This window comes from Streptomyces sp. Root1310 (assembly GCF_001426425.1).
In the GTDB taxonomy this organism is placed as follows: domain Bacteria; phylum Actinomycetota; class Actinomycetes; order Streptomycetales; family Streptomycetaceae; genus Streptomyces.
This window is the reverse complement of sequence record NZ_LMEQ01000023.1, coordinates 1-55,802: the sequence shown is the minus strand read 5'-3', so window position 1 is coordinate 55,802 and position 55,802 is coordinate 1. Positions and strand designations below refer to the sequence as shown.

At 71.9% G+C, this 55,802-nt stretch carries 50 protein-coding genes and 4 pseudogenes (1 of these 54 running past the window's edge); 27 read left to right on the top strand and 27 right to left on the bottom strand.

Annotated elements, in window-relative coordinates; genetic code table 11:
* Positions 1 to 257, bottom strand: the 5' portion of a protein-coding gene (locus tag ASD48_RS24405; protein WP_057603852.1) for a MarR family transcriptional regulator. It extends 223 nt beyond the left edge of the window; 257 of the gene's 480 nt are visible here — the first part of the coding sequence; its start codon is at positions 255 to 257; its stop codon lies off the left edge, out of view.
* A gap of 35 nt (positions 258 to 292) precedes the next feature.
* Entirely contained in the window at positions 293 to 1,207 is a 915-nt protein-coding gene (locus tag ASD48_RS24400) for an NADP-dependent oxidoreductase (protein ID WP_057603851.1), read from the bottom strand.
* A gap of 402 nt (positions 1,208 to 1,609) precedes the next feature.
* Between ASD48_RS24400 and ASD48_RS24395 the strand changes: the two genes are divergently transcribed.
* Positions 1,610 to 1,789, top strand: a complete 180-nt coding sequence (locus tag ASD48_RS24395) for an ISL3 family transposase (protein WP_057603850.1) — start codon at positions 1,610 to 1,612, stop codon at positions 1,787 to 1,789.
* Between the two features lie 9 nt (positions 1,790 to 1,798).
* On the opposite strand, the gene ASD48_RS44385 is transcribed toward ASD48_RS24395, so the two are convergent.
* Positions 1,799 to 2,122 (bottom strand): hypothetical protein, encoded by a 324-nt coding sequence (locus ASD48_RS44385; protein ID WP_157880689.1) that lies wholly within the window; start codon positions 2,120 to 2,122, stop codon positions 1,799 to 1,801.
* A gap of 270 nt (positions 2,123 to 2,392) precedes the next feature.
* Here ASD48_RS44385 and ASD48_RS24385 point away from each other — a divergent pair, with 270 nt between their 5' ends.
* A complete protein-coding gene (locus ASD48_RS24385) occupies positions 2,393 to 3,307 on the top strand; it encodes a universal stress protein (RefSeq protein ID WP_057603848.1) in 915 nt (304 codons plus the stop codon).
* Positions 3,308 to 3,599: 292 nt separating this feature from the next.
* On the opposite strand, the gene ASD48_RS24380 is transcribed toward ASD48_RS24385, so the two are convergent.
* Together ASD48_RS24380 and ASD48_RS24375 are read right to left on the bottom strand one after the other, a co-directional pair.
* On the bottom strand, positions 3,600 to 4,256 hold the full coding sequence (locus tag ASD48_RS24380; RefSeq protein WP_057603847.1) for a CBS domain-containing protein: 657 nt from the start codon (positions 4,254 to 4,256) through the stop codon (positions 3,600 to 3,602).
* Between the two features lie 154 nt (positions 4,257 to 4,410).
* Positions 4,411 to 5,139 (bottom strand): CBS domain-containing protein, encoded by a 729-nt coding sequence (locus ASD48_RS24375; RefSeq protein WP_057603846.1) that lies wholly within the window; start codon positions 5,137 to 5,139, stop codon positions 4,411 to 4,413.
* A gap of 189 nt (positions 5,140 to 5,328) precedes the next feature.
* Here ASD48_RS24375 and ASD48_RS24370 point away from each other — a divergent pair, with 189 nt between their 5' ends.
* The 5 genes from ASD48_RS24370 (at position 5,329) to ASD48_RS24350 (ending at position 11,040) form a co-directional block, all read left to right on the top strand.
* Complete coding sequence (locus ASD48_RS24370; RefSeq protein WP_079073959.1) at positions 5,329 to 6,204, top strand: universal stress protein; 876 nt, start codon at positions 5,329 to 5,331, stop codon at positions 6,202 to 6,204.
* A gap of 31 nt (positions 6,205 to 6,235) precedes the next feature.
* Positions 6,236 to 6,709, top strand: a complete 474-nt coding sequence (locus tag ASD48_RS24365) for a hypothetical protein (RefSeq protein WP_079073958.1) — start codon at positions 6,236 to 6,238, stop codon at positions 6,707 to 6,709.
* Positions 6,706 to 9,075: a glycosyl hydrolase family 65 protein gene (locus tag ASD48_RS24360; RefSeq protein WP_057603843.1), complete on the top strand. Its 2,370-nt coding sequence runs from the start codon at positions 6,706 to 6,708 to the stop codon at positions 9,073 to 9,075. Before ASD48_RS24365 ends, ASD48_RS24360 begins: the two co-directional genes overlap by 4 nt.
* Before the next feature lie 134 nt (positions 9,076 to 9,209).
* Entirely contained in the window at positions 9,210 to 10,112 is a 903-nt protein-coding gene (locus ASD48_RS24355) for a universal stress protein (protein ID WP_057603842.1), read from the top strand.
* 31 nt (positions 10,113 to 10,143) lie between these two features.
* Complete coding sequence (locus tag ASD48_RS24350; protein ID WP_057603841.1) at positions 10,144 to 11,040, top strand: universal stress protein; 897 nt, start codon at positions 10,144 to 10,146, stop codon at positions 11,038 to 11,040.
* A gap of 163 nt (positions 11,041 to 11,203) precedes the next feature.
* Here ASD48_RS24350 and ASD48_RS24345 read toward each other — a convergent pair whose 3' ends face one another.
* Positions 11,204 to 12,112: a pyridoxamine 5'-phosphate oxidase family protein gene (locus ASD48_RS24345; protein WP_057603840.1), complete on the bottom strand. Its 909-nt coding sequence runs from the start codon at positions 12,110 to 12,112 to the stop codon at positions 11,204 to 11,206.
* A gap of 398 nt (positions 12,113 to 12,510) precedes the next feature.
* Between ASD48_RS24345 and ASD48_RS24340 the strand changes: the two genes are divergently transcribed.
* The gene (locus tag ASD48_RS24340; RefSeq protein WP_063887495.1) at positions 12,511 to 13,440 is read left to right on the top strand and encodes a universal stress protein; all 930 of its coding nucleotides are present in this window, start codon (positions 12,511 to 12,513) and stop codon (positions 13,438 to 13,440) included.
* 124 nt (positions 13,441 to 13,564) lie between these two features.
* Here the strand turns inward: ASD48_RS24340 and ASD48_RS24335 are convergent, their stop codons facing one another.
* The gene (locus ASD48_RS24335; protein WP_057603839.1) at positions 13,565 to 14,632 is read right to left on the bottom strand and encodes a nitroreductase family protein; all 1,068 of its coding nucleotides are present in this window, start codon (positions 14,630 to 14,632) and stop codon (positions 13,565 to 13,567) included.
* A gap of 312 nt (positions 14,633 to 14,944) precedes the next feature.
* On the opposite strand from ASD48_RS24335, the gene ASD48_RS24330 reads away from it, so the two are divergent.
* From ASD48_RS24330 to ASD48_RS24320, 3 genes are all read left to right on the top strand, one after another.
* Positions 14,945 to 15,763, top strand: coding sequence for a universal stress protein (locus ASD48_RS24330; protein WP_057603838.1), 819 nt, complete (start codon positions 14,945 to 14,947; stop codon positions 15,761 to 15,763).
* 62 nt (positions 15,764 to 15,825) lie between these two features.
* Positions 15,826 to 17,178, top strand: coding sequence for a nicotinate phosphoribosyltransferase (locus tag ASD48_RS24325; RefSeq protein WP_057603837.1), 1,353 nt, complete (start codon positions 15,826 to 15,828; stop codon positions 17,176 to 17,178).
* Positions 17,179 to 17,260: 82 nt separating this feature from the next.
* On the top strand, positions 17,261 to 17,578 hold the full coding sequence (locus tag ASD48_RS24320; protein ID WP_057603836.1) for a DUF1876 domain-containing protein: 318 nt from the start codon (positions 17,261 to 17,263) through the stop codon (positions 17,576 to 17,578).
* Positions 17,579 to 17,671: 93 nt separating this feature from the next.
* Here the strand turns inward: ASD48_RS24320 and ASD48_RS24315 are convergent, their stop codons facing one another.
* Together ASD48_RS24315 and ASD48_RS24310 are read right to left on the bottom strand one after the other, a co-directional pair.
* On the bottom strand, positions 17,672 to 18,370 hold the full coding sequence (locus ASD48_RS24315) for a CBS domain-containing protein (protein WP_057603835.1): 699 nt from the start codon (positions 18,368 to 18,370) through the stop codon (positions 17,672 to 17,674).
* A gap of 400 nt (positions 18,371 to 18,770) precedes the next feature.
* Positions 18,771 to 19,373: a hypothetical protein gene (locus ASD48_RS24310; RefSeq protein ID WP_057603834.1), complete on the bottom strand. Its 603-nt coding sequence runs from the start codon at positions 19,371 to 19,373 to the stop codon at positions 18,771 to 18,773.
* A 439-nt stretch (positions 19,374 to 19,812) separates the two neighbouring features.
* On the opposite strand from ASD48_RS24310, the gene ASD48_RS24305 reads away from it, so the two are divergent.
* Both ASD48_RS24305 and ASD48_RS24300 read left to right on the top strand, forming a co-directional pair.
* Positions 19,813 to 20,682, top strand: coding sequence for a universal stress protein (locus tag ASD48_RS24305; protein ID WP_057603833.1), 870 nt, complete (start codon positions 19,813 to 19,815; stop codon positions 20,680 to 20,682).
* Positions 20,675 to 22,198, top strand: a complete 1,524-nt coding sequence (locus ASD48_RS24300; protein ID WP_242432719.1) for an AAA family ATPase — start codon at positions 20,675 to 20,677, stop codon at positions 22,196 to 22,198. The genes ASD48_RS24305 and ASD48_RS24300 overlap by 8 nt, the downstream gene beginning before the upstream one ends.
* 224 nt (positions 22,199 to 22,422) lie before the next feature.
* On the opposite strand, the gene ASD48_RS24295 is transcribed toward ASD48_RS24300, so the two are convergent.
* The 5 genes from ASD48_RS24295 to ASD48_RS24275 all read right to left on the bottom strand — a co-directional run bounded on the left by ASD48_RS24295 (position 22,423) and on the right by ASD48_RS24275 (position 28,167).
* Positions 22,423 to 23,079: a TrkA family potassium uptake protein gene (locus tag ASD48_RS24295; protein WP_057603831.1), complete on the bottom strand. Its 657-nt coding sequence runs from the start codon at positions 23,077 to 23,079 to the stop codon at positions 22,423 to 22,425.
* A complete protein-coding gene (locus ASD48_RS24290; protein WP_057603830.1) occupies positions 23,076 to 23,735 on the bottom strand; it encodes a TrkA family potassium uptake protein in 660 nt (219 codons plus the stop codon). The genes ASD48_RS24295 and ASD48_RS24290 overlap by 4 nt, the downstream gene beginning before the upstream one ends.
* Positions 23,732 to 26,551 (bottom strand): cation-transporting P-type ATPase, encoded by a 2,820-nt coding sequence (locus tag ASD48_RS24285; RefSeq protein WP_348983228.1) that lies wholly within the window; start codon positions 26,549 to 26,551, stop codon positions 23,732 to 23,734. The genes ASD48_RS24290 and ASD48_RS24285 overlap by 4 nt, the downstream gene beginning before the upstream one ends.
* A 218-nt stretch (positions 26,552 to 26,769) precedes the next feature.
* Positions 26,770 to 27,642, bottom strand: a complete 873-nt coding sequence (locus ASD48_RS24280; RefSeq protein WP_057603829.1) for a universal stress protein — start codon at positions 27,640 to 27,642, stop codon at positions 26,770 to 26,772.
* A gap of 219 nt (positions 27,643 to 27,861) precedes the next feature.
* The gene (locus tag ASD48_RS24275; protein ID WP_057603828.1) at positions 27,862 to 28,167 is read right to left on the bottom strand and encodes a hypothetical protein; all 306 of its coding nucleotides are present in this window, start codon (positions 28,165 to 28,167) and stop codon (positions 27,862 to 27,864) included.
* 353 nt (positions 28,168 to 28,520) lie between these two features.
* On the opposite strand from ASD48_RS24275, the gene ASD48_RS24270 reads away from it, so the two are divergent.
* On the top strand, positions 28,521 to 29,546 hold the full coding sequence (locus tag ASD48_RS24270) for a 6-phosphofructokinase (RefSeq protein ID WP_057603827.1): 1,026 nt from the start codon (positions 28,521 to 28,523) through the stop codon (positions 29,544 to 29,546).
* 42 nt (positions 29,547 to 29,588) lie between these two features.
* Here ASD48_RS24270 and ASD48_RS24265 read toward each other — a convergent pair whose 3' ends face one another.
* Positions 29,589 to 30,479 carry a universal stress protein gene (locus ASD48_RS24265; RefSeq protein WP_057603826.1) on the bottom strand — a complete coding sequence of 297 codons (891 nt, stop codon included), beginning with the start codon at positions 30,477 to 30,479 and terminating at the stop codon, positions 29,589 to 29,591.
* Positions 30,480 to 30,981: 502 nt separating this feature from the next.
* Here ASD48_RS24265 and ASD48_RS42355 point away from each other — a divergent pair.
* Positions 30,982 to 31,164: pseudogene (locus ASD48_RS42355) on the top strand (IS701 family transposase); the annotation flags it as partial.
* 27 nt (positions 31,165 to 31,191) lie between these two features.
* Here ASD48_RS42355 and ASD48_RS44850 read toward each other — a convergent pair.
* Positions 31,192 to 31,665: a hypothetical protein gene (locus ASD48_RS44850; protein ID WP_057603825.1), complete on the bottom strand. Its 474-nt coding sequence runs from the start codon at positions 31,663 to 31,665 to the stop codon at positions 31,192 to 31,194.
* On the bottom strand, positions 31,655 to 32,125 hold the full coding sequence (locus ASD48_RS24255; protein ID WP_057603824.1) for a hypothetical protein: 471 nt from the start codon (positions 32,123 to 32,125) through the stop codon (positions 31,655 to 31,657). The genes ASD48_RS44850 and ASD48_RS24255 overlap by 11 nt, the downstream gene beginning before the upstream one ends.
* Positions 32,126 to 32,283: 158 nt before the next feature.
* On the opposite strand from ASD48_RS24255, the gene ASD48_RS24250 reads away from it, so the two are divergent.
* Complete coding sequence (locus tag ASD48_RS24250; RefSeq protein WP_057603823.1) at positions 32,284 to 32,859, top strand: sigma-70 family RNA polymerase sigma factor; 576 nt, start codon at positions 32,284 to 32,286, stop codon at positions 32,857 to 32,859.
* Between the two features lie 5 nt (positions 32,860 to 32,864).
* The gene (locus tag ASD48_RS24245) at positions 32,865 to 33,524 is read left to right on the top strand and encodes a hypothetical protein (protein WP_063887502.1); all 660 of its coding nucleotides are present in this window, start codon (positions 32,865 to 32,867) and stop codon (positions 33,522 to 33,524) included.
* A 160-nt stretch (positions 33,525 to 33,684) separates the two neighbouring features.
* Here ASD48_RS24245 and ASD48_RS43615 read toward each other — a convergent pair.
* Positions 33,685 to 33,831 (bottom strand): annotated as a pseudogene (locus ASD48_RS43615) (IS701 family transposase); the annotation flags it as partial.
* Here ASD48_RS43615 and ASD48_RS45500 point away from each other — a divergent pair.
* Positions 33,811 to 34,011: pseudogene (locus ASD48_RS45500) on the top strand (CBS domain-containing protein); the annotation flags it as partial. The pseudogenes ASD48_RS43615 and ASD48_RS45500 overlap by 21 nt on opposite strands.
* Before the next feature lie 248 nt (positions 34,012 to 34,259).
* On the opposite strand, the gene ASD48_RS24235 reads toward ASD48_RS45500, so the two are convergent.
* The 4 genes from ASD48_RS24235 to ASD48_RS24225 form a co-directional block, all read right to left on the bottom strand.
* Positions 34,260 to 34,781, bottom strand: a complete 522-nt coding sequence (locus ASD48_RS24235) for a GNAT family N-acetyltransferase (RefSeq protein WP_057603820.1) — start codon at positions 34,779 to 34,781, stop codon at positions 34,260 to 34,262.
* Between the two features lie 389 nt (positions 34,782 to 35,170).
* Entirely contained in the window at positions 35,171 to 36,160 is a 990-nt protein-coding gene (locus ASD48_RS24230) for a hypothetical protein (protein WP_057603819.1), read from the bottom strand.
* Between the two features lie 167 nt (positions 36,161 to 36,327).
* Positions 36,328 to 36,561 (bottom strand): hypothetical protein, encoded by a 234-nt coding sequence (locus ASD48_RS44380; protein WP_157880688.1) that lies wholly within the window; start codon positions 36,559 to 36,561, stop codon positions 36,328 to 36,330.
* Entirely contained in the window at positions 36,558 to 37,436 is an 879-nt protein-coding gene (locus ASD48_RS24225; RefSeq protein WP_057603818.1) for a hypothetical protein, read from the bottom strand. Before ASD48_RS24225 ends, ASD48_RS44380 begins: the two co-directional genes overlap by 4 nt.
* 922 nt (positions 37,437 to 38,358) lie before the next feature.
* Here ASD48_RS24225 and ASD48_RS24220 point away from each other — a divergent pair.
* Both ASD48_RS24220 and ASD48_RS24215 read left to right on the top strand, forming a co-directional pair.
* Positions 38,359 to 38,706 carry a hypothetical protein gene (locus tag ASD48_RS24220; RefSeq protein ID WP_057604330.1) on the top strand — a complete coding sequence of 116 codons (348 nt, stop codon included), beginning with the start codon at positions 38,359 to 38,361 and terminating at the stop codon, positions 38,704 to 38,706.
* Positions 38,703 to 39,404, top strand: a complete 702-nt coding sequence (locus ASD48_RS24215; RefSeq protein WP_057603817.1) for a restriction endonuclease — start codon at positions 38,703 to 38,705, stop codon at positions 39,402 to 39,404. Before ASD48_RS24220 ends, ASD48_RS24215 begins: the two co-directional genes overlap by 4 nt.
* A 144-nt stretch (positions 39,405 to 39,548) precedes the next feature.
* On the opposite strand, the gene ASD48_RS24210 is transcribed toward ASD48_RS24215, so the two are convergent.
* Together ASD48_RS24210 and ASD48_RS24205 are read right to left on the bottom strand one after the other, a co-directional pair.
* A complete protein-coding gene (locus ASD48_RS24210; protein ID WP_057603816.1) occupies positions 39,549 to 41,438 on the bottom strand; it encodes an AMP-binding protein in 1,890 nt (629 codons plus the stop codon).
* A gap of 571 nt (positions 41,439 to 42,009) precedes the next feature.
* Entirely contained in the window at positions 42,010 to 42,399 is a 390-nt protein-coding gene (locus ASD48_RS24205; RefSeq protein ID WP_057603815.1) for a hypothetical protein, read from the bottom strand.
* A 260-nt stretch (positions 42,400 to 42,659) separates the two neighbouring features.
* Between ASD48_RS24205 and ASD48_RS24200 the strand changes: the two genes are divergently transcribed.
* The 6 genes and pseudogenes from ASD48_RS24200 (at position 42,660) to ASD48_RS24175 (ending at position 51,506) form a co-directional block, all read left to right on the top strand.
* Entirely contained in the window at positions 42,660 to 43,712 is a 1,053-nt protein-coding gene (locus ASD48_RS24200; RefSeq protein ID WP_057603814.1) for a LacI family DNA-binding transcriptional regulator, read from the top strand.
* A 363-nt stretch (positions 43,713 to 44,075) separates the two neighbouring features.
* On the top strand, positions 44,076 to 45,467 hold the full coding sequence (locus ASD48_RS24195; protein ID WP_057603813.1) for an extracellular solute-binding protein: 1,392 nt from the start codon (positions 44,076 to 44,078) through the stop codon (positions 45,465 to 45,467).
* 224 nt (positions 45,468 to 45,691) lie between these two features.
* Positions 45,692 to 46,516, top strand: a complete 825-nt coding sequence (locus ASD48_RS24190) for a sugar ABC transporter permease (protein WP_057604329.1) — start codon at positions 45,692 to 45,694, stop codon at positions 46,514 to 46,516.
* 119 nt (positions 46,517 to 46,635) lie between these two features.
* On the top strand, positions 46,636 to 47,466 hold the full coding sequence (locus tag ASD48_RS24185; RefSeq protein WP_242432736.1) for a carbohydrate ABC transporter permease: 831 nt from the start codon (positions 46,636 to 46,638) through the stop codon (positions 47,464 to 47,466).
* A 45-nt stretch (positions 47,467 to 47,511) separates the two neighbouring features.
* Positions 47,512 to 49,695 carry a beta-galactosidase gene (locus ASD48_RS24180; protein ID WP_057603810.1) on the top strand — a complete coding sequence of 728 codons (2,184 nt, stop codon included), beginning with the start codon at positions 47,512 to 47,514 and terminating at the stop codon, positions 49,693 to 49,695.
* Between the two features lie 20 nt (positions 49,696 to 49,715).
* A pseudogene (locus tag ASD48_RS24175) lies at positions 49,716 to 51,506 on the top strand (RICIN domain-containing protein).
* Positions 51,507 to 51,547: 41 nt separating this feature from the next.
* Here the strand turns inward: ASD48_RS24175 and ASD48_RS24170 are convergent.
* Positions 51,548 to 52,600 (bottom strand): LacI family DNA-binding transcriptional regulator, encoded by a 1,053-nt coding sequence (locus ASD48_RS24170; RefSeq protein WP_057603808.1) that lies wholly within the window; start codon positions 52,598 to 52,600, stop codon positions 51,548 to 51,550.
* A gap of 453 nt (positions 52,601 to 53,053) precedes the next feature.
* Here ASD48_RS24170 and ASD48_RS24165 point away from each other — a divergent pair, with 453 nt between their 5' ends.
* Complete coding sequence (locus tag ASD48_RS24165) at positions 53,054 to 53,539, top strand: roadblock/LC7 domain-containing protein (RefSeq protein ID WP_057603807.1); 486 nt, start codon at positions 53,054 to 53,056, stop codon at positions 53,537 to 53,539.
* 39 nt (positions 53,540 to 53,578) lie between these two features.
* On the opposite strand, the gene ASD48_RS24160 is transcribed toward ASD48_RS24165, so the two are convergent.
* Positions 53,579 to 54,097 (bottom strand): hypothetical protein, encoded by a 519-nt coding sequence (locus ASD48_RS24160; protein ID WP_057604328.1) that lies wholly within the window; start codon positions 54,095 to 54,097, stop codon positions 53,579 to 53,581.
* Positions 54,098 to 54,765: 668 nt separating this feature from the next.
* Positions 54,766 to 55,665 (bottom strand): GNAT family N-acetyltransferase, encoded by a 900-nt coding sequence (locus tag ASD48_RS24155; protein WP_057603805.1) that lies wholly within the window; start codon positions 55,663 to 55,665, stop codon positions 54,766 to 54,768.
* Positions 55,666 to 55,802: the final 137 nt, after the last annotated feature.

Below are 55,802 nucleotides of genomic sequence, written 5' to 3'. Positions count from 1 at the left end.
CCGGCCTCCTGCATGCGGCGCAGTGACTTGGAGACGGTGGAGTGGTCCAGGCCGACACGCTCCAGCAGTTCCGCCTGTGTCCGGCCGTCGTGGTCGAAGAGCTGCATCAGCAGCAGCTCCTGTCCGGGGTGCAGGTTCAGGGCGCGCAGCATGGCGGCGGCGTGGCCGCGGTGGGCGCGGGCGAGCTGGAAGATGGCGTAGCCCAATCGTCCGTGGCGCGCGGTGTTCGGCAGCTCCGGTGCGGTGGTGTCGGACATTTTTGCTCCTTGCCCACCAGGGCGGGGGTGATCGGTCAGCCGACGGTGAGGACGATCTTGCCGCGGTTGTGGCCGGCATCGCTGGCCTGCTGCGCCTCGGCGGCTTCTGCCAGCGGGTAGGTGGCGCTGAGCGTGGTCACCAGTGTGCCGTCGGCTGCCTGCCGGGCCAGTTCGGCCAGTCGCGCGGCGGAGCGGCGCTGCGGGCCCTCCGCGAAGACGACGCCGAGTTCTCGGGCGCGGAAGTCGGCGGTGGTGACGATCCGCTCGGTGCCGCCGCGCAAGGTGATGGAGTCCTCCAGCGCGCCCTTGCCCGCGGCGTCGAAGACGGCGTCCACCCCTTCGGGGGCGAGCTCGCGGACCCGCTGGACCAGGTTGTCCCCGTAGACCAGCGCGGTCGCGCCGAGCGAGGTGACGTACTCCTGGTTGGCGGCGCCGGCCGTGCCGATGACTCGGGCGCCGCGTGCGACGGCGAGCTGGACGGCGATGGTGCCGAGCGCGCCGGACGCTCCGTGGACCAGCAGCGTCTCACCCGAGGTGACGCCGAGCAGGTCCAGCACGCGTTCGGCACCGTCGGTCGCCACGGGCAGGGCGGCGGCGTGTGTCCACTCCAGGCCGGCCGGCTTGGGTGCGAGGACGGCCGCGGGTGCCAGGGCGTACTGGGCGTAGGAGCCGGTGTCGGACCAGCCGAGGACCTCGTCCCCCACCTTCAGGTGGTCGACGCCCTCGCCGACGGCGTCGACCACACCGGCGATCTCCCCGCCGGGGACGGCGGGCAGCGTGGTGGGGAAGATGGCCTCCATGACACCGGAGCGGATCTTGCCGTCCACCGGGTTGACGCCGGCAGCCTGTACCCGCACACGGACCTGGCCGGAACCGGGCCGGGGAATGTCGATCTCCGCCCCGCGCAGAACCTCGGTGCCGCCGAACGCGTCGAAAACGATGGCCTTCATCACGGTGGTCTCCTCAGGGGGATGCGGCGCCAACCACTTTCTGTGGCCAGCCACATAAAACTAACACCGATTGTGTGGCTAGCCAAGTAATTGGCTTCGGGGGGATCTCGACGTGGCTGTCGGGCACGCCGCCGCCCTGGCGGCGCCGCACTGACGGCATGTCACCCTGGCCGCTTCGCACGGCAGTTCGCCGCGCTCGGGCTCGGCGACGACCCGGCGGGGGAGGGCGACACCCTGCGAGGCGCGGTGAGATCTGGACTCCCCCCGACGCCCGCAACGTCCTGATCATCTCCCTGACCGGCATGGCGGAGGCTCACGGAGCGGTAGTCCGAGAAGAAGAGGGTCTACCGGCACCGCGCCTGACTGCGGCCCGCACCCGCGTCACCGGAGGAGCCAGACCAGGTGTCGGAGTCGCCCGCGTCCTCGCCGTGGCCAACGGGACACCGGTTCGCCGGACTCTCGCAGCCATGGAGCTCCGGAGTCGTCGACGGCCATGTCAACCGGATCAAGATGCCGAAGCGCCAGATGTTCGGCCGAGCGGGCTTCGAACTCCTCCGCGAGCGCGTCCTGCTCCACTCCTGAGCTTGCCGTTCAGCCTTCGGCGTCCGGCGAAGGGGGTTCGTCTTCGGCGGCGAGGGTGACTTGGGCGGTCCATGACCCGGGCTGCTGGGGCGGATCCCAGCTCACCTCCACGTCGGTGTCGTGGAAGTCGCGCGCGAGTTCCGTCACCATCAACGCCGCTGCAGCCCGCGCGTCTTGCGGGTCGGTGTTGAACGGCACGTCCAGCCGCCCGCAGAGCATTCCTCTTCCGGTGAGGACGCTGGTGCGCCAGCCCCCCGGCGTCGCCAACAGAACGATCCCCTTCGGAACGCCCCCGGCGGGCCGCTTCTCCTTCTGTTTCTTGCGTCTCACCATGCCTGTTTCTTGCGTCTCACCATGCCGCTATCCAACATCGTCGAGTTCATGGTGATGAGTCCGGGTGGAGGATCAAAGAGATCACCGCCCGGATCCCGCGTCCAACGACGATCGGCCCCACGCCGGGGGGAGCTGACGCCGTCGGAGCACTTCCCGGACGGCAGCACCTGCTGCCCGGGCCGGTCGGCTTCCCGGCAGGGACCTCCGGCCCCTCCTGCGGCACGCGCGTGGCCCGGAGACTGAGCGTGCATCCCCGAAGGAGGACCGCACATGCCCGCCATCATCGTCGGTCTCGACGGCTCGCCGGAAAGCCTGGCCGCCGCGGACTGGGCCGCTCGCGAAGCGACGCAACGAGAGGAACCCCTGTGTCTCCTGTATGCCGGAGACTCGCTGGGTTCCCTGTACGTCCCCTACTTGGGGGTTCCGGCGCCGGGCGCGGTCGAGGCACTGCGCGACTGGTCCGCCCACCTGCTGCGCGAGGCGGAGTCCCGGCTCACGGAACGCCACCCCGGTCTGCGGATCACCACCCGGCAGTCCGAGGCGGACGCCGTCCCGGCCCTGCTGGCCGCCGCGGAGGACACCGAACTGCTGGTCCTCGGCTCGCGGGCACTCGGCACGGTGGCCGGCTTCCTGGTCGGCTCCGTCGGCCTCGCGGTCGTGGCGCGCACCGAGCGGCCCGTCGTCCTGGTACGGGCCGGTGAGCACGCAGAGGACGAGCATCTCCCGGACGCGGCGGGCGCCGCGTCGGACGCCACTCCGTACCGTGACGTGGTGCTGGGGCTCGACCTGGAGGAACCGGGCGACGCCGTCGTCGAGTTCGCCTTCGAGACCGCGCGCCGACGCGTGACCGGTCTGCGGGTCGTCCACGGCTGGAATCCGGCGGCCGTCTACGGCTACGGCGCCTTCGTCGACTCCGGACTCACCGCCGACATGGCCGAGGAGACACGGCACGGCCTGAGCGACGTCCTGCGCCCGTGGAAGGAGAAGTTCCCCGAGGTGGAGGTGCGCGCGCAGGCCGTCGTCGGCAGCGCGGGCCGTCACCTGGTGCACGCCTCGCGGGACGCGTCGCTGGTCGTCGTCGGGCGCAAGAGGCGCCATGCGCTGGTCGGCAGCCATATCGGCCCGGTGGCGCACGCGGTGCTGCACCACGCGTCCGCGCCGGTGGCGGTGGTGCCGCACGACTGATCCGGGCCGGGACGCGGAGACGTCCGCGGAGTCCCGGCACGGTGCTCGGACCGTCACGGTCCCGGTCCCCGGGGGGGTGAAGGCGGGGGCCAGGACCATCCGGATGCGGCGCGGCCGAGGCAGGGCGCGCCGGGCCGCATCAGGTGTGCGCGGCCGGTGTTCCGCCGGCCGCGCACACCGTTGCCCCGCTCGGTGGCCCTCCTCGTCGGCGGCCCTCCTCGGATGTCCTCGGCTGCCCTCGCATCGACGGCCCGCTATCGGGCGCCGCACCGGCTGCGGGCGCCCGCACCGGCTACCGGGGGCCGCCCGCACCGGCCAGGTGGCAGCGGACGTCGACGATTCCCTCGACGGCTCGCGCCAGACGTTCGGCCACCGGTATCAGCTCGGCGCCGTCCACCCATCCCGTGAGGGTCACGACCCCGTCGGACACCTCGACCCGGATGTGGTCGGCGGACAGCGGGAACAGGCGGTCGACGACCTCGTGACGCACCTCCTCGGTGAGGTCCTCGTCGTCCCGCAGGAACACCTTGAGCAGATCCGAGCGGCTGACGACGCCCTCGAGCTTCCCCTCGCCGTCGATGACGGGCAGACGCTTGACGTTGCGCCTGGCCATGATGCGCGCCGCCTCGGCCAGCGTGGTGGTGCCGTGCACGGTGACCGCCGGGCTGCTCATCGCATCCTCGGCGGTCAGCGCGCCGGCCTTCGCCAGGTCGGACAGGCGCTCCCGCTGGGTGAACCGGTCCGGAACGCCCTCCCGGAACTCCTCCTTGGGCAGCAGGTCGGCCTCCGAGAGGACCCCGATCACCCGGCCCTCGCCTTCGAGCACGGGCAGTGCGCTCAGCTTCCACCGCTCCATGAGCCGGACGATGTCCTTGAACGGCGCGTCACGGCCGACGGCTATGACGGCGCGTGTCATCACGTCGCTCACGATGTGCGGGCCGGTCTGCATGATCTCTCCTCCTCGCGATGATGAGGTGAGGACGGGAATCCGGGCTCCGGGCGGGGCCGGAGCCGCCCGGTTGCGGAACTCCCGGTGGTCGTGACCGATGTCCTTTCTCCCCGCTGTGTAGGTGCGCGGCGTCCGGCGCGCCGGAGGCACCGGTTCAGAGTTTGCGGAGCCAGTCGTCCGCGACACCGCGCACGGCCGGACCGGCGGGTTGCGGGTGCTTGTCGTCGAGGCGGTAGGAGAGATGGTCGACGACGTCCACGACGCCGTCCAGCCGCCGCGTCATACCGACGGCGACGGGGATCTCGCTGCGCCGTTCCAGCTGACCGGTGAGGGTGACCACACCGTCCCGAACGGTCGCCTCGACGGCGTGCGGGGCCAGCCAGAGGGTGTTGACGAAGACCTCCTGCTGCACTTCCCGCCGGATTTCGGCGTCAGTGCGCAGGAACACCTGGAGAAGGTCCCGGCGCGTGACGATGCCGACGAGCGAGCCCTCCTCGTCCACCACGGGCAGCCGCTCGACGCGGTGTTCCGTCATGAGCCGGGCGGCCTCGGCGACCGTGGCGTCGGCGCGTACGGTGACGGCGGGAGCCGACATCACTCCGCCGGCGGTCCTGGCACGGCTCTTCACGGAAGCACGCCGGGCGCGGCCGCCGATCAGACGGCGACAGCGTGCCAAGACCCCGGTGGATCCCGACTCGCGAGCCTGACGCAGCATGAGGTCGGTCTCGGAGATCACACCGATCACCTTGTGGTTCTCGTCGATGACCGGGAGCCCGCTGATGCGGTGCTCCTCGAGCAGACGCACCACTTCCTTGAACGGCGTGTCGCGCCGTGCGGTGACGACATCGCCGACCATGAGAGCGCCCGTCCTCGTGGCCTTCATGGCTGAGCCTCGCTTTCGTGGGTGTGACACGCACCCCGTTCAGGGGCCTCGCCTCAGCTTCCGGCGATGGCCGCGCGGTCCGCATGGGCCGATCGTCCCCACCCGGGGCCCATCCGCCCCTCGTGCGGCCCGCCACCCGGTGCCACGGTGAAGTGGACCCCTTTTGCTGCAGGAAAGGCGGTGGGGACGATGACACTTCCCCTGGTCGTGGGCGTCGACGGATCCGACGCGAGTCTGACGGCGGTCGACTGGGCGGTGGACGAGGCCGCTCGGCACGGTGTACCGCTGCGGCTGGTGCACGCCTCGCGCTGGGAGCGGTACGAGCGAGCCGTTCCGTCCCACAGCCTCGGCCGTCCGTCCGAGCGCGTTCTCGCGGAGAACCTCGTCGCCGCCGCGGCCGAGCGCGCCGGACAGCGGCATCCGGAGGTGAAGATCACCACCGACATCGTTCCCGACGACGCGGCGGACGCTCTCCTGCGCGCGGGCGACGACGCGTTCGTCCTGGTCACGGGATCGCGCGGCCGCGGTGAGCTGAAGGGCATGCTCCTCGGATCCGTCGGCCTGGCCGTGGCGGCCCGTGCGCCCTGCCCGGCGATCGTGGTCCGTGGCGACGAGGCGGGCCTGGCCGGCTCGCACGAGCGGATCCTGCTGGGCGCGGGCGAGCCCGGGACCGGAGCCGAGGCCGTGCGCTTCGCCTTCCGGGAGGCCGAGGCACGCGGCTGCGCCCTGGACGTCGTACGCGCCTGGCGCTGCCCCGCTCACGAGAGCGCGGACGATCCCGCGCTCGCGGGGGACGCGGCCCGTCGGCACGAGGCGCGGGCCTCGGCCCTGCTCGACACGCTGCTGCAGGAAGCCGTGACGGCCCGTCCCGGGGTCCTGGTGCGCCGGGTCACGGCCGAGGGACCGGCCCACAGCGTCCTCGTGCGGCGCTCGGAAGCCGCAGATCTGGTCATCGTCGGGGCCCGGCGCAGAGAAGGCCACCTCGGGCTCCAGCTCGGCCGCGTGAGCCACACCCTGCTCCACCACGCGCACTGCCCGGTGGCGGTCGTACCGCAGGCGGTGTGAACGTGGTAGGTGCCCGCCCCGAGGGGGAGTGATGACCGCTGCTTGGCCCCGTGACGTGCCCGCGCCCGAACCGGCGGTGGGCGTCGAAGCCGTCCTGTGCGGCACGGACGGAGTGATCACCGACTCGGCGAAGACGCACGCGGGCGCGTGGATGGCGGCCTTCGACGCCTTCCCGACCGAGCACCCGCCCTGGGACCCCCCGCGGTGGCGTCCGTTCGACTCCGGCGAAGCGGCGCGTCGGCTCGGTGCCGCACCCGTCCGCACCGCCGTCGGCGAGGATGCCCCCGCCGTCGGCGAGGATGCCCCGGCCTTCGTCGAGGATGCCCCGGTCGGCGGCGAGGATGCCCCGGCCGTCGGCGATGGGGTCCGTGGCGCGGGCTTCGCCCTTGGCCTCGGCGTGGACCGCACCGCCGGTCCGAATACTCGCGACGGCCTTCTGCGGCAGGGGGCCGACATCGTCGTACCCGACCTCGGAGAGCTGCTCGGCGGGGGAGCACGGCGGTGACGGGCTGGACGTGGGAATACCACGGCTACGACCCGGCGCAGGAGCGCCTGCGCGAGTCGCTGTGCACGCTGGGCAACGGCTGCTTCGCCACCCGCGGGGCGCTGCCCGAGTGCACCGCGGACGCCGTGCACTACCCGGGCACCTACGTGGCCGGCTGCTACGACCGGCTCACCACGGAGGTGGCGGGGCGCAGCGTCGAGAACGAGGACATGGTCAACCTCCCGAACTGGCTGCCGCTGCGGTTCCGCCTGGCCGGGCAGCCGTGGCTCACCCCCGACACGGCCGAGGTGCCGGAGCACCGGCAGGTGCTGCACCTGGCCTCGGGCCTGCTGGAGCGCCGTACGCGGTTCGCGCTCGGCGAGGGACGGGTGCTGGCGGTGCGGCAGCAGCGCCTCGTGCACATGGCCGACCCTCATCTGGCCGCCCTGCGCACCGAGTTCACGGCCGAGGGATTCACCGGCGACCTCGAGGTGGAGGCCGCGCTGGACGGCGGCGTCACCAACTCGGGGGTCGCCCGCTACCGGGACCTGGACGGCCGGCACCTCACCCGGCTGCACACCGGGTCCGTCGAGCCCGACACGGTGTGGCTGCGCTGCCGTACCCGCACGTCGGACATCCGTGTCGGCATGGCGGCCCGGCTGACCGCCGACGCGCCGGTCACCGACCGGCACGAGGAATCACGCGTCGGCCAGCGGGTGCGGCTGAGTCTGCTTCCCGGCCGGACCGTCACCGTCGACAAGACCGTCGCCCTGCACACGTCCCGCGACCCCGCGATCAGCGACCCCCTGGACGCCGCGATCGACCGCGTCGGCTCCGCGCCCCCGTTCGACGGACTCCTCGAAGGGCACCTGACGGCCTGGGCCCAGCTGTGGCGGCGGGCCGGACTGGACGTCCCCGGTGAGGCCGGCGACATCCTGCGGCTGCACCTCTTCCACGTGCTGCAGACCCTATCCCCGCACACGGCCGACCTGGACGCCGGCGTACCCGCCCGCGGGCTCCACGGCGAGGCGTACCGGGGCCATGTCTTCTGGGACGAACTGTTCGTGCTGCCGTACCTGGACCTGCACTTCCCGGAGGTCTCCCGCGCGCTGCTCCGCTACCGGCACCGTCGCCTCGACCGCGCGTGCGCCGCGGCCCGTGCGATCGGCCGGCGCGGCGCGCTGTACCCCTGGCAGAGCGGCAGCGACGGACGCGAGGAGACGCAGCAGCTGCACCTCAACCCGCGGTCGGGGCGCTGGCTGCCGGACCACTCACGCCTCCAGTGGCACGTCGGCTCGGCGGTCGCGTACAACGTGTGGCGGTACTGCGAGGCCGGCGGCGACGCCGAGTTCCTGCACACCAAGGGCGCCGAGATGCTGCTGCAGATCGCCCGCTTCTGGGCGGACTCGGCCACCTGGGACGAGGGTCTCGGACGGCACCGCATCCGGGGCGTGATGGGTCCCGACGAGTACCACGACGCCTATCCCGACGCACGGCAGCCGGGTCTCGACGACAACGCGTACACCAACGTCACCGCCGCCTGGGTGCTCGCACGCGCCCTGGAGGTACTGCGGATCCTGCCCGAACCCCGGCGGCGCGAACTCGCCGAGCGCACCGGCCTGGACGACGGCGAGCTGGAGCAGTGGGAGGACGTCTCGCGCACCCTCCACGTGCCCTTCCACGACGGCGTCATCAGCCAGTTCGAGGGCTACGGCGACCTCGCCGAACTCGACTGGGAGGGCTACCGCCGGAGCTACGGCGACATCCGGCGCCTGGACCGGATCCTGGAGGCGGAGGGCGACACCGTCAACCGCTACAAGGCGTCCAAACAGGCCGACGTCCTGATGCTCGGCTTCCTCTTCTCTCCGGCCGAACTCCGCGAGCTGTTCCAGCGGTTGGGCCACCCGCTGGACGAGGACACCTGGCACCGCACGGTCGACCACTATCTCGCGCGCACCAGCCACGGCTCCACGCTCAGCGGGCTGGTGCACGGCTGGGTCCTGGCCCGCGCGCGCCGCGCCGAGGCATGGGCGTACTGCCAGGAGGCCCTGCGCGGTGACATCGCCGACCTCCAGGGCGGCACCACGGGCGAGGGCATCCACCTCGGCGCCATGGCCGGCACCCTGGACCTCGTCCAGCGGGGACTGACCGGACTGGAGACCCGCGAGGGCGCGCTCTGGCTCGACCCGGTGCCGCTGCCGGAGCTGTCGTCCTACGGCTTCTCCCTCCGCTACCAGGGGCACTGGGGTGTGCGGCTGCGACTGGAGCGCGGCGGGCTCGAGGTGACGGTGCCGCAGTCCGACCGTTCACCCATCGACATCCGGCTGCCGGACCGGACGGTCAGCGTGCAGCCGGGCGAGACGTGCCACCTGTTCCTCCCGGACTGACGGCGAGGGCCGCGGAGAGGGCGCCACGGAGAGGGCCGGAAGGCCCCTGGAGGGGACCGGGCAGCCTCTGCCCCCGCACGGGCCGCGGCGCGACGCTGGTACCGGACGACAGACCGAGCGCCGGAGGTGCCGACATGCTTTCTCCCGTTGTCGCAGGAATCGACGGATCCGCCGAAAGCCTGGCCGCCGCCGCATGGGCGGCCCGCGAGGCCGAGCGGCGGAACCGGCCGCTGCACCTGGTACACGCCTGGGACTGGCACCCCCGCCGGCAGGACGGCGAGATCGCGGGAGCCGCCCAACGGCATCTGGCCCGCCGTTCGCTGCGCCGGGCGGAGCAGCTCGTCCGCGCCGAGTGCCCCGGCGTCCCCCTCACCGACGTCCAGACGGAAGGGCCGGCCACGGCCGCCCTGCTGAAGGCGGCGGACGAGGCCGAGCTGATGGTGCTGGGCTCACGCGGGCTGAGCGGCTTCACCGGGTTCCTCGTGGGGTCCGTGGCACTCGGCGTGGTCGCGAAGGCGACCTGTCCCGTCGTCCTCGTCCGGGCGGACGAGGAGGCGGCCGACGAACACCTGCCGGCGGCCGACGGAGGCGCCTCGACGGACTCGGGCTACCGGGACGTCGTGCTCGCCGTCGACCTCGACGAGGCCTGTGACGAGGTCATCGAGTTCGCCTTCGAGGCGGCCCGGCTCCGGCACGCACGTCTGCGCGCCGTGCACGCCTGGCACACGGCCGCCCCCGTCGGCCTGGGCCCCGGCGACATCGGACTGGTCGAGGAGACCTGGCAGGGCGAGGAGTGGCTGGGGTTCCTCAAGGCCGTGCTCCAGATGTGGCGCGACAAATACCCCGACGTGGAGGTCCTGGAGACGGTCGTGGACGACCGGCCCACGACCGCGCTCGTGCGCGCCTCTACCGGGGCGGGTCTCCTCGTCGTCGGCCACCGCCTCGCCGAACGCCCGGTCGGCCCCCGCACCGGACCCGTCACCCATGCCGCGATCCACCACGTCGGCTGCCCCGTCGCCGTCGTTCCCCATCTCTAGATTCCCGTCTCCCGACGAGGAGGTGAAGGTCATGACAAGGCCAGTCGTGGCCGGTCTGGACGGTTCGAGGGAAAGCCTCGCCGCAGCCGACTGGGCGGCCAGGGAAGCCCTTCGCCGCGATCTGCCGCTCCGTCTGGTGCACGCCTGGGAGGGCCTGCCCGACGACGACGGCGACGCGGAACTGCCCGAGCTCCGGGCACCGCAGTATCACGCGCGCAGAGTGCTGCGCGGGGCCCTCGACCTGCTGAACGCACGGTACCCGCGGCTGTACATCGCGGCCGAGCAGGTGCGCAGGCAGCCGGGTCCCGCACTCCTCGCCGAGGCGGAGAACGCGGAGCTGCTGGTCATCGGGAACCAGGGGACGGGCGGCGTCGGCGGGCTTCTGTCGGGGTCGGTCGCCCTGACCGTCGTCGCCCACGCCGACCGGCCGGTGGTTCTCGTCCGGGCGGGCGAGACGGTGGCGGACGAACACCTCCCCGACGGTCCGCGCAAGGCGTCGGCCGCCACCCCCTTCCGTGACGTCGCGGTCGCCGTCGACACCGGCCGGCCGTGCGACGACGTCCTCGACTTCGCGTTCCACGCGGCCGAACTCCGCAAGGCGCCGCTGCGCGTCGTGCACGCCTGGCACGTGCCGCTCAGCAAGGGCGTCCCGGGCGTCGAGGAACGCACACGGATCCGGACGGCGGCGGAGCGCGAACTCACCGAGCTGCTCGCACCCTGGCGGGAGAAGTACCCCGGCGTCGTCGTCAGCGAGAACCTCCACGAGGGCCGTGCCGCCCACGTCCTCGTCCGCGCGGCCGGCGGGGCCGGACTGCTGGTGGTGGGCCGTCGCCGGCGCCGTACCGCGGTCGGCCCGCACACCGGTCCGGTGGCCCACGCGCTGTTCCACCACGTGCACCGGCCGGTCGTGTCGGTCCCGCACGACTGAGTCAGGCGGGGGGCGGGCGGTCTGCCGCCTGGACCGTCCGCCGTCCGCCGTCCGCTGTTCGTTCGGCCGTCGCCCCGGCGCCCGGTCGCCGAGATCCCTCAGAACGGCCGGGACCGGCGGCGCCTGACGCGCCGCCGGTCCCGGCCGTGGTGTCCCCGCCCGGTCACCCGTGGGCCGGAGTGATGCGGCGGCCCGTGAGCTGTGCGGGCCGGATCGACACCCACATCTCGCGCCCGGTCCCCGGCCACGGTGTGGAGTGGGCGAGTTCGGTGAGCCGGTGCACGGCCCGGGGCTCCGTCACGACGCTCGCGGGGCCGACGGCGAGGACGCTCCAACCCCGGCTCAGGGCCTCGTCCATGTGGTCGACCTCGAAGGCGACCTCGCTTCCGACGGCCGCCGCGGGTGTGGTGTTCGGAGCCGTCCGGAAGACGATCGTGTCGTCGATGACGTCGTAGTTGACCGGAACGACCGCCGGGCGGCCGTCGGCGGTCGACACCGCGATACGTCCGACGCCGTGGGTGGAGAGCAGGGTGCGGCATTCCTCCGGGCCGATGTCGCGCAGGGACGGATGCAGCAGAGCCTGCCCACGGCCGGGTGGCAGATCCACGCCTCCGCCGCGCAGCGCGGTGACGGTGGTGCCCAGCACGTCGGCCAGTCTGATGAGCGTCGCCATGGTCGGGTCGGCAGGCTGCTCTTCCAGGTACGCCAGGTAACCGGGGGCCATGCGGGCGCGGCGGGCCGTCTCCTCGCGGCTGAGGTTGCGCCTGTGGCGTTCGACGGCCACGCGTCGGCCTATGTCACCGGGGCCGGATGTCCCGCGCGGCGCGGACTCCGCTTCCGCCGTGCCGGGGCCGGAGGGGGCCTGGGAGGCCGCGGGCAGTCCGTGTTCGAGGTGGTGGATGTGCGCGTCCGGCCCGGGGAACACGAGGGTCACCTCATCCGTGTCCGACCAGCGCACGTCGTAGGGCGGGGTTCCGTCCTCGTGGTGGAGTCCGACGATCTCGCCGTCGCGCTTGGTGGCGCCGGTCGTCGTGCGTTCGATGACGAGTTGATCGCCGAGGTGAGCCTTCATGACGTCCGCCCTCTCCTCAGAGCCGTGCTGTATCCAACGTGCCACGCGTGACGGGTGGCCGCATGGGCCGAACGGCCCACGGGCACCTCCCGAGCCCGGCCCGACCGTGGACGGACGACCGCGGACGGGCGAGTGCGGACGGGCGAGTGCGGACGGGGGGTTGCGGAATAGGGGGCCGCGGACCGGCGCTCGCGGGGGGGCCTGCGCCACCTCGTTTCCTCGGGCCGTCGTTCCTCGGGCCGGACGGTGTGCTTCAGGGTCCGACCGGCCCCTGTCCGCGCGGGCCGTGCGCGGACACCGTGGAGTGAGGGAGACCGGCAGCACAGGGCTGCCCGCCGTCGCACCGGGAGCAGCAGCCCCCGCAGCGACGGATGCCCGAGGGGAAGGGGGGAGCCGTCATGAGCGGCCCCGTACTGGTGGGAGTGGACGGCTCGACGACGAGCATGGCCGCCGTGGAGGTCGCCGCGCGGGAGGCCGACCGTATGGGGGTGGAGCTCCGGCTGGCGCACGCCTGCGCATGGCCGTCCGCCACGGTGACGCCCGGTGTGGCTCCGTGGGATCCGGGTGGGACCCGGGGGCACGGCGCCGCGAACCGTGCGCTGGCTGAGGCCGAGCGACGGGCTCGCCGCGTCGCACCCTGCTTGCGCGTCACGTACACGGTCCTGATGGGTGAACCCGCGGCGGTGCTGGAGACCGAATCCCACGGCGCGTCGCTCACCGTCGTCGGCAGCCGGCCCGCGGGCCGGTCGGGCGGCGCCCGACGCGGCTCGGTCGCCGCGCGGCTGGCCGGCCACGGAGGTTCTCCGGTGCTGATGGTCCGCGGCGGCCCGGACCCGGCCGGTCCCGTGGTGCTCGCCTGCGACGACGGGCATGTCCGTCGGCACGCGGCCGAGTTCGCCTTCGGTGAGGCGGCGGTCCGCGGGACGGACGTGCTGGTGCTGGACGGGTTCGCGGCGCGGAGCGGGCGGATCCAGGACCGCCCCCACGATCCGCTGGCCGCGCTGCGGGAGCGGTACCCGGACATCACCGTGCGGCGCGCCCGAGTCCGGGGCGGGACGCGCCGGGCGGTCGTCGAGGCGAGCGGGTTCGCCCAGCTCGTCGTGATCGGCGCACGGTGCCGGGGCGGCTGGAGCGCCGCCCTGCCGCCCACGGTCAGCCGAGCGGCCCTGAGGCATGCGGGCTGCCCCGTCGCGGTGATCCCCGAGGAGGAGGAAACCCTGCGACAGGTCCGACGCCGACCCGACGGACGGCACTGGCAACGGCAACGGCGTTCACCGTTGGGGCTGTTCGGGCTGTTCGGGCCGTTCAGCTCAAAAGCAGGAAAGTAGGTCCGCAGGGAGGGAGGCCGTGGGCTCCGGCCGGACAGCGCGGTCAATGCGGATCACGGGCAAAGGGAGTTGGGGTGGCCCTCGTCCGGTTGACGCTGGTACCGGGCCGACAGGCGGAGAGGGCTCACGCGATGTCGAGCACCTCGTCCACGGGGCGGCGCGGTGTGCCGGGGCCCGTGGGGCCGTATCCGAGCCGGAGCACCATCTGGACGAACCCCATCGCCGACTGCGGGTCGCGCACGGCCCACCGGAGTTCGGGCCATTCGAGGGCCTGGGAGGTGAGTGACGTGGCCAGCCCGTCGAGGGTGGCCTGGAGCAGGACGCGTTCCATCGCCTGGCCCGCCATCAGCCAGTCCCTGGGCCTGTCGCTCACGGTGCCCAGAATGGCGAGCTGAGGCGCGTTCTCGAACGCGGCGACCTCTCGGCCGGAATCCATGTCCCTGCCGGCGAAGTCACGCACGGGCGCCCCGCCGTAGACCTTGCGCGGGCCGAACGCGTACTCCGGCACGCCGTCGTTCGCCGCTTGCGCCGCCTCCGCGCCCACCCGGGTCCAGCGCTGCAGCTCCTCGGACGCCGCGGGGTCCAGCGCGTCACGGCCCTCGGCGTCGTGCACCAGGTCCAGCAGCGTGTGCACATGCCATGCGTCGGGGAAGAGCAGGCGCACTCCTTCCAGGAGAGCGGCGGCACTCAGGGCGTCCTTGATGGCCTGGGGTATCGCCTCGTCGGTGAACGGCCGGCGGCTGGTGTGGCGGCGGCGGATCACCGGATACAGCGGGGCGAGATCCTCCTCGACGCCGTCCCCGATCTCGATCCCGTCCCCGTTCCCGATCCCGGCTCCATTCCCGGTTCTGTTCGCGTTGCCGTTTCCGATGAGAGCCGGGCCGGTCAGCCGCACCTCCGCGAGCAGGCGCGGGTCGGTGGGGTCGGGCAGCAGTTCGGTGGCCGCGGCCCAGCCCTCGTGGGCGAGGGCGACACGCAGGTTGAACAGGGCGGCGGCGCAACCCAGATGAAGACCGCGGGTGGTGGGGTCGGCCCGTGGCATGGCGCGCTCGAGATCCGAGTACACCTGGAACGCGCTCTCTCCCCGCAGGAACCGGAATCTCCACGGCTGCGCGTTGTGCATGGACGGAGCCGCCGTGGCGTCTTCGACCAAGGCTGTCACGGCCGCCGTCTCGAGTGCGTGTACGGACACCGGACCTGTCTCCCTTCAGGGCCGACCGGCCTCTCACGGAAGGGCGATTCCCGTCTCCTCCACTATTCCACGGCGGCCCCGGGCGCGTGCGGTGACGGCCGCGACGGCCGACGAAGCGTTCCGCGCGGACGTTCCGGGCGGATCGCTCGCCCGCGTAGCTCTTCGGAGAGGGCCGGCGGACCCACGGCGAGGGCCGCTGCCGTGGCGACCGCCCCCGTCTCGTACCAAGCTGGAGGGAAGGTGAGCGTCGGCGTCGGCCCGCAGGCGACGCTCACGCGGGGGCCGGATCCCCAACGACGGAGGTGGGCGGCGGTGACGCTTCCCCTGGTGGTCGGCATCGACGGGTCCGAGGCGAGCCTGGAGGCGGTGGACTGGGCTGCAGACGAGTCGCTCCGGCACGAAGTGCCCCTCCACCTCGTGCACGCGGCCGTGTCGGGCCACGAAGCACCCGGCCTGGTCGCCGTCGCCTCGGAGCGGGCCAGGCGCGGCGCACCGGCCGTCCGTCTGTCCGACGAGGTCGTGCACGAGGAAGCGGCGGCCGCCCTGGTGGGGAAGGGACGAAATGCCTTCGCGCTCGTCCTAGGTTCCAGAGGCCTCGGCGATCTCGCCGGGCTGCTCCTGGGCTCGGTCAGCCTGGCCGTGGCCGCCCACGCGGGCTGCCCGGTGGTCGTCGTGCGCGGCGGGCCGGAGCACCGTGAGGGCCGGTTCGGCAGAGTCGTCGTCGGCGTCGAGGACGGGGAGGGCAGCGACACGGCTCTGCAGTTCGCCTTCCGCGAGGCCCACCTGCGGCAGTGCCGACTGGTCGCGGTGCACGCCTGGACCGCGCCGGTCGGGAACCCCGGACCGCCCGCCCTGTCCGGCTACGCGCTCCAGGCCGAGCGGCGACCCCCGGCCGAGGTGCTCGCCGACAAGCTGGCCGGGCCCGCCGAACGGTATCGGGATGTCGCGGTGAGCAGCGAGGTGACCGAGGGTTCGGCACGGCACGCGCTCCTCGACGAGGCGTCCCGGGCGGATGTGCTCGTGGTCGGAGCGCGTCGACGCCATGGGTACGTCGGACTTCAACTGGGGCTGGTCAACCATGCGGTGCTGCATCACGCGCCGTGTCCGGTAGTGGTCGTGCCTCGGCTGTGACCGGACGCGAGGTGCCCGGTGGGACGCGGAGCGTCCCGCCGCCGACCGAGAGGGTGTCCACCATGTCGGAGGCGACGACCACCGACCTGTACGAGGTCACGATGGCGCTCTCCTATCTGCGGGAGGGTATGACCGCGCCCGCGACGTTCAGTCTGTTCGTCCGGGACATGCCGCCCGACCGGGGCTTCCTGGTGGCGGCGGGGCTGGAGTCGTCACTGGACTTCCTGTCCGGCTTCCGCATCGGCTCCGAGGACGTCCAGGCCTACGCCTCGGCGCTGCACCGGCCCGCGGGTGATCTGGAATCCCTGCGGGGCATGGAGTTCACCGGCCGGGTGCGAGCGGTGCCGGAAGGCCGGATCGTCCTCGCCGGAGAACCGCTGCTGGAGGTGACCGCCCCGCTGCCGGAGGCGCAGCTGGTGGAGACCTACGTGCTCAACCAGGTCAACCACCAGACGACGATCGCCTCGAAGGCGGTGCGCTGCGTGCTGGCCGCGCCGCGACACCCCGTCGTGGACTTCTCCCTTCGGCGTACCCACGGCACTCAGGCCGGGTTCCAGGCCGCGAGGCTGAGCGCGATGGTCGGCTTCGCCGGGACGAGCAACGTCGCCGCCGCCGTCGCCGAAGGACTGCCGGCCGTCGGCACGATGGCCCACTCGTTCATCGAGGCGTTCGCCACGGAGGAGGAGGCGTTCCGGGCCTTCGCCCGGGCCCACCCGGGTCCGCTGACCTTCCTGGTGGACACCTACGACACCGAGCAGGGTGTCCGCGTCGCGGCCCGGGTCCTGCGCGACCTAGGCCGCGGGCCCGGGTCGGCCGTCCGGCTGGACAGCGGCGACCTGGGAGCCCTCGCGATCCGGGCGCGGACCCTGCTCGACGCGGCGGGCCTGCCGGACGTGCGGATCGTCGCCAGCGGCGGTCTCGACGAATACGCCGTGGACGAGCTGGTCCGCTCCGGAGCACCCATCGACGTCTACGCCGTCGGAACCCGCGTGGGGGTGTCGGCCGACGCCCCGTTCCTGGACTCCGCCTACAAACTAGTCGAGTACGAGGGGCGGCCGGTGATGAAGCTCTCCTCGGCGAAGGTGACGTCACCGGGGCAGAAGCAGGTCTTCCGCCGCCCGGGACGCGCCGACGTGATCGGCCTGCGGGACGAGCGGCCCCCTGAGGCAGGAGTGCCGCTCCTGGACACGGTGATGCGCGGCGGCCGACGCACCGCTGAGCGGCCCGCCCTGGCGACGAGCGCGGAGAGACTCCGCGCGGATCTGGCCTGGCTGCCTTCCGAGGCCCGCCGGATCCGCGCCCCCGTCGCGCCGCGGGCGGCGACCTCCGAGCAACTGGCCGCCCTTGCCGCGGAGGTCCGACACCGTATCGACGAGTCGGTCCTGGCCTCTCTCCGCGGCCATGCCGAGCCATGACCGGAACACCCCAGGACCCGTGGATTCTCGGCCCCCGGGCCCCTGGAGCCCGACGATCCGTATCGATGTGAGGAGCAGAACGATGCCGCATACCGAGGAGTGGAAGGTCCGGCTCTACCTCTTCGAGGAAGAGGACAGGACCAAGGCCCGCGTGGTGCTGGACACCGGCACCAAGCAGCTCACCGGCCACGGAGCCGCACACCGCAACCCCGTCGACCCGGACGTACCGGAGATCGGGGACGAGCTGGCGGCGGGACGCGCCCTGTACGACCTCGGTCGGCAGCTCGTGGAAGTGGCCGACCGCGACCTCGAAAGAATGAACTCGCCGGAGAACGGACGCAGAGCCGGTCCCTCGTCCGACCGGACCGTGCCGACGCCGGAGCACATGCGGCGAGGATGACGCGGAGGGACCGTCGCCGGTGAGCCGTGAGCCGTGAGCCGTGAGCCGTGAGCCGTGAGCCGTGCGCCGTGAGCCGGTCAGCGGGTCAGTCGGTCAGCCGGCCAGTCCGGCGCGGCGGGACGCGGCCTCCGGCGTCGTGGAGGTGTCGTCGACCCGGTGGTGCAGTTCGGCCGAGACATCGACCACGCCGTCCACGCCCTGGCACAGGCGGACGACGACTGGGACGACCGACTTGCGCTCGACGGTGCCCTTCAGTGAAACCCGCCCACCGACAACCCGTACGTCGATCGCGTCGGGCGCGATCCCGAGGGTGCGCAGCAGGACCGCGCCGGAGATCTCCTCGCGGATGGCGCTGTCGCCGCGCAGGAAGACGCGGAGCAGGTCGGCCCTGCTGATCACGCCTACGAGCCGGTCGGCTTCGTCGACCACCGGCAGCCGTTTGACATGGTGCCGCTCCATGGTCTGGGCGGCCTCCACCGCCGTCCACTGCGGCCTCGCGGTGATGGCCGGGCTGTTCATCAGTCCCTCGGCGGTCGTGGCCGCCGCCTTCGCGTGGGCGGCGGGCCCGGCGTGCAGGACCGGCAGCAGGCCCGCCGGATCCAGTTGCGCGGCCTCCTTGCGCAACAGGTCCGCTTCGGAGACCACGCCCACCGGGCGTTCGTCGTCGTCCACGACCGGTACGGCGGTGATGTCGCGCTCGGCGAGCAGCTTGGCGATCTCCTTGAAGCCGGTGTCCCGGTTCACCCGCGCGACCGAAGTGGTCATGAGGTCGCTCACCATCCGGTGCCACATGGCTCCCGCCTCCTCCTCATGTCGGGGTACGTGCCTTCTTCCACCCTCCGTCCTGCGCACCCGAGGGCGCATGGGCCGGCCGGTCCCCACCGGGGCGGGCCGGGTGGGCCGGACGGCTCCGTGGCCCCGGGCCCTCGTCCACCGCCCGGTCGACCACCGGCAGACCGGAGTCCGATCCGTCGACGCCCGCGACCGGCGGAGGTTCCATGGGGGCCACAGCCTTCCCGTGCCTTCGCCTGCAGGCCCCCTGCGAACACCTCTCGTCGCACCGTCCGCGCGCCGCCGCGATCCACGGGCCGACGCCCGGAGCGAAGGCGGATGCCCGGACCGATGGCCGTCGGACGGACCGAGGGCTGTCGGACGGACCGAAAGCTTTGGGACGGGTCACGGTGGCCATCCGTCACCGGCGGAAGCGCGCGGACCACCGCGGTTCCACCAGGTCCCACTCGGCGTCCCACTGCGCGTACCTTCTCCGGTCCAGGACCAGGCGCAGGCCCGACCACGCCGCGGCGGAGCCGGCCGCCACGCCGAACGCCGCCATCCCACCCACCATCCAGCCGCTGGTCGTCGCGTTGAGCGCGCTCACCGGCGGAGCGGTGACGGTTCCGTCCCGTGTCACCCACACGCGCAAGGTGGCGCCCTCGGGAGTTCCCGGCTTCGCGAGCGCGGCTCCCGTCCGCACGACACCGTCGGCCTCCGTCCAGCGGACCTGCACCGGTCGCTTCGCCCACTCGTCGTCGCGCTCGACACCCGTCGTCAGTCGCGCGGTGACCTGGTGCCGTTCAGCCGCCTGGGCGCGCACCGTGCGCATCGACGCCTCGTACGCCGTCACTCCCGCGCCCACCGCGGCGGCCGGCAGCCCGAGGACGAGGACGAGCATCAGGAGGCGGCGGAACCAGCACTCCAACCTGTCGGACCCACGTCTCAAGGAGTCCGCGCCCCCGGGCCGATCGCCGCGCCCGGACGGCGGTCCGGACGCGTACGGCGAACCCTGTGCGCTCATGAGTCGGCCTCCCGCAACTCGCCGGCCGTCCCCCCACCACCGGCTCCCACCGTCGAACGGCAGCGGGCTCGGGGAACAGGGCCGAAAGTCCCTGTCGGACCCGGATTTCGGCCCAGTCCGTCTCCGGGGGGGGCGCGGTCATGCCGGTCGGCCCGGAGACACCGTCACCGCACCTGTCTCCTCCTGTCGCTCCTCCTGTCACGCCACATGTCGCTCCTCTCGTCGCGGATGCCGCGTGCCCGGCCGTCCGCGCCATGGCTCCACATGCGCCGGAGAGGGGATTGGGGTACTCCTCGAAGGAGAGGAACACCGCGCTCGGCATGTCGGCGACGTCCGAAGCCTGCACGCCACCGGAGTCGTTTCAGCCTGCACGCCATCGGACTCGCTTCACCGTCATCCACCGTCGTATCCAGCTTCGAACGAGACGGAGGCCGCCGCCATGCAACCAGTCGTCACCGTGGGTCTCGACGGTTCACCCGAGAGTCTTGCCGCCGCCCGCTGGGCCGCCGAGGAGGCCGAGAAGCGCAAGCTCACGCTGCGTCTGCTGCACGCGTGGCCCCTGCTGGCGCCGGAGCCCGCGCACGCCGCCTCCGAGGTCGATCAGAACTACTGGGCGAAGCGTCTCGTGCACACCGCACGGGCAGAACTCCAGGCACGTCACCCGGGCCTGACCGTGGTCGGGAGCCTGGTGGCCGACGACGCCCAGAACGCCCTGCTCCAGGCGGCGGCGGAGTCCGAGATGATCGTGCTCGGCTCACGGGGGCTGGAGTCCGTCGAGAGCTACTTCATGGGCGACGTCAGCATGCCGGTCGTGGCCCGTGCGGAGCGGCCGGTGGTACTGGTCCGCGCCGAATTCCCCGGTGAGGGAGCACGTCCCGAACTCGCGAACCGCGTGGTCGTGGCCCTGAAACTGCACGCGCCCTCCGACGACCTGCTCGACTTCGCGTTCCACAGCGCCGCGGCCAGGGAGCTTCCACTGGTCGCCGTGCACGGCCGCAGCGTGCCGCTCCACGCGCGCGTGCCCTGGGGAGTGGACCACGCCGTCACCGAGGAGATGAAGCGGGACGCGCACAACGAGCTGGGCAAGGCGCTGCGTCCCTGGCGCGAGAAGTACCCCCAGGTGGACGTGGCCGACAGCATCCGTCTCGCGAGCCCTGCGAAGGCCGTCGTGGAGGCCGCCGAAGGCGCCGCGCTGCTGGTCGTCGGCCGACGGGCGCACCGGCACGGCGTGGCACCCCACCTGGGTCCGATCGCCCACGCCGCCCTCCACCACGGGCGCTGCCCCGTCGCCGTCGTCCCTCATGGCTGAGCCCGGTCCCCAGGGACCGGAGCCGCCGCGCGCGCAGGTGTGCGAGACCCACACGGCGATCGTGTTCTTCGCCGGGGGCCGCGCCTACAAGGTCAAGAAGCCTGTGGACCTCGGCTTCCTGGACTACACCGCGCGGGCGGCGCGTCGGCACGCGTGCGAACGCGAGATCGCGCTCAACCGCCGTTTCGCGCCCGACGTCTATCTGGGCCTGGGCGAGTTCAGCGGCCCGGACGACGAAGGCCCCGAGCCCCTCGTGGTGATGCGCCGCATGCCCGCGGACCGACGTCTGTCCCGGCTGGTACGGGAAGGGGCCGTCCTGGACGACGTCCTGCGGTCCGTCGCCCGGCAGCTCGCCGCCTGGCACGCGGAAGCGCCCCGCGGCCCGGAGGTGGACGCCGAGGGCACGCGAGACGCCCTGTCGTCGCGCTGGGAGGCAAGCTTCGCGCAGGTCCACGCCATGGCCGACGACGGCTCCGTGCCCGAGGGGACGACGGAGACGGAGCAACTGGTGCGCCGCTACCTCGCGGGCCGCGACCGATTGTTCGCGTCCCGTATCGAGCAGGGACGGGTGGTCGACGGCCACGGAGACCTCCTCACCGAGGACGTCTTCTGCCTCGACGACGGGCCCCGCGTCCTGGACTGCCTGGAGTTCGACGACCGGCTGCGCTACGTGGACGGCCTGGACGACGCCGCCTTCCTCGCCATGGATCTGGAGCAGCTCGGCGCCCCGGAGGCCGCCGCCTACTTCCTCACTCGGTACGGCGAATACTCCGGCGACCCCGCTCCCGCGTCGCTGCGGCACCACTACGTCGCCTACCGCGCGTTCGTCCGTGCCAAGGTCTCCCTGATCCAGGCCGGCCAGGGCGCGCCGGGCGCGGCCGCGGCGTCACGCAGGCTGGTCTCGACGACGCTGCGCCACCTGCGTACCTCCGCCGTCCGGCTGACCGTCGTCGGCGGGCTGCCGGGCAGCGGGAAGTCCACCCTCTCCGGTGCGCTGGCCGATCGGCTGGGGGTCACGCTGCTCAGCAGCGACCGTGTCCGCAAGGAACTGGCGGGCCTCCCCGCGGAGCGGTCCGCGGCGGCCGGCTACGGCGAGGGCCTGTACACACCCGAGTGGACGGCCAGAACCTACGCCGCCCTCCTCGACCGGGCGGCCGCGCTGCTGTCCGCCGGTGAGTCGGTCGTCCTCGACGCCACATGGTCGGACGCGGCCCAGCGTGACGCGGCACTGCGCGTGGCCGAAGCCACCAGCGCCGACCTGGTGGCCCTCCACTGCAGCGTTCCGGACGAGGTTTCAGCGGCTCGCCTGAACACACGCGTCCCCGGCGGCCCGTCCGACGCCGACCTCGACATCGCAGCCGCCATGGCGGCCAGGGAACCCTCGTGGCCCGAAGCCGTCGCCGTCGACACCAGTGGCCCGCTGGAGTCCGCGGTCGCCCGGGCGCTGGCAGCCGTCCGCCCCTGGGGCACCGGCCAGGCCCCGGTCTTCCGCCGCCCCTACATGGAGCCGGACTGAGCCGGACCGAGGGCAGTCGCACGCCGCCGCCGCGGTCCGTGTCCTCGCCGAGTGGGCCGCCGGGGTCAGCCGGCCGATCGGTCCCTGGACCGGGGAACGGGTGGGCCCGCAGTGCGCGCCGGCCGGGGCACCGACGCACCGCCCCCGTTTCTCCGGACCTCGCCCTGGAGCAGGCCGAGCACGAGGACGGCGTACGGGGCGCCGGTCGGCCGGTCGGCGAGCGGTCACTGGAACGCGGCGTGGATCTCCTGCTCGGTCGCGGTGTGCGACACGAGCAGGATCTCGTCGCCGGGCCGGAGCCGGAGCGACGGATCCGGGACGGTCGGCTGTCCGTCGCGGACGATGGTGGCGACGACCGTCCCTTCGGGCAGTTCCACATCCCCCAGGGTGCGTCCCGCCGACCGGGAGCCCGGTGTGATGGCGGTTTCGATGACGTCGACACCGGCCTTGCTGAGCCGCAGCAGGGCGACCGTGTCGGTGGCCCCGGTGGCCTCCTCGATGAGGGAGATCAGCGGGGTGGCGGCGGGCACGGCGACATCGACGCCCCAGCGCCCGTCGAACAGCCAGGCGTTGTCGGCGTCGTTGATCCGGGCGGCCACACGGGGCACCGAGAACTGCCGTTTGGAGAGCAGGCTGATGACGAGGTTGTCCTCGTCGTCCCCCGTGGTGGCGATGACGAGATCGGCGCTCAGGGCTCCCGCGTGTTCCAGGAGGGAGGGCTCACAGGCGTCCCCGGCGACGATCCGCACCGGCACGCGCCCCTCCAGGGCGGCGACGCGGTCGTCGTCGGCGTCGATCAGCGTCACCTCGTTGTGGGCGGCGGCGAGGACCTGGGCGATCTGGGTGCCGAGCCGCCCCGCTCCGGCGACGATCACGTTCATGTCCCCAACTCCTTGTCGAGAAAGCCACGCAGCCTGCCGAGAGCGGTCGCGGCGACGGCGAACGTGACCAGGTCGCCCGCCCGCGCCGACGTGCCGTGCGCGGGGATCAGTGAGCGGCCCGCGCGGGTGACCTCGACGACCCGGATCTCGCCGTCGACCTCGAACCCGCTCAGCGGCCGACCGGTCAGATAGGCCGGCAGCTCGGAGCGGTAGAGGAGGGTCTCGCCGTTGCCGAAGCTGATCTCGGGGGAGAGGTGGCGGTGCAGCAGCATCTGGTGGATCTGGTGGACCGTCCAGCGGACGCTGGCGATGGTGGGGATGCCGAGTTCGCGGTAGATGTCCGCGCGTCGGGGGTCGTAGATGCGGGCCAGGACCCTCGGCACCCGGTAGGTCTCCTTCGCCGTGCGCGCGCTGACGATGTTGCTGTTGTCCCCGGAGGTGACGGCGACGAAGGCGTCCGCGTGCTCGATACCGGCGCCTTCGAGCACGGCGCGGCTGTAGCCGTTGCCCGCGTGGAAGCTGATGCGGGGGCTGTCGGGCAGCCGGCGGGCCGCTTTCGGGCTCCGGTCGACGACCCGCACGTCGTGTCCTTCGGCGGCGAGCAGCCCGGCGAGGGTGGTGCCCACCCGTCCGCAGCCGACGACGATCACTTTCACTGTCGCGCTCCCTTCCGGTGGCCGGCGCGGCGGCGCAGCCATCCCTTGCGGACCTCGTCGGCGATCAGGGGCAGGGTCCCGAGCCCGGTCAGCAGCGCCCAGTCGGCGGCGTCGAGCGCGGCGGTGCCGAAGACGTCCTGGAGCAGTGGGACATAGCTGATCGCGGCCATGAGGGCGATGCCGAAGGCGCCCGCCATCAGCAGGGCCGGATTGGACAGCAGCCCCACCTTCAGGATGCTCTGCCGTTCGGTGCGCACCGCGAGCGCGTTGAAGAACTGGCTGAGCACGATCCCGGCCTGGACCATGGTGATCGCCTCCCGGTAGACGGGCGTGTCCTTGGTGAAGTCGTCGAAGGGGATCCCCGAGGACCCGATGTGCCAGAAGAAGACGGCGGTGACGCACAGCGCCTGGATGCCGCCGAGGAACAGGATCCGTCCCACCACCCCGGCGGAGAACAGCCGTTCCCGGCGGGCGCGCGGCGGACGCTCCATCACGTCGGGCTCGGGCGGCTCGGCGCCCAGTGCCAGAGCGGGCAGTACGTCGGAGCCCAGGTCGATAGCCAGGATCTGCACCGCGCTGATGGGCACCAGCGGGAACCCGGCGAAGGTCGCCGCCAGAATCGGGACCAGCTCTCCGATGTTGTGGCTGAAGAGGTAGACGAGGAACTTGCGGATGTTCTGGTAGACCGCCCGGCCGAGCCGCACGGCCACGGCGATCGACGCGAACGAGTCGTCCAGGAGCACCATCGAGGCCGCCTCCCGGGCCACGTCGGTGCCCGACGCACCCATCGCCACCCCGATGTCGGCATGCTTGAGGGCGGGAGCGTCGTTCGCGCCGTCCCCGGTGACCGCCACCACCTCGCCGCGCCGCTGGAAGGCGGTGACGACACGCATCTTGTGCTCCGGGCTGACCCGGCACAGCAGCAGCTCGGACGCTTCGGCGAGCAGCGCGTCGAGCGACTTCTCGTCCATCGTGTCCAGCCGGGCGCCCGTCACCACGACGGGATCCGGCCCCCGTACGATCCCCACCCGCCGCGCGACGGCCTCCCCGGTGAGCGGGTGGTCGCCGGTGACCATGACGATACGGATTCCGGCCCCGCGGCAGGCGGCGACCGCGTCGGCGACCTCCGGACGCGGCGGGTCCAGCATCCCGACCAGCCCGAGGAACGTGAGGCCGGACTCGGCCTCGTCCTGCGCGGGGCGGGGCCGGTCGAGATCCCGCCCCGCGATGGCCAGCACCCGCAGCGCCTGCGAGGCCAGCGCGTCGCCCGCCGCGAGTGCCGTGGCCCGTTCCCGCTCGGTCAGCGGGCCTCGGTGCCCCTCCCACTCGCGGTCGGTGCAGAGCGCCAGCACTTCCGCGGGCGCTCCCTTCACACACGCCCGGTAGCCCGCGCCGTCCCTGTGCACCGTGGTCATCAGCTTGCGGTCCGAGTCGAAGGGGAACTCGGTCACGCGAGGAGCCGCCGCCTCCTCGGCGCCCGGGTCGAGACCGGCCTTGACCGCGACGACGAGCAGCGCGCCCTCCGTCGTGTCGCCGAGCACCCGCCACCGCTGGGCGTCCTGAGACGGCACGAGCCGGGCGTCGCAGCACAGGGCCGCCACCCGCAACAGCTCGCGCACCGGAGCCGCGTCGGCGACCTCTCCGCCCGGGGCGTAACCCACACCGGTCACCGCGTGTGCCGCACCCCCGGCCCACACCCGGGTGACGGTCATCTCGGCCTGTGTGAGCGTTCCGGTCTTGTCGGTGCACACCACCGTGGTCGACCCGAGTGCCTCCACCGCCAGCAGCTGCTTGATCAGAGCGCGGCGGCGCGCCATCCGGCGTACCCCGATCGCCAGGGACACCGAGAGGGTGGCGGGCAGCCCTTCCGGCACCATCGCCACCATCACCCCCAGCGCGAACACGAACGCGGGCAGCAGGGACTCCCCGGTGGGCAGCCGTACGGCGAACATCAGGGCGCCGATCGCCAGGGCCGCAGCCGCCACCCGCCGGGCCATGGAGGCCACCTGGTGCTGGAGCGGGGTCTTCTGCTGCGGGGCGGCCGCGGCCAACCGGAAGATCCGCCCGAACTCGGTCGTCGCACCGGTGGCGAAGACCACACCCCGTCCGGACCCGGCGACGACGTCCGTTCCCATGAACACGCAGTTGCGCGCTTCCAGCGCGGGCCCGGCCGGCACCGGATCGGCCGTACCGCTCACGGGGTCGCTCTCACCGGTCAACGGAGCGTTGTTCACCCTCAGCTCGTGCGCCTCGACCACCCGGCAGTCCGCCGGCACGGCGTCCCCGGCCTCCAGCACCACCACGTCGCCCGGCACCAGGTCCCGGGCGGGCACCTCCAGCCGCCGGCCGTCGCGCAGCACCCGGCAGGTGTGGGGCACCATCGCCTCCAGCGCCTGAGCCGTGCGCTCGGCCGAGTACTCCTGCGCGAATCCGATGGCGGCGTTCAGCACCACGACGCCGAGGATCGCCACCGCGAGCTGAAGAGTGCCCGCATCACGCGGCTCCTGCAGCCCGTAGGCCAGGAAGGTGATCAACGAAGCGACGAGCAGCACGACCGCGAAGAGGTCCGTGAACTGCGCCCCCAGCCGCCGCCACACGGGGCGGCCCACCGTCCGCGGCATCTCGTTGGGCCCGTACCGCTCAAGCTCCGCCCGTGCCCGGTTGGCAGCCAGGCCGCGCCGTGAGGTGTTCAGGGCGGTGAAGACATCACCGGCGGCGAGTTCCCGCAGCGGGGGAAGCGGACCGGAACCGGGCGTGGCGTCGACCGTCGCGTCCGTCTCTCCGCCCGGTACCAGCGGGCCCGCACCGGGGCGCATCATCCGGACCCGTACGGCGCCGAGGGCCCCGGTCCCGGCGGAACCGGCCGGACCGCGCGGAGGGCCTTGCGAGAGGCTTCCATCACGGACTCCAGTGAGTTCGGCTGCGGTCCCGCCGTGGGCGCCGCCCCGCGGGACGGCGGCGTTCCCTCATCGTGGGACGGGACGGTCCGCCCAGCCAGGGCCGTACGGGGCAGGGAGCCGGGTCGTGCGGCGCCTCACACCGGGACCGTGATGACCGGGCAGCGGGCGTGGTGCAGCACTCCCTGGCTCACCGACCCCAGGAGCATGCCCGTGAAACCGCCCCGCCCGCGGGTTCCCACGACGAGGCCCAGCGCGTGTTCCGAGGCTTCCGTCAGGACCCGCACCGGGTGGCCGTGGACGATTTCGGGGTGCAGCTCCACTTCCGGGTACCTCGCGGTCCGGCCCGCGACCGTCTCGGACAGCACCCGGCGGCACTCCTGCACAGCGGCGTCCTCGTTCAGGACGCCGAGGAGCGGCCGATGCCACACGTGCAGGGCCTTGACGCCGGCCCCGTGCAGGGCAGCCTCCTCGAAGGCCACGTCCACCGCCGCGGCGGAGTGCGGGCTGCCGTCGACGCCCACGACGACATACGCGGGCTCCTGGGTGAGGTGCTCCGGCTCCGGAACGACGACGACCGGGCAGGGGGAGTGGGCGGTGAGCGGGAGCGGAACGGAGGCGGAGCCGAACAGTTCGCGCCGGGTGCTCAGATGCCGGGAACCGACCACGACCAGGGAGGCGTTCCGCGCCTCCTCGCTCAGCACCCACGCCGGCTCCCCCTCGGCCAGCAACGTGGACACCTCCACCGTCGGCCGCCGGGACGCGACGAAGGCGGCCGCCTCCTTGAGTACCTCGGTACCCGCCACGTGCAGGGTCCGGTTCCACTCCTCCCAGGACGGTCGTACCTCACCCGTGCGGTATCCGGCCGTCGGCACACCCTGGGCGTGGACGAGCCGCACCGGCAGGCCACGGCGCTCCGCCTCGTCGGCGGCCCAGGCGAGGGCCAGCCGCATCGAAGGATCGGGATCGACGCCCACGACGATCGGCTCACGCCCGTCCGCACCGCTCATGGCGCCTCCAGGAGACTCCGGTGCCACCCGTCGGTTGGCTGTCCTCCCAGCGTGACCCCGGCCGTCCGGAGCCGCCACGGCACGACTTCGCGCGGTGGCCCCGGCCGTTGTCGGAGTGGACGGGACCGCCGTCGAGCCGGCTCGACGCCGTGACGGCGAGCAGCCTGTTCCCGGGCGGCGGTCCGAAGGGGGAGAGGCGGTCCGCCCCATCCGTCCAGATCACGCCATGTAGGCCGGTCGGCCGACCCGTTCGTACCGCGGAACGGTCGCGCCGCCGCCGGCCCGCACTGCCTCCACCACCGCCTGGTGCAGCTGCCTGCTGTCCTGTTCGGACGGGCAGGGCACCGGGCTTCCGGCGAGGGCGTACCAATGCGAGGTGCCGGTGTACCGCATCACCACCTCGGCCTGCGCGCCGTCCCATATCGTGCGCAGGGTCAGGTTGCCGGTCATCACCCCGCCCTCGCCCGTGCGGGCACCGCCCCGCCCGGCGAACACATCCGGTGTGGTCCATATCGCTCTGGCCATGACGTCGTCCCTTCGCCTCTGATCGCGAGCGGATCCTCCGGCGGCGCCCGTCCGACCGGTACTTCCGTCGCACGAGGCCGACCGAGGGCCGTCGGCCGCGGTTTTCCCGTGATGTCCCGCAGGCCCTTACCTCGAGCATGCGCCTCGGTCCGACTCGTGCACTGGGCCGATCGGGCACTCATGTGGTCCAGGTGGGCCATGTGGCCCCCGGGCCGGTTCCTGCGCCCGCCGAGTGGCCACCGAGGTCGGAATGGAGGGACGCTGGAGGGGCGCTCATCCGTGCTCCCCGACAGCGGTTTCGATCGCCGGGAGGGCTGCCACCAGGTCGGGTGCCCAGCTGATGGGAGGAAGCCATGAGGGTCGGATTGCTGACCGGCGGCGGTGACTGTCCCGGCCTCAACGCCGTGATCCGCAGCGTCGTCCGCAAAGGGGTACAGGAGTACGCCTTCGACTTCGTCGGTCTGCGAGACGGCTGGCTCGGAGCGCTCCAGGACAAGGTCGTACCGCTCGACATCCCCAGCGTGCGCGGCATCCTCCCCCGCGGGGGAACCATCCTCGGCTCCTCCCGCACCAACCCGTTCAAGCACGAGGACGGCCTGCGGCGGGTGCGGGACACCCTTGCCGCGCACCATGTGGACGCGCTCGTCGTGATCGGCGGCGAGGACACGCTCGGGGTGGCCACCGAACTGAGCCGTCAGGGGGTCGATCTGGTCGGTGTGCCGAAGACCATCGACAACGACGTCTCCGGCACCGACTACACCTTCGGGTTCGACACCGCCGTCGGCATCGTGACCGAGGCCATCGACCGCCTCCACACCACTGCCGAGTCGCACATGCGCACCCTGGTGGTGGAGGTGATGGGCCGGCATTCCGGGTGGATCGCGCTGCACGGCGGTGTCGCGGGCGGGGCCAACGTGATCCTCGTCCCGGAGCGGCCGTTCGACATCGACCAGGTCTGCGAGCAGGTGAAGAGCCGCTTCGAGACCAATTACGCGCCGATCGTCGTGGTGGCCGAGGGCGCCGTCCCCCGAGAGGGACAGCTGGTGGTCAAGGACCGGATGCTGGACGAGTTCGGCCATGTCCGCCTGTCCGGCATCGGCGAATGGCTGGCCCGGGAGATCTCGGAACGTACGGGCACGGACGCCCGCACCACGGTCCTGGGGCACGTCCAGCGCGGCGGTACCCCGAGTGCCTTCGACCGGTGGCTGGCCACGCGCTTCGGACTGCACGCCATCGACGCGGTCAGGGAAGGCGACTTCGGCGTGATGGTGGCCCTTCGGGGCACGGAGATCGTCCGGGTCCCTCTGTCCGAGGCCACGCAGAAGACCAAGGGGGTCGACCCGTCCCTGTACGACGAGTTCGAGGTGTTCTTCGGCTGACGCCCGGACGCGCGCCGCCCGGTCGTCCGACGTGGTCCGCCATCAGTCGACGTGCGGCACGACCGCCACCGGGCAGCGGGCGTGGTGCAGCACGCCGTGGGCGACGAACCCCAGTCTGCCGTCCACCGCCTGCGGATCGGTACGGCGGCCGACGACGAGCAGCTGAGCCCCGCGGGAAGCGTTCAGCAGTGCTTCCGCGGGGTGGAGCAGCACCACATCGGGACGGATCGTCACCCGCGGATACTTCTCCCGCCACGCACGCAGGGCGTCCGACAGCTGCGCGACCTCCTGGTCCTCCCAGGTGGCACGGTCCTCCTCGGTCACCGCCGGCGTCCGGGGAGACACGGACTCGGCGGGCAGGGCCCAGGCCATGACCACCCGCAGACCCGCGCCGCGTGCCTCGGCGGCGGAGAACGCGAAGTCCGCCGTCTCGCTGACCGGGTGATGCGCGTCGAAACCCACCACCACCTGGGTGGCGTCGCGTGCCGCGGGTATCCCGTCCCCGAAGGCCCCGGCGGGCTGTCGGGGTACCAGGACGACGGGGCACGGGGCGGCCATGGCCATCCGCAGCGCTACCGAGCCGACCGCGAGAGCGTCGAAGCCGCCCGTGCCCCGCGTGCCGACCACGAGGAGCCCGGCGGTCCGCGCGGCGGCCAGGAGCGCGGTGGCCGGGGGGTCGTCGCTCTGTTCACCTCGCATCTCCAGGTGTGGGTGGCGGTCGCCGAGGTCGGCGACCGCCCGCGCGAGCATCTGCTCACCCAGGTGACGCAGCCTGTCCGCCGCCGGGGGCGGCACGGCGTTGCCCGGCAGCGGTGGGGAGGCGTGGACCAGATGCAGCGGAACGCCACGGAGCGCGGCCTCTCGCGCTGCCCAGTCGGCCGCCGCCGAACTGTGTGCCGACCCGTCGATACCCACCACCATCGGGTGATTCATCGTGTTCTCCTCCGCCCGGCGTGGACCGCCGCAGGCACGGCTCGGACCATGCGTTCCTCCACTGTTCCAGGACACCACGGCGGCGGCGTCCCCACCGGGTGCGGACGGCGGCGGCGTCCCACCGGGTGCGCAGGCGCCGTTCCGGTTCGGGCGCAGGCTCGTACGGCCGTGGGAGCTGACGCCGACGCGCGCCGGACGCGGGGGTGCCGGGGAGTGATCGATGGGGTGATGCGATCGAACTCGATCAGGAAGGGCGCGTGGAGTCGATCAAAAACAGTGCACGGGTTGATCTGAAACAGTGCCAGAGCCGATACGAACGGCGCGTCGGGCACCGCCTTCCGCAGCCCCGGGTCTACCGGAGGACTTGGCCGCCAAGGCGGCTGCCGTGTGCTCGTTCGGTGATGTCGCCGGCTGCGCCGGGTGTCGAGAGACCGGAGTCGGCGAGCTAGTACTGCAACGGTGCTTGCCGTGGCTGCAGGCCGGCTCGTTCGTCGGTGTGGTCATGGGTCGGGACCTTGCTGAAGCCAGGTTGCGGGCCGGAGAGCTCGACGTGCTGCATGAGCGGTTCGTGCACCGGTTCAACACCGAGGAGCCGTGTCAGTCGGCGCTCGCGTGCATGCGGGGGCTCGTTGGGCCGCTGGAGCGGAGGAACGGCTGGACGCTGGCGGTGGTCGCTGGCGCCGCGGCCCGCGCGGTCGCCTGTTCGGCCCGGTCACCGCTCCCTCGTCCCTCCAGCGTGCGTCCGGTGTCGAGGGTGCGGCACGTAGTGGTGCTCGCGGGGGCGGGGGCGGGGGCGGGGGTGGCTGCGGGCGGCCGTCGCAAGAAGGGCCAGGACGACAGCTCCCGCCGCCTCGACGCACAGGGCCGGTCGGACCAGCTCCGCGTCGATCGACTCGACGAAGGCGAACAGCCCCCTGGTGAGGCTGAGCACCAGGGCGCCCAGCGTGCCGGCCGTGAAGAGGGCCGTGACCGCGGCTACCGGGGCGAGTCCGCGCACGGGGGTGACCAGCAGCGCTGCGGCGAGCATGATGCCGGCGACGCCGTTGAACAGGAAGAGCGGGCCGATGGGGACGAGATCCCGATAGCCCTCGGCCCACAGGCGCAGATGGATCGCGGCCATCGCCGCCGTCAGACCCGCGCCGGCCAGGCGCAGGACGAGCGTCGCGGCCGTTCGCTCAGTAGCCATGGCCCGTGGAGGTGTTGTTGTCGGTCGGTGTCGGGGCTCCGCCGACCGTGAGGGTCGTCTTCATGCCGAGGTCCTTGTGTCCGTCGATCGGGCAGTACACCTGGTAGGAGCCGGGCTTCAGCGTCACCGCGAGGGTCGTGGACTGTCCGGGCTCCAGCGTCTTGCTGCGGGTTTCGCCGCCGGGGCGGTCGAGCTCCAGGGCGTGTTCGTGATGGCCCGCGTTCTGCGCGGTGAAGGTGTACCGGCCGGGATGGAACTTCTGCGTCGAGAGGTGAATGTGGAAGTCGGTCAGCTTCGCCGTGACCTGGGTTCCCGAGGTCGTGGGCTTCGCCGGGGCCGGGGTCGTGCCGGCCCCGGCGCTGCTGCTGTCGGTGCCGCCTCCGCAGGCGGCGAGCAGGGCGGTCAGGCCGGCGGCGGCCACACCGAGGAGCACGCGGTCGCGGGTGTGCGGGATGGTCATTGGTCGGTCCTCCGGGTCGTCCCCCTGCAAGGGGTACGGCGCGGGCGGGCGAAGGGATTGCGGTCCGCCGCGATCGTGTGGGAGGAGATCGGCGGACCGGGTGGGAGGAGAATGGCAGTCGGTGCAATCCCTTCCGCGCCCCGGAACGTATTCCTGGTATGTGGCGCATGGGCCTTTCCTTCAGGCAGGTGCCCGACGAGGCACTGCTCACCGGCCTGGCGACGGGCGATCCCGAGCTCGCCGTCGCGTTCGTGCGCCGTTTCCAGAGCACGGTCTACGGTGTGGCCCTCGCCGTCCTGGGTGACGCCCAGCTCGCCGAGGACGTCGCCCAGCAGACCTTCGAGCGGGCCTGGCGGCACGCCCAGGTGTACGACTCCCGGCGGGGCTCCGTGCGGTCCTGGCTGACGACCATCGCCCACAACCTGGCGATCGACGCGATACGGGCCCAACGGGCGCGGCCGGTCGCACCAGAGGACCTGGACGCGCTGCTCGGCGTCCTGACCGAGACGCCCGAGCGGCGGGCGCTCGCCGACGACAGCGCGGAGCGGGTCCGGCGGGCGATGGCGGAGCTCCCCCGGGACCAGGCGCGGGCCCTGGTGATGGCCGGGATCTACGGAATGACGGCCGGGGAGGTCGCGGACGCCGAACACATTCCGCTGGGTACGGCGAAGACTCGGATCCGGGCCGGCACGCGTAAGGTGCGCGCCCTCCTCGCGACGCAGGAGACGCGGTGAGCGGCATGGAGTGCGAGCGGCTGCGGGAGCAGGGCGCCGAGCTCGCGCTCGGAGTGCTGCCGGCCCGTGAGCGGGCCGAGGCGGTCGCGCATCTGGACCGTTGCCCGGACTGCTGCGAGCACGTCGAGCGTCTGGCGGCGGTGAGTGACGGTCTGCTCGCCCTGCTGCCCGAGGCCGAGCCGCCGGTCGGTTTCGAGAGCCGGGTCGTACGGGCCCTGGGCGCGGCCCCCACGCCGAAGCCCCGCGGCCGTCGGCTGCGGCTGGCTGCGGCCGCGATGGCCGCCACCCTGGCCTGCGGTTTCGGCGGCTGGGCGGTCGCCACGGTCGTCGAGGGCGCGCCGGCGGCGGTCTCCCAGCGGACGAACGGCGGTCTGCGGGAGGCCGCTCTGACCTCTGCCGGTCATGAGGTGGGCCGCGTCTTCGCTTACACCGGTGGCCAGGGCTGGGTGTACATGGCCGTGGACCTCCCCTCGGCCGGCCGGGGCCCGGTGCGGTGTGTGCTCGTCCACGCCGACGGGTCGACGGTCGCGCTGGGTTCGTTCCCGCTCAAGGACGGTTACGGGTACTGGGGGGCACCGGCTCCGGCCGGTCCGAGCGTGACCGGCGCCCGTCTGGTGGGCCCGGACGGGAGCGTCCTGGCCACGGCGCGCTTTGCGACGAGCTAGTACTGCAACGGTGTCTGTCCTGATTGCTGGGCAGTTCAGGGGCTGTGGCCGCGTCGTTTGTAGTGGCTGGTGGGGGCTTGGTGTTGGCGTCGTCGTCGCCATGTCGACCAATGCGGGATGTGGTCGGCCTGGGTGGGTTGTCGTCGGGTGAGGCGGGTGATCAGTCGTCGTATCTCGGCGAGGCTGAGGTGGATGAGCTGGGAGGATCCGTTTCCGCTTTCTCCGTGTCCAGCTGTCGGGCCCGCAGGACGGTGAGGCAGGCATGGGCGGCCATGGCGAGGGTCATGTGGCGGTGCCAGCCGGGGTAGCCCGGGGTAGCGGCGGCGTGGCCGTCGGACACGACGCGCAGTTCAAGGAGATCGTCCGGACCTTGGGGCAGTGGAGCGTCAGCGCCATTCCGGTCCTCGAGGGCGAAGGGCGCGTGATCGGTGTGGTCTCCGAGGCCGACCTGCTGCCCAAGGAGGAGTTCCGTGACAGCGACCCGAGCCTCTTCGAGCAGGGGGGCGGGAGGCCGGGCGGCGTGCCGCTCTTCGACCGCATGACTCCACCATCGCCGCAAACCCGCGGTACGCAATCCGGGCGGACGCCGCGGTCTCAGGCTGCGGTCTCGGGCCGGGTCCCGACGAGCGCATGGTCATCTCGTCGATGGTGCGGAGCGGCTCGGACCTGCCGGCTCGGACCTGCCGGCTCGGACCTGCCGGCTCGGACGTGCCGGAACGGAGCCCTCTCAGAGGATCAGCCCCCGGATTCGCCGTCGCTTGCCGTTGTCGTGGCGGGCGGAATGAGGAACTCGAATTCGGGGCGGTCCCACATCACGGCCGGAGGGTTCGCCGACGCCGTCCCCGTGCGCACCGCGCCCTCGGTGCGGTAGAAGCCCTCGGCGGGAGGATGCGACACCACGAGGACGCGGTCGAGCTCGGCGGCGCGGGCCTCTGACTTCATGTGCGCCACGAGCAGCCGCCCGATGCCACGCCCCTGTGCTCCGTCGGCAACGAACAGCAGGTCGAGCTCCGGTGGGGCGAGGACGAGCGAGTAGAACCCGAGCACAGGGGGGTGCTGCTCGTCGGCGGCGACGGCCACGAAGACACGGTGGGTCTCGATGTAGTCGGGACCCACCCGGTAGCCCGCGACCATGGGCCCGTACTTCCCTTCGTAGGCGCGCGAGCCACGCACGAGCCGCGTGAGCCGCTTGGCGTCCCGCGCCACCGCCCGGCGTACCGTGATCGGGCCACCCCTGGGCGTAATGCCTGAGTTCATTAAGAGAGTATTACGCATGCGGGAGGCGACGTCTTGCGACGGGTGCGGTCGAAGAAGATCGGCCCTCGGCCGTCGGGGTCCGTCCGCTGCGGGGTTCAGGCCATTCTTCGTCGCACGTGCGGCCTGGACGGCGTCTACCGACCCGTCGAGGGAAGAAGCCGGGACGAAAGTGGAGGATCTGTACGGGTGGATGGTCTTGGTCACCTGGGACCGTGCTGCGCCGTGATGATCTCCCGCCATGTGGTGATCGGTGCGTACCAGCCGTCCGAGTTCGGGAAGGTGCCTGTCGTCGGCCAAGGTGCGTGGAGGGCGGTGCGCCGTAGATGGTTGGTCGGGCATCAACTGCATTGTGCGGTTCTGCGCTTGCCGGCAGGGGCTTGTCGTCTGTGTCAGAGCAGGCTGGCAAAGTGCAGGCAAGCCTCGATCGCTTGCTGGATGCCGACGATGCTTGCGCCCGCAGTGCCGAGAGCCGTCAGCGTCTGCATGCCGCGCTGGTAGATCGTCTGGAAGCTGGTTTGCTCCACTGTCTCGCCTCGAGCGACCTGGCCCAGAGCCATGAGCATCTCTGTCAACGCCGGCCTTGACTCGGCGTCTTGTGGAAGCTGTGTCAAAACATGGTTGAGGTGATCGCCGAAGAGTCCGAGTGCTTCCAATTGATTTTGGTTGAGCGTGATGTATCGAACTTCGCTGCTGATGGTGGTGTGGCCATGGCTGACCCCCACCGTGCCGACGGAGTGCACTGTTCCGTGGAAATGGGTCACCGGCCCTGAGTGGCTGGCGGATTCCGGTTGTTCGCTCACGCTGCCTCCATGTGCCAGGCGCTGCTTTCCCAGAGTGGTCAGCGCGTACCGTGTCACGCCGTAGTCGTCACGTCGGGCCAGGATGAAGCCCAGCTTTTCCAGTTCACGTAGTTCTCGGCCGAGGTCACCGCTGGTGGCTTGGATCAGGCGGGATTCTCGATAGTGCTCGAGGGTCAGCACGGGGTCAATCGTGTCCGGCTCGTACTGCCAGAGCCAGCAGAGGATGTCCAGGCGTAGGGCGGTGTAGTGCACCTCATAGGACAGGCTCCGCCAGAAGTCCTGCATCCTGAACTGCTCCCCGTGGGGGGTCAGCACGAGGCGTGTGGATCTGATCCGTCCGCGCTTGATGAGGCCTTCGCTGATCAAGCTTTCGACGATGGGAGCCTCGTACTCGTCGAGGATCACCTGCTGTTGAGGTGCACCTCCGAAGTCGTCGCGATACCAGACGATGCGGTGCAGCAGACGCAGATACGCAAGAATTGAGTGAGCCTGCACCTGCGCATCCCCGGTCGACACCCTGGCCTGCTCCTCCTCGTGCGCGAGAGGACGCCCAGAGTAGCGATCCGTGCGGATGATCACAATGCTGCTTTACCGAGATGGGGGCGGAGGCCTTATCGAGGGCGCAGAGGAAGAGCAGTCCTTTGTGGGGCAGTTGTTGGCGCCGGGCGTCGTGCATGAGTCTGTTCGGTCAGGTTGTCGATATCGACGGACAGGTCGATGGCGGCATCGCGTGGACTCATCAGGTTTCATATCGGCGAAGTCGCGTTGCGGTTGGCCGACGTTGAGGCGGGAACGGAGGATTGGCCGACCGTGGTGTTCCTGGCGAATGCCAGATTCTCACCGGGGTGTTTGGCGGGCTTGCCGATGGTGGCCACGCTCCCTTGACGTGGCGAGTCGGCCATGGTGATGCGCTTGCGGATGCACTGAGCTTGAATGCGTGATGTCGGCAAGTCGTCCATGATCAAGCCGGTTGCGGTCATCCCGCCTGGGAACGAGCCGGTGCGGTCCGTGTACGGGTGATCTGGGCGCGGTTGCGGGCCCGGATAGCCCGCCGCTCCCCGGCCTCGGCGAGCACCGCGGCTCTGGCTTCCTCTCCGGCGTCGAACGCCGCTGGGGAGAAGCGGTCACTGGCTCTGACGTGCCGTTCCCAGTCGTCCTGCCAGAACTCCACCGTCCAGCCCGGCCACAAATCCGGTACCTGGTAGGCCTGTGGCGAGGAGTAGAGGGACCACCAGCCCAGATGGCGACGTTCCGGGTCGAGGTGGATGCCGGAGTTGACGTGCAGGCGGCAGCCTCCGTGCCCGGGGGCGTCCGCCAGGCGGTCGAGCAGGGCGGCGCCCTCGCGGACAGGGTGGTCGAAGGCGTCCGAGGCGACGTGGCAGCGGCCGGTACTGACCGTGATCACCACACCGCCCGGGTCGGGCCCGGCCAAGTCCTCGTCGTCCGGGGTGAGAAGCGGGGCCAAACAAGGGGCCGAATCGCGGCAGCGGACGTACTCCGGGTCCAGCCCGACGTACTCACGCAGCTCGGCCGGGCCGTCGAACAGCCAGCGGACCTCCCAGCCCGACCACGCAGCTCGGATCAGTTCGAACATGGCCGCGCGGTGGCGGAGCTCAGTGCTGGGCCCCTCCCAGGCGAAGAACAGGAGCACCTTCCGGCCGAGGTCGAGCAGTATCCCACCCTGGGCCATGGTGTCGTCCAACCACCAGCCGTCCTGGCGGAGTCCGGGCAGCATGGCGAGAACCGACGTCGGCCCTTCCAGCAGGTCGAGGTCAATTCCGACCGCCCAGCCGGTCCGGTGCAGCTCATGTACGCCGTTCTCGCGGACCACGATGACGTTGGCTCTGTCTCCCATCGGGTCAGGATGACCGGGCGGGAGGCTGTCGGTCATCCGATTTCAGCGGCACAGCCAGGACGCCGTTCCGGCACAGGCCGTTACTACCCTCGGTGGCGCAGCGCCCGCAGCCTCGGGCGCTTCGGCCCTGCCGTTTCGATCAGCTGCACCGGGCTTGGCGAGCGCTGTTGTTGAGGCCCTCCCGGGGTGCCAGGGCTGGGGAGACGGCGTACCGCCGTCTCCGCCCGGGCCTCATCCCGCAGTTGTGCGCTCCTTGGACGGTGCTTGGCGTGCCGGGGGAGCCCCCCACGGCGCACCTTGGGCATGCGGAAAATTCCGCCCCATGTATCCCTCGCGCGACACGCAGTGACCATTCGCGCGGAGAAGACTGTAATACGCACAGAGCTCAATCGTGGAGGTTGCGTGAAGCTCGATGCGTAGTGCGAGGTGGTTCGAATGGACATGCGGCCTGATGTATTCGGGGCATATAGCCCTTTGGGTTGAAAAGTAGCGTTTGTCTTTTCCGGTTGAGGATGCCGTTCCGGCGGGTGGTCTCACCGACGGAGGTGGCGCGCCCGCAGCACCACACCCCCTGCCTTGTTGCCGCAAAGCGGCACATCCTGGAAATGGCTCATTCCGTCACGTCCTGCTTGCGTAGGCGCCTCTGCCCTTCATCGGGAGCGCCGGTGGACGCTCCGGAGCCCTCGTCGTCCGGACCGCCTGGTGAACCGTCACCCGTACGGCCCGCGGCTGCCGCACCACAGGCCGATCCGCCTGCCCCGCCAGGGCCGAAGGCCGGGGGCGCGTGATGTCGGACGGGTGCGCGGCATGGCCTGAACTCGCCTCAATGCAGGGGTAGTTGGGTTCTTTCGTCTGATCGATTGTCAGTGCCGGGCCGCACGATGACTGCGACGTGAGGAACCACCGACAGTTGGAGGACCACATGCCGCTTGTCCGTTCGTACGTGCGCTCCGACGGGACGCCGGTACGCGGACACTCCCGATGGGCGCCGGGCGCGCGCCGGGAGTTGACCATCGTCGCCGCAGTCGGCCTCGCCGTGCTCGGCTTCGGCAACGCCCATACCGCCGACGGCTCGGCGGGCACGCGGCCCACGCCGTCGGTCACCTACCCGATCCGTTTCGACCACGCCGACAGCAAGCCGAGGGCGGCCGTGCCGAGCCCGACTGTCTCCTACCCGATCCGCTTCGACAGACCGACCGCCCGGCAAGCCAAGCCCGGACCGAGCGTGTCGTACCCGATCGATCTCTCCGCTCTGGGCGGTGGGCGGTGACTCGGCGCCCACCGGCCCGGCGGCGCTCCGCCCGGCGCGCCGGTCCGCGCCGCCGGCAGCAGGAGAACCAGCTCGTCGGCCTGTGCGTGTGCGCAGCCGTGGCCCTCTGGCTGGTGGCGAAAGTGGTCGGCTGGCTTCTCGGGCACTGGTGGCTGCTGCTGGTCGCGGCCGTCCTCGCCGCGCCCGCAGGCATCTGGTGGTGGCAGCAGCGGGCTCGGCGCGCGAGGTGGGAGCAGGCCCAGGCACGTGCCCTGCGCTACGGACTGTCGCAGCTGGACACACTGCCCCACCGGCAGTTCGAGTACGCGGTCCGGGATCTGATGCGCCGGGACGGCTGCGCCGATGCCGTCCAGGTCGGCGGACAGGGGGACCTGGGAGCGGACGTGAAGGCGACCGACCCGCTGGGACGTCGCTGGGTGATCCAGTGCAAGCACCGCCGTCACGGCGAGCGCGGCGCAGCCGTGGGCACACCGGAACTGCAGGTGCTGAACGGCACCGGACGCCCGGTCCACCAAGCTGACGTGGTGGTGATGGTCACCAACGGCAGGATCACCCAGCCCGGCCGTGTCTTCGCCCGGCAGCAGCGGCTGCACCTCGTCGACCGCGCCCTGCTCGGATCATGGGCATCCGGGGCCCGACCGCTGTGGGAGCTACTGCCCGCACTGCCTCCGCCCCGCAGGCCGTCCGCGCGGTCCTGAACGCGGCAAGGCCGTCATTGGTCGGCGAATGCCGCCGAGCAGACGAAGGGTGTCGGTCCGCCGTGCCCCCGGGCAGGGGGCAGGGCTCGGGCACGGGCTCACCGGTCGCTCACCCGGTCGCTCAGGCTACGTCCGGGCGGCCGTTCACGGAGTGTGACCGGAGCGGCGGAGGACAGGGCGCAGGGCCTCGATGACGCCGGCGTCGTCCACCGTGGAGGGGATGGGTTCGTCCCGGCCGTCCGCGATGCCACGCATCGTCTTGCGCAGGATCTTTCCCGAGCGGGTCTTGGGCAGGGCGGCCACGACCGCGACGTCCTTGAGGGAGGCCACGGCGCCGATGCGGTCGCGTACCAGCTGGACGAGTTCGGCCTCGACCTCGCCCGGTTCGCGGTCGATGCCGGCCTTCAGGACGACGAAGCCGCGCGGTACTTGTCCCTTCAGCGCGTCGGCGACGCCGATGACGGCGCATTCGGCGACGTCGGGGTGGGCGGCCAGGGCCTCTTCCATGCTGCCGGTGGACAGCCGGTGCCCGGCGACGTTGATGACGTCGTCGGTGCGGCCCATGACGAAGACGTAGCCGTCGTCGTCGATGTGGCCGCTGTCGCCGGTGAGGTAGTAGCCGTCGTGGGCGGAGAGGTAGGAGGCGATGTAGCGGTCGTCGTCGTTCCAGAGGGTGGGGAGCGCGCCGGGCGGGAGGGGGAGCTTCACGACGATCGCGCCGTCGACGCCCGGGGGCACGGGCTCGCCCGAGGGGCCGAGGACGCGGACGTCCCAGCCCGGCAGTGGACGGGTGGGGGAGCCGGGCTTGAGAGGGGCGACCTCGATGCCGACGGGGTTGGCGACGATGGGCCAGCCGGTCTCCGTCTGCCACCAGTGGTCGATCACCGGGACGCCGAGGAGTTCGCTCGCCCAGTGGTGTGTCTCGGGGTCGAGGCGCTCGCCTGCGAGGAAGAGGTACCGCAGGTGGGAGAGGTCGTGGTCCTCGGTGAGCGCTCCCGTCGGGTCTTCCTTGCGGATGGCCCGGAAGGCGGTGGGCGCGGTGAACATGGTCTTGACGCGGTATTCGTCGGCGATACGCCAGAACTGGCCCGCGTCCGGGGTGCCGACCGGCTTGCCTTCGTACAGGACCGTCGTGCCACCGGCCAGCAGGGGCGCGTAGACGATGTACGAGTGGCCGACGACCCAGCCGACGTCGGAGCCGGTGAACATCGTCTCGCCCGGTCCCACGTCGTAGACGGCTTCCATCGACCAGCGCAGGGCGACCGCGTAGCCGCCGCAGTCCCGCACGACCCCCTTGGGCTTTCCGGTCGTTCCGGACGTGTAGAGGATGTACAGGGGATCGGTGGCGGGGACGGCAACGCACTCGGCCGGCGGCGCGGCGGCGACCAGCTCACCCCAGTCAAGGTCGTCGGGCCCCAACTCGGCGGGTTCCTGCGGGCGTTGCAGGATCACCCTCTTCTCCGGCCTGTGGCCGGCGAGTTCGATCGCCCGGTCGAGCAGAGGCTTGTACGCGATGACGCGCTTGCCCTCGATGCCGCAGGACGCGGAGACGACCACCTTGGGGGCCGCGTCATCGATACGGAGGGCGAGTTCACGTGCGGCGAAGCCGCCGAAGACGACGGAGTGGACCGCGCCGATGCGTGCGCAGGCCAGCATCGCGATCGCGGCCTCGGGGACCATCGGCATGTAGATCACGACCCGGTCGCCGTGCCCCACGCCGAGCTGCGCGAGCGCTCCCGCGAAGGCCGCCACCGCGTCCCTGAGCTGCGCGTAGGTGTAGGTGTGCCGGGTATCGGTCACGGGCGAGTCGTAGATGAGCGCGGCCTGCTCGCCGCGACCGGCTTCGACGTGCCGGTCGAGCGCGTTGTAGCAGACGTTGAGCCGCCCGTCGGGAAACCAGCGGTAGAAGGGCGCGCCCGAGGAGTCCAGGGCGCGACGCGGAGAGACATCCCAGTCGATGGCCTCCGCGGCCTTCAGCCAGAACCTCTCCGGATCTTCGGTACTGGAGCGGAAGACGTCCTCGTACGTTCCCATCGCGCACTCCTTCGTGGCATCGAGGGGTGGGGGGTGTTGCGGCTGCGGAAACCGTGTCGGCGACCAGCACCGAAACCGTGTCGGCCACAAGTACCGTATGTCGCCCGGCATGGTCGAGCGCGTCGCCCGGCATGGTCGAGCGCGTCGGCCGGCATGGTCGAGCGCGTCCCCCGGCATGGTCGAGCGCGATGTCGGACGCCGGATGCGGATGCCCGGATCCGGCCGTCGAGCACCGACCGGCCGGGGAAGCCGTCCGAGGGCCCCGGCCGCCGGGGTGCGCCGCCAGGGTGCGGTGCGACCCACCGCACGGCGGCGAGGCGGGGCAGGCCGAGGCGGCGAGGCGGGGCAGGCCGAGGGGGCGGTCCGGCCGAGACCGGCCGGCCCGCCCCCTCGGTCGGGGTATCAGCGGGACGTTCACCCGGAAGATCCACTGCCGGTGGCCGTCACCCGGCCGACGTCCTCGCCGCGCTCGGTGCCGTCTCGCGCGCCGACCCCGCCGATGTCGGCGCTCGGTGCCGTCTCGCGCGCCGACCTGGCCCGTGTCGACGTCGGGGCGGCCCCCTCCGGAATCTCAGCCCTGGACGCGTTCCGGGCCGTTCTCGGCCGCTGCGTAGCCGGGCACGGACGGCCACCGAACCGTCAGGACGACCGACTCCTCCTCGGCGAACCACGAGTGGTCGACTCCGTGACCCCACACGACGTAATCGCCCTGCTCCTCCAGGAGCACGCTGCGGCCGGGCAGTTCCACGCGGAAGCGGCCGCTGACAAGGACCAGGAGCGCTGTGCGTTCCTCGCCCCGCACCCACTCCGACCGCTCGTCACCGCGTGGATGGACGCCCCATTTGATCTCCACGGTGTCGCTGTGGCGCGGATCGCCGACGTCTTTGAAGTGGCCGAGCAGCCACCCCTTGTCCAGGGGCGCATCCTTGCCCGCGTTGCCCACGTACACGCTGTCGTTCACGTTGCCGGATGCTAGCAACCGCTCTCCTCGGCGCCGTCGGCACATTCCACCCGCGCCCTGGACCCGGCGGCTGTGGTTCGGGCCGTGAGGTGGGCGGCGGCCGCCTCGGCCAGGCTCCGGCAGCGCGTCCCGACGACGGAGATGTTGCGCGAACCCTTGACGTGTCTCGTCCCGGTGCGTAGATATGTCTGCGCAGTCATGGCAGCGCAGTCAGACGCAAACCGGCCAGGCCGCCGGCTGCCCGAGACCTGGAGACACCCATGGCACGACTGACAGGCCGCAGCACCGGCACCGCACCGCGCAGCCTTGACGTGGCGCAGCTGGCAGGCGTCTCGCAGAAGACGGTGTCCCGCGTCATGAACGGTGAGCAGTACGTCTCCGACGACGTGCGCCGACGTGTCCTGGAAGCCGCCGAGGAACTCGGATACCGGCTGAATCACGCCGCCCGTGCGCTGGCCTCCGGGCGGACCCGGTCCATCGGGGTGGTGACGCTCGGAACGGCGCTGTACGGTCCCGCGTCACTGCTGATGGGTGTCGAGCGCACCGTCCGGGACACCGGGTACGCGCTCCGCGTGGTCAACACGCTGGAGGGCGATCCCTCGGGTGTCGCCGGTGCCGTCGACTCGCTCCTCGACCAGGGCGTGGACGGCATCGTCATCTCCGAGCCGATCGACGAGGTGAACGGTGCGGAGCTGTCCGTCCGCGTCGACGTGCCGGTCCTGGTCCTCGGCGCACCGCCGCCGTTCGCCGCCTCCCGGGTGGTGACCGCGGGCCTCGTCTCGCACCGGCAGGCGCGGGCCGCCACGGAGCATCTGCTCGGACTGGGACACCCGACCGTCCACCACCTCGCCGGTCCCCGACGCTGGTTCGCCGCCAGGGACCGCCTCGAAGGATGGCGAGCGACGCTGGCCGCGCACGGCAGACGGGAACCGCCCGTCATCACGGGCGACTGGTCGGCCGCCTCCGGATACGCGGCCGGTCGGCGGCTGGCCGCCGACGACAGCGTGACGGCCGTCTTCGCAGCCAACGACGACATGGCCATCGGTCTGATCCGCGCGCTGCTCGAAGCCGGCCGGCGCATACCGGAGGACATCAGTGTCGTCGGTCTCGACGACGTCCCGGTCGCCGCCTACGTGTCTCCTCCTCTGACGACGGTGCGACAGCCGTTCGAGGCAACGGCGCAGGACGGCCTCAAGCGGCTCGTGCACGCCATCGAGAATCCGGACGCGGACCCTATCCCGGAGGAGGACCCGCCGGTCGACCTCGTCGTCCGGGCGTCGACCGCACCCCCGCCGTACCGGAAGACGCCCTAGCCCCCGCAATCCCGGCGCATCACGGCTTGAGCCCCGTCAACCCCGTAGCCGGATGTGAGCGAGCGAGGCGGACCCTCCATGGCCGGTCCTCGCACCACCCACTCCCCAGCGCCGCGGCCCAGGCCCCCCAAGAGCCGATCACCGCCCAGGCTTCCGTCGCCGTCCCATGCCCTGACCGGCGCCGACCCCCTCGGTCTACGAGCGTGACCTGCCTGCCTGCCTGCCCTGTCCCGCGACAAACGCGTTCGCCCCACCGGCGCCCCGCCCCTCACGCGCCCCCACGCCCGAACCCACCTCCTGGCATCCCTTCAGCACGCCGCCGCCCGGCGCGCGGATCCCCTAGGCACCCCCGCGGAGTCCACCATGTCCAGATTCTTCACAGCACCCTCCTCGGCCCACTTGAACCGCCGTGGCTTCCTCGCCGCGACCGGGGCCCTGACGCTGGCGACCGCGCTGTCCGCCTGCGCCGGCGGAGACGACACGAGCGGCGGCACCTCCGCCGAGCCCGTCGGCCAGGCCGACATCGACAAGGCGATGAAGACGCCGACCGAGCTGACGTTCTGGACCTGGGTCCCGAACATCGACAAGGAGGTCGCGCTCTTCGAGGCGAAGTACCCGGCCGTCAAGGTCAAGGTGGTCAACGCCGGCCAGGGAACCCCCCAGTACACGAAGCTCCGTACGGCCCTGAAGGCGGGCAGCGGCGCACCGGACATGGTGCAGATCGAGTACCAGGCCATCCCCACCTTCACGATCACCGACAGCCTGCTGGACCTGCGACCGTACGGGGCGTCCGCGCTGAAGGACCGCTTCGTCGACTGGACTTGGAGCCAGGTCGGCGGCAGCAAGGGCGAGGTCTGGGCGATCCCCCAGGACACCGGTCCGATGGGCATGCTGTACCGGCAGGACATCTTCGACCGGCACGGCATCGAAGTGCCGGGCACCTGGGACGAGTTCGCCGCGGCGGCCCGCAAGCTGCACAAGGCCGCCCCGGACGTCTATCTGACCAACCTCGCCGCGAACCAGGCCGCGGCCTGGCACGGACTGCTCTGGCAGGCGGACGCGAAGCCGTACGTGATGTCCGGCCGGAGCGACATCACCGTCAGCGTCGACGACGACGTCTCCCGGAGGCTCGGCGCGTACTGGGGGACCCTCGCGAAGGAGGGGGTCATCGGGGTCGAGCCGGACTTCACCGACTCCTGGTACGCCGGGCTCAACAAGGGCACGTACGCCACCTGGCTCACCGCCGCCTGGGGGCCGGTCTTCCTCTCGGGGTCGGCCAAGTCCACCGCGGGCAAGTGGCGGGCGGCCCCGCTGCCGCAGTGGGACGCCGCCAAGCCCAGTTCGGGCAACTGGGGCGGTTCGACGACCGCGGTCATCCGGACGACCAGGAACCCGATCGCGGCGGCGGTGTTCGCGCAGTTCCTCAACACCGACCCGGCCAGCACGAAGATGTTCGCCACCGAGCAGTTCTTCTTCCCCGCGACCAGGGCGCTGCTCGCGGACGAGTCCTTCGTCGGCCAGGAATCCCCGTTCTACGGCGGCCAGAAGGTCAACCGGGTCTTCGCCGACATCGGCGCCACCGTCAACACGACGTTCCAGTGGCCGCCGTTCCTCGACCAGGCGGCGACGGACTGGACGGAGACCGTCGGCAAGGCCCTCGCCGACAAGACCGACACCGTTCGCGCGCTCGGCACCTGGCAGTCGCGGCTCACGACGTACGCCAGGACCCAGGGCTTCACGGTGCACACGTCCTGACGGCACGTCGGGCCCGGCGCAGCGGTGCGGGGCCACCAGCAAGCACCGTCACATCCCTAGCACCGTCCCATCCCTAGCACCGTCCCATCCCTCGGAAAGGTTCGATGATGACCGCCACCACCGCGGACTTCCCCAAGGGCCGGCGCCGGGACGGGCCCACCCGCCCCCGGCGCGGCGGCGTGCGCCGCCGCCGCTCGGCAGGGCCACTGTTCGTCGCTCCCTTCATGGCGCTGTTCCTCCTGCTCTTCCTCGCGCCGCTCGGCTACGCCGCCTACCTGAGCCTTTTCCAGGAACGCCTGGTCGGCGGAACGGCGTTCGTCGGCCTCGACAACTACGTCCGGGCCCTGGAGGACCCCCAGCTCATCCACGGCGTCGGACGCGTCGCGTTGTTCTTCGTGGTCCAGGTCCCCGTGATGCTGTTGCTGGCCCTGGCGTTCGCGCTGGCCCTCGACAGCGGTCTGCTGCGGCTGTCCCGGGTGATCCGGCTGGGCATCTTCGTCCCGTACGCCGTGCCGAGCGTGGTCGCCGCACTCATGTGGGGCTATCTCTACGGGCCGGACTTCGGTCCCTTCGCCCAGCTCGGCCGCGAACTCGGCCTGCCCGCACCGGACTTCCTCGGCGACGGCTGGATGCTCGGCAGTCTGGCGAACATCGTGACCTGGGAGTTCGTCGGCTACAACATGATCATCCTGTACGCGGCCCTGCGTACCGTTCCCGCCGAGCTGTACGAGGCGGCGGCCATGGACGGCGCCGGCGCCTGGCGGATCGCCCGGTCCGTCAAACTGCCCGCCCTCAGGCCGGCGTTGACGCTCACCCTGCTGTTCTCGGTGATCGGCAGCTTCCAGCTGTTCAACGAGCCGAACCTGCTGATGAAGGTCGCCCCGGACGTCATCAGCAGCTCCTACACCGCCAACCTCTACGCCTACACGCTCGCCTTCACCGGCCAGCAGGTCAACTACGCGGCCACGGTGTCCTTTCTGCTCGGCCTGGTCATCGTGATCGTCTCGTACGCCGTCCTGCTCACCGCGAACCGCAGGAGGACCTCGTGACGACCACCGCTGCGACGGCGGCCAACGGCGCGACGGCGACCGCCGCGTCGTCGGCGGACGCGGCTCGCGCCACACCCCCGAAGAGGCGCCGCTCCCCGTCGGCCCGCCGCAGCACCCCGCTGACCATCGCGATGCTGGCCGCCCTCGCCTACTTCCTCCTGCCGCTGCTGTGGCTGCTGATCGCCTCGACCAAGAGCACCCAGGACCTGTTCAACAGCTTCGGCCTGTGGTTCTCGCACACCCCGCAGCTGCTGACGAACGTGCGGGAGACCTTCACCCGGGACGACGGGGTCTTCGGACACTGGCTGCTCAACACGGCCGTGTACGCGGGTGTCAGCGCCCTCGGAGCCGCGCTGCTCGCGGCGGCGGGCGGCTACGGGTTCGCCAAGTTCCGCTTCCGCGGCGACCGAGCCGCCCTCAACCTCGTCGTGGGCGCCGTCATGGTCCCGGCCACCGCGCTGGCGATCCCCACCTACCTGCTCTTCGCGAAGGCGGGCCTGGTCAACACCCCCTGGGCGGTCATCCTGCCCTCGCTCGTCAACCCGTTCGGTCTCTACCTGATGCGGGTCTACGCCGAGGACGCCGTACCCGACAGCATCCTGGAGGCCGCGCGCATCGACGGGGCCGGCGAGATGCGGATCTTCTTCCTGATCGTCCTCCGGCTGCTCGGACCCGGCCTGGTGACGGTCCTGCTGTTCACGCTGGTGGCGACCTGGAACAACTACTTCCTGCCGCTGATCATGCTCAACGACCCGGACCTGTACCCGATCACGGTCGGGCTCTCCTCCTGGGCCGCCCAGGCGCAGAACGGCGGAGCGGGCTCCAGCAGCGACATGCTCGCGCTGGTCGTGACCGGCTCCCTGATCTCGATCATCCCGCTCGTCGTGGCGTTCCTGATGCTCCAGCGGTACTGGCAGAGCGGCCTGGCCGCCGGCGGCGTCAAGCAGTAGCGCGCCTTCCCCGTTCCACTCCCGTTTCCCCGGAGGTTCCCCTTTATGGCGGCTCTGCCTGCCCGCGTCCTCTTCGGCGCCGCTTACTACCACGAGTACACGCCCGCCTACGACCCCCGGGTGCGGTCCGACGAACGGCTCAAGACCGACCTGGACCTGATGGCCGAAGCGCACTTCACCGTGATCCGGGTGGGCGAGTCGGTCTGGTCGACCTGGGAACCGGAGAACGGCCGGTTCGACCTCGACTGGCTCCGGCCCGTCCTCGACGGCGCCCACGAGCGTGGCATCTCCGTCGTCGTCGGCACCCCGACGTACGCCGCGCCGCTGTGGCTCGCCCGCCAGTACCCGGAGATCACCGGCGAGCGGCGCACCGGTGAGCGCATCGGCTGGGGCGCCCGGCAGGAGGCCGACTTCACCCACCCCGCCTTCCGCTTCCACGCCGAGCGGGTGATCCGCAAGATGGTGGCCCGGTACGCCGACCATCCGGCGGTGATCGGATGGCAGGTGGACAACGAGCCGGGCCTGCACCTCTTCCACAACCGCGGTGTCTTCCAGCGCTTCGTGGACCACCTGCGCGACAAGTACGGCGACGTCGAGACCCTGAACCGCGAATGGGGCCTGGTCTACTGGTCGCACCGGCTGTCGACCTGGGACGACCTGTGGACGCCGGACGGCAACGAACAGCCCCAGTACGACGTCGCCTGGCGGGAGTTCCAGGCCCGGCAGGTCACCGAGTTCATCGGCTGGCAGGCCGACATCGTCCGCGAGTACGCCCACCCCGAGCACTTCGTCACCACCTGCATCTCCTACACCCGCCAAGGGGTGGAGGACGACGAGATGACGGACCGCCTCGACATCGCCTCCGGCAACCCGTACTACGACATGCAGGACGGACTGCTCCTGCCCGACCCCACGCCCGACGACCACGAGCAGAAGTGGAAGAGCACCGGCGTCTGGTCGATGTACCAGACCGCCGACTGGATGTTCTCCTCCCGCCAGCAGCCCTTCCTGGTCACCGAGACCAACGCTCAGAGCATCGGTTTCCCGTGGGACAACCGGCCCGGCTACGACGGCCAGTGGCGCCAGGCCGCCTGGGCCCTCGTCGGCCGCGGCGCCCGCATGATCGAGTACTGGCAGTGGCAGACCCTGCGCTTCGGCGCGGAGACCTACTGGGGCGGTGTCCTCCCGCACAGCGGGCAGCCCGGCCGTACGTACGCCGAAATCGCGCGCCTCGGCGCGGAGTTCGAGACAGCGGGCCCGCTCGTCGCCGGTCTGCAGCCGGACGCCGACATCACGATGGTCTACTCGATGCCGAGCAAGTGGCTGATGCAGAAATACCCGCCGCTCGCGACCGCCGACGGCGAACCGGACGCCACCGCCTATCACCGGTTCTTCGACCCCTTCTACCGCGGCGCGTTCGACGCCGGCCGTCAGGTCCGCGTCGTCCACGCCCGCCAACTGCACGACCCGCGCGGCGAGCAGAGCGGGACGACCCCCGAGGAAGCGGTACAGCGCCACCCCGTGCTCGTCGCCCCCGCCCTGTACGTCGTCGACGACGGCACGCTCGACTGGCTGGAGGCCTACGCCCGGGCAGGCGGCCACCTGGTCCTCGGCCCGCGCACCGGGTACGCCGACCACGAGGCCCGGGCCCGCCACGAGCCGGCACCCGGACGCCTCGTTCCCGCCGCCGGCGTCCGGTACGAGGAGTTCAGCAACCTCACGGGCGACGTCCCGGTCCGCGCCGTGCCCGGTGGGCCGCTCGACGTCCCCGGGAACGCCACCGCGACGCGCTGGATCGAGGGCCTCACGGTCGTCGACGCCGACGTCCTCGCCCGCTACGCACACCCGCACCACGGCCGCTGGCCCGCCGTCACCACACGGCGCCACGGCGAGGGCCGCGTCACCTGCGTCGGCACGGTGCCGGGCCGCGACCTCGCCCGGACGCTGGCCGAGTGGCTGGCCCCGGCCGCCGGCAGCGGGTGGCGCGACCTGCCCGCCTCCGTCACCGCGACCACGGGTACGTCGGCCGACGGGCGCCGGGTGCACATCGTCCACAACTGGAGCTGGGAGACCCTGAGCGTCCCCGCCCCGGCGGACCTCTCCGACGTCCTGACGGGCACCTCGATCCTCGCGGGCTCGGCGCTGGACCTCGGCCCCTGGGACGTACGCGTTCTCGTCTCCACCGACGCCGACGGCGCGCCGGCCCCCGAAGCAGCCGACCGTTCCTGATCCATCCCCAAGGAGGGGCAATGCCACGAAGAAGGCTTGGACGCGCTCTCGGTGTCTTCACCGCGACCACCGCGATCCTCGCGATACCCATGGTCAGCGCGCGGGCGTACGGGACCCGACGGGCGGGATCATGTACCAGCTCGGCGGCGAGCCCTGTCTGAAGGGCCGGGGCAACTGCGCGATCTACCCGAAGTCGGCCGAGCTGCCGAGCGGACGTCTTCTCGCGTCGTTCGAGAAGTCCACGGTCGTGACGGCGACCGGGAGTGCCGACCAGCAGACCCTGCCGGTCTACAAGAGCGACGACCACGGAACGACGTGGCAGCCCCTGTCGGAGGTCAAGGCTCCTGCGTATCTCTCCGGCGACCCCCGGTACGCGAAGTACACGAGCAACTGGACGAACCCGTTCCTCTACGTCCTTCCGCAGGACGTCGGCAACCTGAGGCAGGGCACGCTGCTGCTCGCGAGCGTCGTGTCGGGCGACGACCACTACTACCGACCCGAACTGGACGCCGACCAACGACGGCGACCGCAAGGATCTGGCGATCGCCCTGTACTCCAGCACCGACGAAGGCGCGACGTGGAAGGTCGAGAACGTCATCGCAACCGGCGGCTGGCAGGGCGGCAGCGCCGGCGCGGTCGGCCGGAACGTCGCCGCCGCGAACACCGACCGTCAGGTCGACCCCGTCTGGGAGCCGTACCTGATGGTCTACAAGGGCCGGCTCGTCTGCTACTACTCCGACGAGAACGACTACACCGGGTTCAACGCGACCACCGGTGTCCCGACCCTCGACCCGGCCAACGGCACCGCCACGGACTCGCAGGGCCAGATCCTGGCCCACAGGACCTGGGACGGCGTCGGCGCGGCGTGGAGCGCGCCCGTGGTCGACGTCGCGGGACTGACCCGGAACATGGGCGGTGGCAGGACGGAGATCGGCGGCGGGCGGCCGGGGATGGCGAACGTCGTCCGCACGACCGACGGCAGATGGCTGCTGACCTTCGAGTACTGGGGCGGAGGAGCCGACACCAGGTACGTGCTCGCCGACGACCCGCTGAAGTTCTTCACGAGCTCCGCCACCGGCACGGGCGTCGACGCCCTGCCGCTCGACACCGGTTCTCATTCCCTGGCCACCGGCGGCAGCCCGGTCCTCATCCGGCTTCCCGGCGGGCGCCTGGTCTACAACGCGGCGGGCAGCGGCAACGTCTGGGTCAACGACAGCGGACGCGGCGACGGCACCTGGAAGGAGTACCAGACGACCTCACCGGCCGGCTACAGCCGCAACCTCCAGTACGTCGACGGCACCGGCCGTATCGCCGTCCTCAACAACCAGGGCACCTCCACGATCGCCTACGCCGAGGTCGACCTCGGCCACTCCGACGGCGCCTACTACCAACTGGTGAACCGTAAGACCGACCAGGTGATCGGCACCGGGAACAGGACCAACGACGCGAACATCGGCAACGCGGACGTGCCCGACGTCCGCCTCAAGGCCCCGGGTTCGGCGGGCGACGCGGACACCCAGTACTGGCATCTGACGACCGAGCCGAACGGCGGCGTGAGCCTGCTGAACAGGTCGGGCGGCCGCGCGGCGGCGATCTGGACCGGCAACGCCACCGCCGGCCAGAAGATCGGCCAGTGGGTCGACAACAGCGACACCGGCAGCTGGAACCTGGTCAAGACCGCCGACGGGTTCTACAAGCTCCGGTCCGTCAAGAACAGCGGCCTGTACCTGACCGGTGCGACCGCCGGGGCACAGCTGACCCTGCAGACCGCGCTCACGGACGGTTCACAGGACTGGGAACTCGTCCGGTAGGCGCCGGTCAGCGGTTCCGCGCCCGGTCCGGCCGACGCCGCTCAGTGGTGGGCGCGGGTGCCGCGGCCCGCCGGCGGCGGCGCGGTCGAGGCGCGGACGATGAGGTCGACCGGCGGTTCCGTCGCCGCCAGGGGGTCGGCCTGCGGGTTCTCGATGGCGTGCACGAGACGTTTGAGGCCGTCCTGGGCCACCGCGTCGAACGGCTGGCGCACCGTCGTCAGGGGAGGGGTCACATAGGCGGCGACCGGGATGTCGTCGAAACCGACGACGCTCACGTCGTCCGGGACGCGTCGGCCGGCCTCCGTCAGTGCGCGGATCAGGCCGATGGCCATGTCGTCGTTGGCCGCGAAGACCGCCGTCACGTCGGGGTCGGAGGCCAGTTCACGGCCCGCGGCGTAACCGGAGGCGGCCGACCAGTCGCCCTCGACCGGCGGCGGCTCGCGCCGGCCATGAGCCGCCAGCACCGCCCGCCACCCGGCGAGACGGTCCCGGGCGGCGTACCACCGCTGCGGACCGGCGAGGTGATGGACGGTGAGATGTCCCAGGCCGAGCAGGTGCTCGGTGACCGTGCGCGCCATCAGGTCGGCGCCGACCCCAGCCGCCAGCACCGTGGGCGCCGCGAACGGCGGTGGCGCGCCGCAGACGAGGATCGGCACGTCGACGTGAACGGAGACCTCCGGCCCCTCCCCGGTCCCGTCCGGGCCCCTGTCCGCGCTCCCGCTCTCGTCGATCGGCTCCGAGATGACGATGCCGTCCACACCCTGGTCCAGGAGCGAGTCCACGGCTCCGGCGATGCCCGTCGGATCGCCTTCCACGGTGTTGACCACACGCAGCGCGTAGCCCGTGTCCCGGACGGCTCGCTCGACGCCCATGAGCAAGGACGCGGGGCCGTACAGGGCGGTACCCAGCGTCACCACGCCGATGGCACGCGTCCGGCCCGAGGCCAGGGCGCGGGCCGCGTTGTTTCGCCGGTAGCCGAGCTCCCCGGCGGCTGCGAGCACGCGCCTGCGCACCTCCGCGGAGACGTACGCCTCGTTGTTGAAGACCCTCGACACCGTCTTCTGCGAGACGCCCGCCAGCCGGGCCACATCCATGCTGCGCGGCGCGGCGGAGCCCCCGCCTCGCCCTGTTTCCCGCGCCATGGCGCCTCCCGGTGGTCACGCGTCCGGGCCCAATGATGTCAGAGACCCCCTGGCCACCCGCCTGATCACGGCTGCGCGGTCGGAGCGTCGTCCTCGACCGGCGCGGGGCGACGGCCCCCTCTCCCCACGGGTCGTCGGGTACTCCGACGCGGCGGCGTCGAGCACACCCGGCGATCGGGTTCCGGGCGGCGTGAGGCTGCGAGGAAACGGTCTTGAACTGCAAGAACGCCGGTGGATCAGCCGGGCTCGACGGCAGCCTCCCGTCGCACGGCACATTCCAAGGGAAAATGCCGGAGCCATCGCTTCCGGTCGTTCCTTTCCGTAGCCTCAGGAGTATCTGAACCACCGCGCGCCGCACCGCACTTGATCCGCGTCAGCCGACAACGCGCCGAAGGGGCAACGGTCATGGCCGTCGAGACCGAGGTTCTGAACGAACTGCACCGGCTGCGTTCCCGGATACCGGAACTGACGGGGGCGCTGGCGGCCGGTGCCGACGGTCTCGTCCTCGCCGAGGACATGCCGGACGTGCAGCCGGAAGGGCTGGCCGCGCTCACCGCGGCGGCGCTCGGCGTGGGGCGCCGGATGGTCGACCTCGCCGACCGCGGCGAGTTCCGTGAGCTGCTGGTGCGCGGGGCCGGGGGCTACCTCGCGACGTACGCGGCCGGGCCGTCGGCCGTCCTGACGCTGATCGCCGACGACCGGGCCAACGTCGGCCGTCTGCACCTGGAGGGGCGGCGCGGCGGCGCGCGCATCGCCGAGCTGCTGGCGGCGCGGTCCACGGACCACGGGCCCGTCGTCCATGGCGGCGGGCCACCGGCCGCGCAGTTCCGCGGCCGGATCCTCGGCGCTCTGCCCATACGCATCCCGCCACAGTCCCGATACGAGCCCTGACGGATTCCGGCGGACTCAGGCGGACTCCGGCGGGAGCGGCTACGACCCGGTGGCCCGGCCGCGGCGTCCGCTGACCCCGCGCCGTCGGCCGCCACCCCGTTCCGGGCCCGCTCCCGCTCCCGACGAGGGGGCGCTGAATCCGCCGGGGACCAGACGGGGTGGCCCCACGGTCGGTGTCGCCGGCCCGGAGGGAGCCGGACCCGTACCCGCTCCCCGGCCTGTCTCCGTGCCCGTGGCCGTGCCGGTACCCGGCGCCGGGTCCGGGGCGCGGGGCGGTGGTGGCGCCGCACGGTTCAGCACGCGTGCGTGGGGAAGCAACGGGGCGCAGGCGGCGCAGACCTCGCTGAGGGTCCACACCTGGCCGACCGCCGGGTCGTGCCGCAGGACGAGGACGACGGAGCCCGCGCAGGCGACCCGGGTGCCCTCGTGCAGCGCGCACTGCTGGCGGCGGCACCAGCAGGCGGCGTCGGGATGGACCGCCGCCGCTCTGGCGTGCGCGGCCGCGTGGGCCACCGCGAAGCGGCGCAGTGCGGCGATGTCCCGGGAGCGCGGCGGCATCACGCACGGCGAGGAGCACGTGACCGACGCGGTGCGGTCCCGGTGCCCGACCACACGGATCGTCCAGCAGCGGCCCGGACGGCGGGCCGATGGGGCGTCAGGGTACATAAGAGCCAAAGCACTTGTCCTTCGTGGGGGAGGGCGATGAGCGAGTGGGGGAGCGGTCCGGGAGTGGTCCCGCACGGCCCGGCGGAAGTGACCTCGCTCACAGCATGCCCGGGGTCCCCGCGGACCATTCACGCTGTGCCTCCTCCGGCCGACGCACGGCCTGTCGGTCCCTGCCCCTCATACTCCAGCTGTAGATCGTGATCTTGCTGGTGGGGCCTGTACGGGAGCGGGCGAGGCCACCGTTGATCAGCGTCGATGTGCGGACTGACGACGAGACGGCGGCTACTCCACAGTGTCGATCCCGCGCGTTTACACGGTCGGCCAGGCATGCCGCCGGGCACTGGCAAGCGGCCCGGGCCTGCCCTCGGACGGGACCGCTCACCGCGTGCTACTCCGCGCTAGGCCGCTTGGCCCGCAGGGTGGAAGTTGATGCGTTCACGGATGACGGGGAAACCGGCCTTGGGGCATGTCGTCGGCGATGCCCGCGCCGNGCCGCCGGGCACTGGCAAGCGGCCCGGGCCTGCCCTCGGACGGGACCGCTCACCGCGTGCTACTCCGCGCTAGGCCGCTTGGCCCGCAGGGTGGAAGTTGATGCGTTCACGGATGACGGGGAAACCGGCCTTGGCGAAGTTCGCGGCCATGGGGAAGTTGGCCTGGTCCGTCGCTCCGCTGATGAACTCCGCGCCCTGCTCGACGAGGAGGTGGGTGCACTCCGCGAGGAGGTCGTAGGCGTAGCCACGACCGCGCTSTTCCGGGACGACTCCTATGAAGCCGATGGTCGGGCCGGAGGGGTTGTGGGCCGGGATGTGGATGCCGGCCAGGTCGCCCTCCGGCGTGTGTGCGGTCTGCCACCATTCCCGCGGGGAGGGGCACSAGTGGAAGAAGTCGAGTTCCTCCTGGGCGGCCTGGTCGAGGCCGCCCTCCTTGATGGCCCTGAGTGCGTGGGCGTCCAGGGTGGCGGAGTGGATGCGGCGCAACGCGTCGAAGAACACGGTGTCGTCGGGTTCGGCGCTGAAGCGCAGGCGTCCGGGCCGCTCGGGCAGACCTCGCTCCGGGGTCCAGCGGTACAGGAAGCGTTCCACCAGGAGTTCGTACCCTGCGGCTCGTGCGGCGGCGAAGCGCGCCTCGGCGCCGGCGCGCAGGTCGGTCTTCTCCCGCCAGCCGCCGGGCAGGTTGATCTCGAGTTCGACCTGCCAGGGAGCGGAGCGCAGGAGTTCGGCCCCGGCCTCCTCCTCGCCCTCGGCCACGTCGAACCAGTTGATGTTGACGGGCTCCGGGTCGTCGGGGCCGCCCCACCACGCGCCGCGTGCGACGACCTCGCCGTCGCGCAGGGCGACGCGCTTCCAGTCGGGGCGGAACTGGGTACGCCGATGGCCTTCACGGGCGCCCAGGGGGTCGGGGAGTGCGTCGAAGAGATGGGCGTCGCTCGCGGAGAGCGTGCGGATGACCGGATCGGTCATGGATTCCTCCGGGATACAGGCTGCTTGGARCGCTCCCGGTCAGAACTGACCAACCACGCCGGGATAGCGGAAGAGGGAGCGCTGGAAAGATGTGAACTGCACGGCACTCGCCTCCTTTCGTCCGTCTCAGGGCGTGA

Coding starts and splice junctions, on each gene's coding strand:
- ASD48_RS24400 (WP_057603851.1), bottom strand. CDS start 1,207: ATGAAGGCCATCGTTTTCGACGCGTTCGGCGGCACCGAGGTTCTGCGC.
- ASD48_RS44385 (WP_157880689.1), bottom strand. CDS start 2,122: ATGGTGAGACGCAAGAAACAGAAGGAGAAGCGGCCCGCCGGGGGCGTT.
- ASD48_RS24385 (WP_057603848.1), top strand. CDS start 2,393: ATGCCCGCCATCATCGTCGGTCTCGACGGCTCGCCGGAAAGCCTGGCC.
- ASD48_RS24380 (WP_057603847.1), bottom strand. CDS start 4,256: ATGCAGACCGGCCCGCACATCGTGAGCGACGTGATGACACGCGCCGTC.
- ASD48_RS24375 (WP_057603846.1), bottom strand. CDS start 5,139: ATGAAGGCCACGAGGACGGGCGCTCTCATGGTCGGCGATGTCGTCACC.
- ASD48_RS24370 (WP_079073959.1), top strand. CDS start 5,329: ATGACACTTCCCCTGGTCGTGGGCGTCGACGGATCCGACGCGAGTCTG.
- ASD48_RS24365 (WP_079073958.1), top strand. CDS start 6,236: ATGACCGCTGCTTGGCCCCGTGACGTGCCCGCGCCCGAACCGGCGGTG.
- ASD48_RS24355 (WP_057603842.1), top strand. CDS start 9,210: ATGCTTTCTCCCGTTGTCGCAGGAATCGACGGATCCGCCGAAAGCCTG.
- ASD48_RS24350 (WP_057603841.1), top strand. CDS start 10,144: ATGACAAGGCCAGTCGTGGCCGGTCTGGACGGTTCGAGGGAAAGCCTC.
- ASD48_RS24345 (WP_057603840.1), bottom strand. CDS start 12,112: ATGAAGGCTCACCTCGGCGATCAACTCGTCATCGAACGCACGACGACC.
- ASD48_RS24340 (WP_063887495.1), top strand. CDS start 12,511: ATGAGCGGCCCCGTACTGGTGGGAGTGGACGGCTCGACGACGAGCATG.
- ASD48_RS24325 (WP_057603837.1), top strand. CDS start 15,826: ATGTCGGAGGCGACGACCACCGACCTGTACGAGGTCACGATGGCGCTC.
- ASD48_RS24320 (WP_057603836.1), top strand. CDS start 17,261: ATGCCGCATACCGAGGAGTGGAAGGTCCGGCTCTACCTCTTCGAGGAA.
- ASD48_RS24315 (WP_057603835.1), bottom strand. CDS start 18,370: ATGTGGCACCGGATGGTGAGCGACCTCATGACCACTTCGGTCGCGCGG.
- ASD48_RS24310 (WP_057603834.1), bottom strand. CDS start 19,373: ATGAGCGCACAGGGTTCGCCGTACGCGTCCGGACCGCCGTCCGGGCGC.
- ASD48_RS24305 (WP_057603833.1), top strand. CDS start 19,813: ATGCAACCAGTCGTCACCGTGGGTCTCGACGGTTCACCCGAGAGTCTT.
- ASD48_RS24300 (WP_242432719.1), top strand. CDS start 20,675: ATGGCTGAGCCCGGTCCCCAGGGACCGGAGCCGCCGCGCGCGCAGGTG.
- ASD48_RS24295 (WP_057603831.1), bottom strand. CDS start 23,079: ATGAACGTGATCGTCGCCGGAGCGGGGCGGCTCGGCACCCAGATCGCC.
- ASD48_RS24285 (WP_348983228.1), bottom strand. CDS start 26,551: ATGCGCCCCGGTGCGGGCCCGCTGGTACCGGGCGGAGAGACGGACGCG.
- ASD48_RS24280 (WP_057603829.1), bottom strand. CDS start 27,642: ATGAGCGGTGCGGACGGGCGTGAGCCGATCGTCGTGGGCGTCGATCCC.
- ASD48_RS24275 (WP_057603828.1), bottom strand. CDS start 28,167: ATGGCCAGAGCGATATGGACCACACCGGATGTGTTCGCCGGGCGGGGC.
- ASD48_RS24270 (WP_057603827.1), top strand. CDS start 28,521: ATGAGGGTCGGATTGCTGACCGGCGGCGGTGACTGTCCCGGCCTCAAC.
- ASD48_RS24265 (WP_057603826.1), bottom strand. CDS start 30,479: ATGAATCACCCGATGGTGGTGGGTATCGACGGGTCGGCACACAGTTCG.
- ASD48_RS44850 (WP_057603825.1), bottom strand. CDS start 31,665: ATGGCTACTGAGCGAACGGCCGCGACGCTCGTCCTGCGCCTGGCCGGC.
- ASD48_RS24255 (WP_057603824.1), bottom strand. CDS start 32,125: ATGACCATCCCGCACACCCGCGACCGCGTGCTCCTCGGTGTGGCCGCC.
- ASD48_RS24250 (WP_057603823.1), top strand. CDS start 32,284: ATGTGGCGCATGGGCCTTTCCTTCAGGCAGGTGCCCGACGAGGCACTG.
- ASD48_RS24245 (WP_063887502.1), top strand. CDS start 32,865: ATGGAGTGCGAGCGGCTGCGGGAGCAGGGCGCCGAGCTCGCGCTCGGA.
- ASD48_RS24235 (WP_057603820.1), bottom strand. CDS start 34,781: ATGAACTCAGGCATTACGCCCAGGGGTGGCCCGATCACGGTACGCCGG.
- ASD48_RS44380 (WP_157880688.1), bottom strand. CDS start 36,561: ATGACCGCAACCGGCTTGATCATGGACGACTTGCCGACATCACGCATT.
- ASD48_RS24225 (WP_057603818.1), bottom strand. CDS start 37,436: ATGGGAGACAGAGCCAACGTCATCGTGGTCCGCGAGAACGGCGTACAT.
- ASD48_RS24220 (WP_057604330.1), top strand. CDS start 38,359: ATGCCGCTTGTCCGTTCGTACGTGCGCTCCGACGGGACGCCGGTACGC.
- ASD48_RS24210 (WP_057603816.1), bottom strand. CDS start 41,438: ATGGGAACGTACGAGGACGTCTTCCGCTCCAGTACCGAAGATCCGGAG.
- ASD48_RS24200 (WP_057603814.1), top strand. CDS start 42,660: ATGGCACGACTGACAGGCCGCAGCACCGGCACCGCACCGCGCAGCCTT.
- ASD48_RS24195 (WP_057603813.1), top strand. CDS start 44,076: ATGTCCAGATTCTTCACAGCACCCTCCTCGGCCCACTTGAACCGCCGT.
- ASD48_RS24190 (WP_057604329.1), top strand. CDS start 45,692: ATGGCGCTGTTCCTCCTGCTCTTCCTCGCGCCGCTCGGCTACGCCGCC.
- ASD48_RS24180 (WP_057603810.1), top strand. CDS start 47,512: ATGGCGGCTCTGCCTGCCCGCGTCCTCTTCGGCGCCGCTTACTACCAC.
- ASD48_RS24170 (WP_057603808.1), bottom strand. CDS start 52,600: ATGGATGTGGCCCGGCTGGCGGGCGTCTCGCAGAAGACGGTGTCGAGG.
- ASD48_RS24165 (WP_057603807.1), top strand. CDS start 53,054: ATGGCCGTCGAGACCGAGGTTCTGAACGAACTGCACCGGCTGCGTTCC.
- ASD48_RS24160 (WP_057604328.1), bottom strand. CDS start 54,097: ATGCCGCCGCGCTCCCGGGACATCGCCGCACTGCGCCGCTTCGCGGTG.